This is a genomic window from Pseudomonas sp. Pseusp49, assembly GCF_059491875.1.
In genome coordinates this window covers 5,340,332-5,396,437 of record NZ_CP168514.1, presented here as the reverse complement: position 1 = coordinate 5,396,437, position 56,106 = coordinate 5,340,332, and the positions used below count along the sequence as shown (strand labels likewise).

53 protein-coding genes and 3 pseudogenes (1 of these 56 running past the window's edge) are annotated in these 56,106 nt (G+C 58.9%); 27 read left to right on the top strand and 29 right to left on the bottom strand.

Annotation, left to right across the window (positions count from 1 at the left end):
• Window positions 1–45 precede the first annotated feature (45 nt).
• Window positions 46–819: pseudogene (locus ACEN83_RS23965) on the top strand (PAS domain-containing protein); the annotation flags it as partial.
• A gap of 6 nt (window positions 820–825) precedes the next feature.
• Window positions 826–1,365, top strand: a complete 540-nt coding sequence (locus tag ACEN83_RS23960) for a methyl-accepting chemotaxis protein (RefSeq protein ID WP_227698141.1) — start codon at window positions 826–828, stop codon at window positions 1,363–1,365.
• Between the two features lie 254 nt (window positions 1,366–1,619).
• On the opposite strand, the gene ACEN83_RS23955 is transcribed toward ACEN83_RS23960, so the two are convergent.
• On the bottom strand, window positions 1,620–2,153 hold the full coding sequence (locus tag ACEN83_RS23955; RefSeq protein WP_495578617.1) for a hypothetical protein: 534 nt from the start codon (window positions 2,151–2,153) through the stop codon (window positions 1,620–1,622).
• 148 nt (window positions 2,154–2,301) lie between these two features.
• Entirely contained in the window at window positions 2,302–2,940 is a 639-nt protein-coding gene (locus ACEN83_RS23950; protein ID WP_495578616.1) for a glutathione S-transferase family protein, read from the bottom strand.
• A gap of 399 nt (window positions 2,941–3,339) precedes the next feature.
• Between ACEN83_RS23950 and ACEN83_RS23945 the strand changes: the two genes are divergently transcribed.
• Window positions 3,340–3,588, top strand: coding sequence for a DUF6124 family protein (locus ACEN83_RS23945; RefSeq protein WP_007974480.1), 249 nt, complete (start codon window positions 3,340–3,342; stop codon window positions 3,586–3,588).
• Between the two features lie 193 nt (window positions 3,589–3,781).
• Here ACEN83_RS23945 and gntR read toward each other — a convergent pair whose 3' ends face one another.
• Window positions 3,782–4,813 (bottom strand): HTH-type transcriptional regulator GntR, encoded by a 1,032-nt coding sequence (gntR, locus tag ACEN83_RS23940; protein WP_495578615.1) that lies wholly within the window; start codon window positions 4,811–4,813, stop codon window positions 3,782–3,784.
• A gap of 215 nt (window positions 4,814–5,028) precedes the next feature.
• Between gntR and ACEN83_RS23935 the strand changes: the two genes are divergently transcribed.
• Both ACEN83_RS23935 and ACEN83_RS23930 read left to right on the top strand, forming a co-directional pair.
• Window positions 5,029–5,562 carry a gluconokinase gene (locus tag ACEN83_RS23935; protein WP_116582928.1) on the top strand — a complete coding sequence of 178 codons (534 nt, stop codon included), beginning with the start codon at window positions 5,029–5,031 and terminating at the stop codon, window positions 5,560–5,562.
• Between the two features lie 81 nt (window positions 5,563–5,643).
• Window positions 5,644–6,996, top strand: a complete 1,353-nt coding sequence (locus tag ACEN83_RS23930) for a GntP family permease (RefSeq protein WP_007974485.1) — start codon at window positions 5,644–5,646, stop codon at window positions 6,994–6,996.
• 311 nt (window positions 6,997–7,307) lie between these two features.
• On the opposite strand, the gene alaC is transcribed toward ACEN83_RS23930, so the two are convergent.
• Window positions 7,308–8,516, bottom strand: a complete 1,209-nt coding sequence (gene alaC, locus ACEN83_RS23925) for an alanine transaminase (protein WP_495578614.1) — start codon at window positions 8,514–8,516, stop codon at window positions 7,308–7,310.
• Between the two features lie 139 nt (window positions 8,517–8,655).
• Between alaC and ACEN83_RS23920 the strand changes: the two genes are divergently transcribed.
• The 3 genes from ACEN83_RS23920 to ACEN83_RS23910 all read left to right on the top strand — a co-directional run bounded on the left by ACEN83_RS23920 (window position 8,656) and on the right by ACEN83_RS23910 (window position 10,458).
• Window positions 8,656–9,318, top strand: a complete 663-nt coding sequence (locus ACEN83_RS23920; RefSeq protein WP_458374007.1) for a LysE family translocator — start codon at window positions 8,656–8,658, stop codon at window positions 9,316–9,318.
• Window positions 9,319–9,385: 67 nt separating this feature from the next.
• Window positions 9,386–9,871, top strand: coding sequence for a GyrI-like domain-containing protein (locus tag ACEN83_RS23915; RefSeq protein ID WP_495578613.1), 486 nt, complete (start codon window positions 9,386–9,388; stop codon window positions 9,869–9,871).
• Window positions 9,872–9,969: 98 nt separating this feature from the next.
• The gene (locus ACEN83_RS23910) at window positions 9,970–10,458 is read left to right on the top strand and encodes a GNAT family N-acetyltransferase (RefSeq protein ID WP_495578612.1); all 489 of its coding nucleotides are present in this window, start codon (window positions 9,970–9,972) and stop codon (window positions 10,456–10,458) included.
• A gap of 276 nt (window positions 10,459–10,734) precedes the next feature.
• Here the strand turns inward: ACEN83_RS23910 and ACEN83_RS23905 are convergent, their stop codons facing one another.
• Window positions 10,735–11,220, bottom strand: a complete 486-nt coding sequence (locus ACEN83_RS23905; RefSeq protein WP_495578611.1) for a GNAT family N-acetyltransferase — start codon at window positions 11,218–11,220, stop codon at window positions 10,735–10,737.
• A 141-nt stretch (window positions 11,221–11,361) separates the two neighbouring features.
• Between ACEN83_RS23905 and ACEN83_RS23900 the strand changes: the two genes are divergently transcribed.
• From ACEN83_RS23900 to ACEN83_RS23890, 3 genes are all read left to right on the top strand, one after another.
• On the top strand, window positions 11,362–11,787 hold the full coding sequence (locus tag ACEN83_RS23900; RefSeq protein ID WP_007997765.1) for a YybH family protein: 426 nt from the start codon (window positions 11,362–11,364) through the stop codon (window positions 11,785–11,787).
• A 66-nt stretch (window positions 11,788–11,853) separates the two neighbouring features.
• The gene (locus ACEN83_RS23895) at window positions 11,854–12,198 is read left to right on the top strand and encodes a YciI family protein (protein WP_102675444.1); all 345 of its coding nucleotides are present in this window, start codon (window positions 11,854–11,856) and stop codon (window positions 12,196–12,198) included.
• A 1-nt stretch (window position 12,199) separates the two neighbouring features.
• On the top strand, window positions 12,200–13,435 hold the full coding sequence (locus ACEN83_RS23890) for an RNA polymerase sigma factor (protein ID WP_495578610.1): 1,236 nt from the start codon (window positions 12,200–12,202) through the stop codon (window positions 13,433–13,435).
• Between the two features lie 120 nt (window positions 13,436–13,555).
• On the opposite strand, the gene ACEN83_RS23885 is transcribed toward ACEN83_RS23890, so the two are convergent.
• Window positions 13,556–14,410, bottom strand: a complete 855-nt coding sequence (locus ACEN83_RS23885; RefSeq protein ID WP_007974505.1) for a LysR family transcriptional regulator — start codon at window positions 14,408–14,410, stop codon at window positions 13,556–13,558.
• A 90-nt stretch (window positions 14,411–14,500) separates the two neighbouring features.
• Between ACEN83_RS23885 and ACEN83_RS23880 the strand changes: the two genes are divergently transcribed.
• The gene (locus ACEN83_RS23880; protein ID WP_218478159.1) at window positions 14,501–14,932 is read left to right on the top strand and encodes a multidrug/biocide efflux PACE transporter; all 432 of its coding nucleotides are present in this window, start codon (window positions 14,501–14,503) and stop codon (window positions 14,930–14,932) included.
• A gap of 153 nt (window positions 14,933–15,085) precedes the next feature.
• Here ACEN83_RS23880 and ACEN83_RS23875 read toward each other — a convergent pair whose 3' ends face one another.
• Window positions 15,086–15,844 carry an SDR family NAD(P)-dependent oxidoreductase gene (locus ACEN83_RS23875; RefSeq protein WP_495578609.1) on the bottom strand — a complete coding sequence of 253 codons (759 nt, stop codon included), beginning with the start codon at window positions 15,842–15,844 and terminating at the stop codon, window positions 15,086–15,088.
• Window positions 15,845–15,966: 122 nt separating this feature from the next.
• On the opposite strand from ACEN83_RS23875, the gene ACEN83_RS23870 reads away from it, so the two are divergent.
• Entirely contained in the window at window positions 15,967–16,863 is an 897-nt protein-coding gene (locus ACEN83_RS23870) for a LysR family transcriptional regulator (protein ID WP_495578608.1), read from the top strand.
• A gap of 116 nt (window positions 16,864–16,979) precedes the next feature.
• Here ACEN83_RS23870 and ACEN83_RS23865 read toward each other — a convergent pair whose 3' ends face one another.
• The 3 genes and pseudogenes from ACEN83_RS23865 to ACEN83_RS23855 form a co-directional block, all read right to left on the bottom strand.
• Window positions 16,980–18,590: an inorganic phosphate transporter gene (locus tag ACEN83_RS23865; protein ID WP_495578607.1), complete on the bottom strand. Its 1,611-nt coding sequence runs from the start codon at window positions 18,588–18,590 to the stop codon at window positions 16,980–16,982.
• Window positions 18,591–18,745: 155 nt separating this feature from the next.
• Window positions 18,746–18,874: pseudogene (locus tag ACEN83_RS23860) on the bottom strand (magnesium transporter CorA); the annotation flags it as partial.
• Window positions 18,875–18,921: 47 nt separating this feature from the next.
• Window positions 18,922–19,944, bottom strand: coding sequence for a transporter (locus tag ACEN83_RS23855; protein WP_104449153.1), 1,023 nt, complete (start codon window positions 19,942–19,944; stop codon window positions 18,922–18,924).
• 272 nt (window positions 19,945–20,216) lie between these two features.
• Between ACEN83_RS23855 and ACEN83_RS23850 the strand changes: the two genes are divergently transcribed.
• Window positions 20,217–21,842 carry a methyl-accepting chemotaxis protein gene (locus tag ACEN83_RS23850; protein WP_495578606.1) on the top strand — a complete coding sequence of 542 codons (1,626 nt, stop codon included), beginning with the start codon at window positions 20,217–20,219 and terminating at the stop codon, window positions 21,840–21,842.
• A 52-nt stretch (window positions 21,843–21,894) separates the two neighbouring features.
• On the opposite strand, the gene ACEN83_RS23845 is transcribed toward ACEN83_RS23850, so the two are convergent.
• A complete protein-coding gene (locus ACEN83_RS23845) occupies window positions 21,895–22,200 on the bottom strand; it encodes a PepSY domain-containing protein (protein ID WP_007974512.1) in 306 nt (101 codons plus the stop codon).
• A gap of 248 nt (window positions 22,201–22,448) precedes the next feature.
• A complete protein-coding gene (locus tag ACEN83_RS23840) occupies window positions 22,449–23,576 on the bottom strand; it encodes a glycerophosphodiester phosphodiesterase (RefSeq protein WP_495578605.1) in 1,128 nt (375 codons plus the stop codon).
• A 211-nt stretch (window positions 23,577–23,787) separates the two neighbouring features.
• On the opposite strand from ACEN83_RS23840, the gene ACEN83_RS23835 reads away from it, so the two are divergent.
• Window positions 23,788–24,114, top strand: coding sequence for a DUF2025 family protein (locus tag ACEN83_RS23835; protein ID WP_495578604.1), 327 nt, complete (start codon window positions 23,788–23,790; stop codon window positions 24,112–24,114).
• A 252-nt stretch (window positions 24,115–24,366) separates the two neighbouring features.
• Window positions 24,367–25,284 carry an IS110 family transposase gene (locus tag ACEN83_RS23830; protein ID WP_495578386.1) on the top strand — a complete coding sequence of 306 codons (918 nt, stop codon included), beginning with the start codon at window positions 24,367–24,369 and terminating at the stop codon, window positions 25,282–25,284.
• Window positions 25,285–25,381: 97 nt separating this feature from the next.
• Here the strand turns inward: ACEN83_RS23830 and ACEN83_RS23825 are convergent, their stop codons facing one another.
• Together ACEN83_RS23825 and ACEN83_RS23820 are read right to left on the bottom strand one after the other, a co-directional pair.
• Complete coding sequence (locus tag ACEN83_RS23825) at window positions 25,382–25,705, bottom strand: antibiotic biosynthesis monooxygenase family protein (protein WP_495578603.1); 324 nt, start codon at window positions 25,703–25,705, stop codon at window positions 25,382–25,384.
• Window positions 25,705–26,409 (bottom strand): CTP synthase C-terminal region-related (seleno)protein, encoded by a 705-nt coding sequence (locus tag ACEN83_RS23820; protein WP_495578602.1) that lies wholly within the window; start codon window positions 26,407–26,409, stop codon window positions 25,705–25,707. The genes ACEN83_RS23825 and ACEN83_RS23820 overlap by 1 nt, the downstream gene beginning before the upstream one ends.
• Window positions 26,410–26,424: 15 nt before the next feature.
• Here ACEN83_RS23820 and ACEN83_RS23815 point away from each other — a divergent pair, with 15 nt between their 5' ends.
• Entirely contained in the window at window positions 26,425–27,366 is a 942-nt protein-coding gene (locus tag ACEN83_RS23815) for a LysR family transcriptional regulator (protein WP_495578601.1), read from the top strand.
• A gap of 6 nt (window positions 27,367–27,372) precedes the next feature.
• Here the strand turns inward: ACEN83_RS23815 and ACEN83_RS23810 are convergent, their stop codons facing one another.
• The 3 genes from ACEN83_RS23810 to ACEN83_RS23800 form a co-directional block, all read right to left on the bottom strand.
• Entirely contained in the window at window positions 27,373–27,912 is a 540-nt protein-coding gene (locus tag ACEN83_RS23810; RefSeq protein WP_495578600.1) for a DUF1003 domain-containing protein, read from the bottom strand.
• Window positions 27,913–27,993: 81 nt separating this feature from the next.
• Window positions 27,994–29,061, bottom strand: coding sequence for a diguanylate cyclase (locus tag ACEN83_RS23805; RefSeq protein ID WP_495578599.1), 1,068 nt, complete (start codon window positions 29,059–29,061; stop codon window positions 27,994–27,996).
• 156 nt (window positions 29,062–29,217) lie between these two features.
• Window positions 29,218–29,826, bottom strand: a complete 609-nt coding sequence (locus ACEN83_RS23800; protein ID WP_007972233.1) for a TetR/AcrR family transcriptional regulator — start codon at window positions 29,824–29,826, stop codon at window positions 29,218–29,220.
• Window positions 29,827–30,039: 213 nt separating this feature from the next.
• On the opposite strand from ACEN83_RS23800, the gene ACEN83_RS23795 reads away from it, so the two are divergent.
• Window positions 30,040–31,101: an MBL fold metallo-hydrolase gene (locus ACEN83_RS23795; RefSeq protein ID WP_495578598.1), complete on the top strand. Its 1,062-nt coding sequence runs from the start codon at window positions 30,040–30,042 to the stop codon at window positions 31,099–31,101.
• Between the two features lie 127 nt (window positions 31,102–31,228).
• Here ACEN83_RS23795 and ACEN83_RS23790 read toward each other — a convergent pair whose 3' ends face one another.
• Complete coding sequence (locus ACEN83_RS23790; protein ID WP_007978167.1) at window positions 31,229–31,546, bottom strand: helix-turn-helix domain-containing protein; 318 nt, start codon at window positions 31,544–31,546, stop codon at window positions 31,229–31,231.
• Between the two features lie 119 nt (window positions 31,547–31,665).
• Window positions 31,666–32,631, bottom strand: a complete 966-nt coding sequence (locus tag ACEN83_RS23785; protein WP_495578597.1) for a hypothetical protein — start codon at window positions 32,629–32,631, stop codon at window positions 31,666–31,668.
• 261 nt (window positions 32,632–32,892) lie between these two features.
• Between ACEN83_RS23785 and ACEN83_RS23780 the strand changes: the two genes are divergently transcribed.
• Complete coding sequence (locus tag ACEN83_RS23780; protein WP_495578596.1) at window positions 32,893–34,659, top strand: SulP family inorganic anion transporter; 1,767 nt, start codon at window positions 32,893–32,895, stop codon at window positions 34,657–34,659.
• Window positions 34,660–34,806: 147 nt separating this feature from the next.
• Window positions 34,807–38,310: an alkaline phosphatase family protein gene (locus tag ACEN83_RS23775; RefSeq protein WP_495578595.1), complete on the top strand. Its 3,504-nt coding sequence runs from the start codon at window positions 34,807–34,809 to the stop codon at window positions 38,308–38,310.
• 302 nt (window positions 38,311–38,612) lie between these two features.
• Here the strand turns inward: ACEN83_RS23775 and ACEN83_RS23770 are convergent.
• The 9 genes and pseudogenes from ACEN83_RS23770 to ACEN83_RS23730 form a co-directional block, all read right to left on the bottom strand.
• A pseudogene (locus tag ACEN83_RS23770) lies at window positions 38,613–38,783 on the bottom strand (HNH endonuclease); the annotation flags it as partial.
• Window positions 38,784–39,026: 243 nt separating this feature from the next.
• Window positions 39,027–40,244: an MFS transporter gene (locus tag ACEN83_RS23765; protein ID WP_495578594.1), complete on the bottom strand. Its 1,218-nt coding sequence runs from the start codon at window positions 40,242–40,244 to the stop codon at window positions 39,027–39,029.
• Between the two features lie 146 nt (window positions 40,245–40,390).
• Complete coding sequence (gene murI / locus ACEN83_RS23760; RefSeq protein WP_495578593.1) at window positions 40,391–41,266, bottom strand: glutamate racemase; 876 nt, start codon at window positions 41,264–41,266, stop codon at window positions 40,391–40,393.
• 11 nt (window positions 41,267–41,277) lie between these two features.
• Entirely contained in the window at window positions 41,278–42,252 is a 975-nt protein-coding gene (locus tag ACEN83_RS23755) for a Fe(II)-2OG oxygenase family protein (protein ID WP_116583302.1), read from the bottom strand.
• 735 nt (window positions 42,253–42,987) lie between these two features.
• Window positions 42,988–43,701 (bottom strand): HNH endonuclease, encoded by a 714-nt coding sequence (locus ACEN83_RS23750; RefSeq protein ID WP_116583303.1) that lies wholly within the window; start codon window positions 43,699–43,701, stop codon window positions 42,988–42,990.
• A gap of 116 nt (window positions 43,702–43,817) precedes the next feature.
• On the bottom strand, window positions 43,818–44,351 hold the full coding sequence (locus tag ACEN83_RS23745; protein WP_495578592.1) for a BRO-N domain-containing protein: 534 nt from the start codon (window positions 44,349–44,351) through the stop codon (window positions 43,818–43,820).
• Window positions 44,352–44,757: 406 nt separating this feature from the next.
• A complete protein-coding gene (locus ACEN83_RS23740; protein WP_007978181.1) occupies window positions 44,758–46,005 on the bottom strand; it encodes a ribonucleotide-diphosphate reductase subunit beta in 1,248 nt (415 codons plus the stop codon).
• Window positions 46,006–46,532: 527 nt separating this feature from the next.
• Window positions 46,533–46,808, bottom strand: a complete 276-nt coding sequence (locus ACEN83_RS23735) for a hypothetical protein (protein ID WP_008049543.1) — start codon at window positions 46,806–46,808, stop codon at window positions 46,533–46,535.
• 188 nt (window positions 46,809–46,996) lie between these two features.
• Window positions 46,997–47,260, bottom strand: a complete 264-nt coding sequence (locus tag ACEN83_RS23730) for a DUF2790 domain-containing protein (RefSeq protein ID WP_458549249.1) — start codon at window positions 47,258–47,260, stop codon at window positions 46,997–46,999.
• Between the two features lie 484 nt (window positions 47,261–47,744).
• Between ACEN83_RS23730 and acs the strand changes: the two genes are divergently transcribed.
• From acs to argR, 7 genes are all read left to right on the top strand, one after another.
• The gene (acs, locus tag ACEN83_RS23725; RefSeq protein WP_015096507.1) at window positions 47,745–49,700 is read left to right on the top strand and encodes an acetate--CoA ligase; all 1,956 of its coding nucleotides are present in this window, start codon (window positions 47,745–47,747) and stop codon (window positions 49,698–49,700) included.
• A 702-nt stretch (window positions 49,701–50,402) separates the two neighbouring features.
• Entirely contained in the window at window positions 50,403–51,179 is a 777-nt protein-coding gene (locus ACEN83_RS23720; RefSeq protein ID WP_007971007.1) for an ABC transporter substrate-binding protein, read from the top strand.
• A 91-nt stretch (window positions 51,180–51,270) separates the two neighbouring features.
• Window positions 51,271–51,960, top strand: a complete 690-nt coding sequence (locus ACEN83_RS23715; protein ID WP_007971008.1) for an ABC transporter permease — start codon at window positions 51,271–51,273, stop codon at window positions 51,958–51,960.
• Window positions 51,957–52,655 (top strand): ABC transporter permease, encoded by a 699-nt coding sequence (locus ACEN83_RS23710; RefSeq protein WP_007971009.1) that lies wholly within the window; start codon window positions 51,957–51,959, stop codon window positions 52,653–52,655. The genes ACEN83_RS23715 and ACEN83_RS23710 overlap by 4 nt, the downstream gene beginning before the upstream one ends.
• Before the next feature lies 1 nt (window position 52,656).
• Complete coding sequence (locus ACEN83_RS23705) at window positions 52,657–53,769, top strand: M14 family metallopeptidase (RefSeq protein ID WP_495578591.1); 1,113 nt, start codon at window positions 52,657–52,659, stop codon at window positions 53,767–53,769.
• A gap of 27 nt (window positions 53,770–53,796) precedes the next feature.
• The gene (locus ACEN83_RS23700; RefSeq protein ID WP_007971015.1) at window positions 53,797–54,561 is read left to right on the top strand and encodes an ABC transporter ATP-binding protein; all 765 of its coding nucleotides are present in this window, start codon (window positions 53,797–53,799) and stop codon (window positions 54,559–54,561) included.
• A gap of 273 nt (window positions 54,562–54,834) precedes the next feature.
• The gene (gene argR / locus ACEN83_RS23695; protein WP_007971017.1) at window positions 54,835–55,827 is read left to right on the top strand and encodes a transcriptional regulator ArgR; all 993 of its coding nucleotides are present in this window, start codon (window positions 54,835–54,837) and stop codon (window positions 55,825–55,827) included.
• Window positions 55,828–55,834: 7 nt separating this feature from the next.
• On the opposite strand, the gene ACEN83_RS23690 is transcribed toward argR, so the two are convergent.
• Window positions 55,835–56,106, bottom strand: partial view of a dermonecrotic toxin domain-containing protein gene (locus tag ACEN83_RS23690; RefSeq protein ID WP_495578590.1) — the 3' end only. It continues 4,666 nt past the right edge of the window; the window shows 272 of its 4,938 coding nt (coding positions 4,667–4,938); its start codon lies off the right edge, out of view — the gene reads right to left on this strand; the stop codon is at window positions 55,835–55,837.

Genomic DNA, 56,106 nt, shown 5'->3' with positions numbered 1-56,106 from the left:
TGCAACTTTCATTAATCAAAAAATCGCGCGGAAGGTGATACAACAATGTTCAACCTACATCACAAGGCTGACCTGCTGGAAATCGAACGCTTCAGCTGTGCGCTGACCGAGGCCAACGCCAAGCTGGCGGCGGTGAGTCGTTCGATGGCGATGATTGAATTCACCCCGGATGGCATCGTCATCGATGCCAATGAAAACTTTTGCAGTGCCATGGGTTACAGCGCCGAAGACGTACGCGGCAAGCATCACCGGATCTTTTGTGAAGAGCAGTACTACCGTAGCGACGACTACACAAAACTGTGGCGCGACCTGGCGCGGGGCGAGCCGCTGAGCGGGACTTTTTTGCGCTTGCACAAAAGCGGCCGTGAAATCTGGCTCGAAGCCAGCTACATGCCGGTGCTGGGCCCCGACCGGCAGGTCAAGAGCGTGATCAAGGTCGCTACCGACATCACCGACCGGGTCAACAAGGAACACGAAAACGAAAGCCGACTCGCCGCGATCGGCCGCTCCATGGCCGTGATCGAATTCACGCCCGAAGGCAAGGTCATCAGCGCCAACGACAACTTCCTGAAAACCATGCAGTACTCGCTGAACGAAGTGGTAGGGCAGCATCACAGCCTGTTTTGCCACCGTGCCGAAGCCGAGTCCCAGGGTTACCGCAATTTCTGGGCTTCGCTCAACCGCGGCGAATATCACTCCCATCGTTTCGAGCGCCGGAACAAGCAAGGTCAGACGGTATTTCTCGAAGCGTCCTACAACCCCTTGTTCGACGCCAAGGGGCGTTTGTACAAAGTGGTCAAGTTTGCCAGCGACATCACTCACCAGATGACCACCCTGCAAACCGCCGCCGAATCGGCCCACAGTACCTCGGTGCAAAACGACGTCTGCGCGCGCAAGGGCTCCGAAGTGGTGCAGCAGACGGTGCAGATAATCCAGGACATTTCCCGCGACCTGAACGAAGCGGCACTGAGTATCGATGCCGTGAGCAAACAGTCCGACATCATCGGCACCATCGTGCAGACCATCCGCGGCATTGCCGATCAGACCAACCTGCTGGCACTCAACGCGGCGATTGAAGCGGCGCGGGCCGGTGAGCACGGGCGCGGGTTTGCGGTAGTGGCCGATGAAGTGCGTAGCCTCGCGGCGCGTACCAGCCAAGCGACGCTGGAGATCGTCGAGGTGGTGCGCAAGAACCACGATTTGTCGCTGAGTGCGGTATCGAGCATGCAATCGAGCCTGAGCCGAACAGGCCTGGGCGTGGAATTGGCGAACGAGGCGGGGGAGGTGATCCTGGAAATCCAGCAGGGCTCACGGCATGTGGTGGATGCGATCAGTCAGTTCAACTCGACGTTGCAACTGAACTAGTCGCGGTAACTACTGTAGGAGCCAGCCTGCTGGCGATGGACTCCAGTGTGCCGCGTTTATCCAGTTCACACGCGTAATCGTTAACGACCATCGCTGGCAAGCCAGCTCCTACAAGGGGGCCACACTGAATCTGTAGGAGCCAGCTTGCTGGCGATGGACTCCAGTGCGCCGCGGTTATCCCGTTCGCACGCGTTATCGTTAACGACCATCGCGAGCAAGCTCGCTCCTACAAAAAAGCAAAAAAGCAAAAAGGCTTAAAGCGAGGCGAGGAGCTTGTCGACCACCTGACTGCTGCCGTTGTCTTTATCCGCTTGCGCCAATTGCATTTTGTCCTTCATGCGATCGGCAATTTCTTGCGCCACTGCCTGTTGTTTCTCCGGCGGCATGGCTTTCAGGTCCTCCTCGGTAATGCCCATCTCTTTCAGGATACTGTCGCGCAGACGCTCTTCAGGCGTTTTGCTCATGTAGTCCTTGAATTCGGTGGTGGCCGAGCCTTCGTTGAGCCGGGTGGCGTCTGTCGCTTGCAGGTTCACGCGGGTCTTGGCGAACGCTTCGTCGACCCTGTCGCTGATCTTGCCCGGCTCGCTGACTTGCTGCGTGGCGATCCGGGTGGCGGAGTCCTGCACCTGTTGGGTGGCTGTGGTTTGCGCCTGCACATTGTTTTGCATGGCCTGGGCGATGACCGCCTGCATGCCGCCCTGAAGACCGGCGGCGGCATCGGCAGAGGGCTCGTCACCGGGACGCTTGGGAAGTGGGGTCACCAACGATTGTTTTGCATTGACCAACATGATGAAGAGACCTTGTGGGTGATGGCGATGCGTGGTCTCAGCAAATAGCGTGCCTCGTAAGTTAAAGGCAACAAAATCAAATGGTTAGCGTTATGGCTCTAGCGGGGTCTCGGTCAGCGGTTGCCGCCGGGCGGCAACCTGCGGCCATTCAAGGCAAGCCGTTGCAGCAATGCTTCAGGAAGCCGGGATGCTGCGCCAGGCGTTTGAAATACTCATCGACGGCGGGGTAGTCCGGACGCTCGATCGGGGTCATCAGCCAGCGATTGACGGACAGGCCGATGACGATGTCGGCCAGGGTAAATCGCGGTCCGGCGACATAGGCCTTGGTGGTCGCGAGTTGGTGTTCGAGGATGGCCATCTTCTGGTTCCAGCCGCGAATGCCGACCTCGAGGCTATGCGGGTCCTGGAATTCCGGGTCCTTGCGCACCAGCGCCATGAACGGGTATCTCCAGGACGGATTGAGCTCGGTGGCTTGCCAATCCATCCACTGTTCCACCCGGGCGCGGGCGGCCGGTTCGGCAGGCAGCAGCTCGGTATGATGGTGATGATGTTTGCCCACCAGGTAGCGGCAGATGGTATTGGACTCCCATAACACCCCGGCTTCATCGATGATCACCGGCACCTGCGCGTTGGGATTGAACCGGAGGAACTCCGGGCTGTGGGTCGAGGCAAAACCGCTGCCCCAATCCTCGCGTTCGTAGGTGATGCCCAGTTCCTCGCAGGTCCACAGGACTTTTCTGACGTTAATGGACGACGCCTTGCCGAGAATCTTCAGTGCATGTTCCATGTTCTGCTCCAGCGAGAATGACGTACAGGCAATTGTAGGTGGTGGCATGTAGGAAGGCGCTGTAGGAGGGCGGCTTCAGATGAGTTGTGCAGGTTACGCTTTCTTGCACCCTTGCCTACAACTACGCCAGAATCCGCCGACTTGTGCGCCTGGTATCCGGACTCTATCGTTCCGTGTCGCTGCAAATTCAGCGATCGGGTCTAGCAGCCTGGATACTTTAGACGCATGACGTCCACCCATCGTGATCTGCCCGCCAGTTCACGTTATGGCGGCTGTGCGTGGGAAGACCTTCGGGTCTACCGGGTTCTAGAGTCCTGGTCTGCTAGCCCGCGCACGGCTGCCACCTTATTTTCGTCTAGCAGCGAATCGTGGCAGCTCCACTACTCTAGGAGTATTGCCATGTTCAAGCCCACGCCCAACCCCCCACGCAATCCCAGCCCGATGTTCTCCATCTCACCCGGCATCAATAACGAAACGCTGTTGGCGCACGCCTGCGAGTCACTGGCCTCGGCGAGTGTGATGACCAATGACTTTGCTACGTTTCTGGAAGGCAGCCAGCGCAACACGGCACTGGCGATCGCACAGATCATCATGCTGGCGGAACTGGCGGTGAATCGGGTGCTGGATAACCTCGATCCGCAGGATTGAACACTGAGCGAAGGTGAGGGGGCTTTTCTGTGGCGAGGGGGCTTGCCCCCGTTGGGTTGCGAAGCGACCCCAAAAACAGACACTGCGGTCATACAGTTAAACCAAGTGAACTGGATTACGACTGCTCCGCAGCCGAACGGGGGCGAGCCCCCTCGCCACAATGTCCCTTGCCTGACCACATTGATGCAGGTGCTTATGTACTTTCGCGCACCTTCAACTCAAACCCCATGTCCTGCACCGGCCTGGCCACGCTGTTGCCGGCCATCAGCGTCAGCATCTGCTCGGCCGCGCGGCGGCCGATGGCCTCACGGGGGGTGTTGATGCTGCTCAGGCGCGGGACCATGTGCTCGGACATGGGCAGGTCGTTGAAGCCGAGGATCGCCACTTGCTCGGGGATCTTGATCCCGTGTCGCATCGCTTCGAGCAGCGCGCCCTGGGCCAGGTCGTCGTTGCCGAAGAAGATCGCATCGACATCCGGGTGGCTGGCGATCATCTGCAAGAACAATTCGCCGCCCAGGCCGACCGAAGACGGGCGGGGCGTCAGCACTTCCAGTGCCGGGTCGTACAAGCCGGCCTTTTGCAGGGCTTTGCGGAAACCTTCGCCGCGTAGCAAGGTGCGCTGGTCCAGTTGCGCGCCGATGTAGGCCAGGCGTTTGCGACCGCGGGACAGCAAGTGTTCGGCCGCCGTTTCACCGGCCGCCAGTTGCGAAAAGCCAACGCAATTGAGCCCGGCCGCACTGTCCAGCTCCATCATGTACACGCAGGGAATGTTGCTGGCTTCGATCATCCGCCGCGAACTTTCGGTGCGGTCGAACCCGGTCAGCAGCAAGCCGCGTGGCTGATAGGCCATGTAGTTGCGCAGCAGGTTTTCTTCTTCATCACGTGAGTAGTGGAAGTTGCCGATCAGTACTTCGAAGCCCTTGGGGCGCAAAACCTGATGAATGGCTTCCAGGGTATCGATGAACAGCAAATTGGATAATGAAGGCACCAACACCACCACCGAATGGCTCTGGGCCGAGGCCAGGGCACGGGCGGCAGGGTTGACGACATAGTTGAGTTCCAGCGCCGCTTTCTGCACTTTTTCCACCAGTTCGGTGGCCACGGTGCTGACGCCACGCAGGGCGCGGGAGGCGGTGATCGGGCTGACGCCGGCCAGTCGGGCAACTTCGTTCAGGGTAGGGCGGCCAGTGGTACGGGTATTTTTATCGTTCTTGGTTGTGTTCATCGACGGCTTGCCAAACAAAATTCAAGGCACTAAGGTAGCGCTGTCTCGATGCAGCTGCAAATGCGTGAGCGAGGGTTCGCCTGATCCTCGCTTTTTGGCGTTGGGACCTAACCTGCTGCAACCCACAAAATGACAAGAAAGGCGTCGGCAACTTCTGCTTTTGGTCTAGTGTCATAACTGGCAAAGGTAGCGCTGTCTGCGCGCTGAGGTGTTACATGAACCATCCCATCACCGCCCTGGTCATCATGGGCGTTGCCGGTTGCGGCAAGACGTGCGTCAGCGAGGCCCTGTGCCAACTGAGCGGCGCTACGGCCATTGAAGGCGACTCTTTCCACCCTGCCGCCAATATCGAAAAGATGAGCGCGGGGATCCCCCTGAACGATGAAGACCGCGCCGGCTGGCTCGACAGCCTGTGCGATGAACTGCGCCGTGTCGACGCCAAGGGCGAGCGCCCGGTGCTGACCTGTTCGGCGCTCAAACACATCTATCGCGAACGTCTGCGCAGCGCCTTGCCGGGCCTGGGCTTCGTGTTCCTTGAGTTGACCCCCGAGGTGGCCGCCGACCGCGTGTCCCATCGGCCGGGCCACTTCATGCCGTCGACCCTGATCGACAGTCAGTTCGCCACCCTCGAATCGCCCGTCGGCGAGCCGTTGACCCTGGCGCTGGATGCTTCGACCCATAGCGTCGAGCAACTGGCTGCGCAGGCTCATGTCTGGTGGCAGGCGAACGGCCTGAAGCAGGCGGTATGACTGTGCTTGCAAAGACAGCGCTGTCCTCGCGGCTTCTGATTAACCCGCTTTAATAACAACAACAACCAGGAGACACCCCTAATGTTTGGCATGTCCCACGAGACGTTCCTGCTGCTCGATGCAGTGGTCACGGTGATCGGGCTTATCGTCCTGATCACCAAGTTCAAATTGCACCCCTTCCTCGCCCTGATCATCGCCGCAGCCTTCCTCGGGCTGACCTCCGGTATGCCGATCGGCACCATCATCAAGGCGTTCCAGGACGGCTTCGGTGGCGTGCTTGGTTTTGTCGGCATCATCCTCGCGCTGGGCACGATGCTCGGCAAGATGATGGCCGAATCGGGCGGTGCGGATCAGATCGCGCAGACGTTGATCCGCGCCTTCGGCAAGGACAAGGTGCAGTGGGCGATGATGTTCGCGGCGTTCCTGGTCGGTATTCCGCTGTTCTTCGAAATCGGCTTCGTGCTGCTGATCCCGCTGGTGTTCATCGTCGCTCGCCGCACGGGCGTGTCGATCATCAAGATCGGTATCCCGTTGCTGGCGGGTCTGTCCGCGGTACATGGCCTGGTGCCGCCGCACCCGGGTCCGCTGCTGGCCATCGGTGTGTTCGGTGCCGACATCGGCAAGACCATTCTTTACGGTCTGATCGTTGCGCTGCCAACCGCCATCATCGCCGGCCCGATCTTCGGTACGTTCATTGCCAAGCACATTCCCGGTCATCCGAACCAGGAGCTGGTGGATCAACTGGCCCGCGAAACGGATTCGGCTGAACTGCCGAGCTTCGGCATCACGCTGGTGACCGTGCTGCTGCCGGTGTTCCTGATGCTGCTCAAGACCTTTGCCGACGTGGTGCTGCCCGATGGCAACATCTTCCGCGCCTTCATGGACCTGATCGGTCACCCGATTTCGGCGCTTCTGCTGGCGTTGCTGCTGTCGCTGTATACCTTCGGCTACAAGCAGGGCATCGGTTCCAGCCAGATGATGAAATGGCTGGATGCCAGCCTCGCGCCGACCGCCGCGATCATCCTGATCATCGGTGCCGGCGGTGGCTTCAAGCAGATGCTGGTGACCAGCGGCGTGGGTGACGTGATCGGCCACATGGCGGTGAACGCACAGATCTCGCCGATCCTGCTGGCCTGGCTGGTGGCGGCGGTGATTCGTATCGCCACCGGTTCGGCGACTGTGGCGACCATCACTGGCGCGGGCATCGTGGTGCCGGTGGTGGGGATGATTCCGGGTGTGAACCGTGAGTTGCTGGTGCTGGCCACCGGTGCCGGCTCCCTGATCCTGTCCCACGTGAATGACGCCGGTTTCTGGCTGGTCAAGCAGTACTTCAACATGACCGTGGCTGAAACCTTCAAGACCTGGACGGCGATGGAAACCATCCTGTCGGTGGTGGGCCTGGGCTTTATCCTGTTGTTGTCGCTGTTCGTCTAAGCGATTCGACAGACACAAAAAAACCGCAGCGATGCGGTTTTTTTGTGGATCATGCAAAACCCTGTAGGAGCTGCCGAGTGAAACGAGGCTGCGATCTCTTGATCTTGTTTTTAAAAGCAAAATCAAAAGATCGCAGCCTTCGGCAGCTCCTACAGGTAGTCGATCGTCGCCGTACTCGCGGTGGTGGGCCGGCAGACACAAAAAAACCTGTAGGAGCTGTCGAGTGAAACGAGGCTGCGATCTCTTGATCTTGTTTTTAAAAAGCAAGATCAAAAGATCGCAGCCTTCGGCAGCTCCTACAGGGGATCGTGTTATTTGGTGACTAGCCCATCCGCCCGGAACATCCCGCGAATCCCGCGTACGGCCTGGCGAATCCGGTCCTGGTTTTCGATCAATGCAAAGCGCACGTGATCATCGCCGTACTCGCCAAAACCGACGCCCGGCGAGACACACACCTTGGCTTCGGCCAGCAGTTTCTTGGCGAACTCCAGCGAACCCAGGTGCGCGTAAGCCTCAGGGATTTTGGCCCAGACGTACATCGACGCTTTCGGGTTTTCCACCATCCAGCCCAGTTCATGCAGGCCCTTGACCAGTACGTTGCGGCGCTGCCGATACTGCTCGGCGATGTCGCGCACGCATTGCTGATCGCCTTCCAGGGCAGCAATCGCCGCCACTTGCAGCGGGGTGAAGGTGCCGTAGTCGTGGTAGCTCTTGATCCGCGCCAGGGCGTTGACCAGTTCCGGGTTGCCGACCATGAAGCCGATGCGCCAGCCGGCCATGTTGTAGCTCTTGGACAGGGTGAAGAACTCCACCGCAATGTCCTTGGCTCCCGGCACCTGCATGATCGACGGGGCTTTCCAGCCGTCGTAGACGATGTCGGCGTAGGCCAGGTCGTGCACCACCAGCACGTCGTACTGCTTGGCGAGGGCGATGACGCGCTCGAAGAAATCCAGCTCCACGCACTGGGCGGTCGGGTTGGACGGGAAACCGAGGATCATCATCTTCGGCTTCGGAATCGAGCCGCGAATGGCCCGCTCCAGCTCCGCGAAGAAATCCACGCCCGGTACCAGCGGCACTGACCGCACCTGGGCGCCGGCAATCACGGCACCGTAGATGTGAATCGGGTAGCTCGGGTTGGGCACCAGCACGGTGTCGCCCTGATCCAGGGTGGCCAGCATCAGGTGCGCCAGGCCTTCCTTGGAACCGATGGTAACGATGGCTTCGCTTTCCGGGTCGATGTCGACCTCGTAGCGGTCCTTGTACCAGTTGGAAATCGCCCGGCGCAGGCGCGGAATGCCCTTGGAGGTGGAGTAGCCATGGGTGTCTTCGCGCTGGGCCACCGTGACGAGTTTTTCGACGATATGCGGCGGCGTGGCGCCGTCGGGGTTGCCCATGCTCAAGTCGATGATGTCCTCGCCACGACGACGGGCGGCCATCTTCAGCTCGGCAGTGATGTTGAAAACGTAAGGGGGGAGTCGATCGATGCGCGCAAAGCGGCGCTGCGAACCTTGTTCGGCCATTGTTGCCTCGGATAACGTAAGCGCCCGGAACCGTCCGAGCGACGCTGGTCACTGCGGTGACCTGTGGCGGAATGTAAGGGCAGCTGTGGCAGACTGTCCAGCCTCAAAGTAAACAAATTTTTCCGAAGGATAGGGTTCGATGGAATTTACCAGCGGCTTCTTGCTGAGCCTTTCGCTGTGCCTGGATATCGGCGTGGCCAACATCGCGATGATCACCCTGGCTATGCAGCGCGGCTATTTCCAGGGCTTTGCCCTGGGCCTCGGGACCTGTGTCGGCGATCTGATCTACGCGGTACTGGCGCTGGCCGGCATGACCGTGTTGCTGCAGTACGAAACCGTGCGCTGGGTGTTGTGGATCGGCGGTTCGGCGCTGCTGGTGTACTTCGCGGCGAAGATGATCTATTCGGCGATTCACCACGAAGCGGTGCTGGCGCAATCGGCCGAGGTGGGGCACAACTCTCATCGCAAGGAGTTCTTTCGCGGGATCTTCCTGGCCATGTCGTCGCCCAGTGCCATTCTCTGGTTCGCCGCCGTGGGTGGCACGCTGATCGCCCGTTCCGGTGGCGGTGGCGCCCTCAGCTCAGCGCTGTTTCTCGGCGGTTTTCTCTGCGCGGGGATTCTCTGGTGTGTCGGGCTGTGCTTTGCCGCGAGCCACGGCGGCAAGTTGCTCGGCGACAAGTTGCTGCGTTATTCCTATATGGCATCAGCGGCGATCTTCTGCTATTTCGCGGTCTACGTGATCCTATCGGGTTACAACGAGTTCGTCGGCGCCGGTGCGGCCGAGCAGTTGCACGCCCTGTAACTGGGCGAATCGGGTTTGGCTTCTATACTCCCAGCCGAACCCATTTTTATGCGTCAGGAGTCGAGTCATGGATGAGTCAGCACGCGTCGAACTGACGCAACCGCGTTTCGAACACGGGCACTTCCTGCTGATTGCAGGGCTGGGCGGACCATTCACCCAGCAAACCACCCAGGGCATTCCCGAACTCTGGGAGAAATTCATCCCGCATCTGGGCCTTATCCCGGGCCAGAAAGGCGAAGTCACCTACGGCGTCTGCTGCAATTTCGACGGCAAGGGCGGCTTCGATTACATCGCCGGGGTCGAGATCAGCAAGCTCGACGATTTGCCGGAAACCTACCGGTGGGTGGAAGTTCAGCCGCAGCTGTACGCGGTGTTCGAGCACAAGGGGCCGCTGGACACCCTGCCGCAAACCTTCCAGTACATCCATGGCACGTGGCTGCCGCAGTCCGGCCACGAGCTATTGGCGGCGCCGGAGTTCGAGCGTTACAGCGAAGACTTCAACCCCAAGCTCAACACCGGCAAGCTGGAACTCTGGCTGCCGATCAAGGCATGACACCTGCAGCGAGAGGCGGATCAGCCGATTCGTCTCTCGATGTCCCACGGCGGCTGATTTATCATCCCCAGCCTTTCCCATGCTGATCCCGAGCCGCCATGAACACCGTCATCCGCAACGTCACCCCCGCCGATCTGGACCGCTGCTTTGCCATCGAAACCCTTGCCTATGAAGGCGACGAAGCCGCGACCCGCGAGAAGATCGCCACCCGCATTGCCACCTGGCCCGAGGGGTTTATCGTCGCCGAGGTTGACGGGGTCGTCGCCGGTTTCATCAACTCCGGTGCGGCGTTTCAGGTGGAAATGTCGGACGAGGCATTCAAGGAACTGATTGGCCATGACCCGGCCGCGCCGCACGTGGTGATCATGTCGGTGGTGGTGCATCCGGACTATCAAGGGCAGGGCCTGGCCAAGCTTTTGATGGGCGAATTCATCGAGCGTATGCGTGCGATGGGCAAGGTCAGCATCAACCTGATGTGCAAGGAGCGGCATATTCCGTTGTATGCCGGTTTTGGCTTTGCCTACGTCAAACCATCGGCGTCGGACCATGGCGGCATGGCTTGGCATGAGATGATTCTGAAGCTGTAGCACATTCCCTGTAGGAGCTGCCGAAGGCTGCGATCTTTTTTTAAGATCAAAAGATCGCAGCCTTCGGCAGCTCCTACAGGGGGGTGTGGTGATTCAAAAAAACAGGCCCATCCGCCGCTCGTAGCCGATCCGGCCCTTGTACGCCTGCCGCTGTCGACAATGCCGAACTCGACTTGTAGGAGCTGCCGAAGGCTGCGATCTTTTGACTTTGCTTTTCCAACAATCAAGATCAAAAGATCGCAGCCTCCGGCAGCTCCTACAGGGGGTTGTGGTGATTCAAAAAAACAGGCCCATCCGCCGCTCGTAGCCGATCCGGCCCTTGTACGCCTCGCCGCTGTCGACAAAGCCGAACCTGGCGTACAGGGCGATAGCAGTTTCGTTGTCGGCATCCACCGACAGCTCCAGCCCCCGGATTTCCGGCCAGGCCAGGCGCGCCGCTTCGGGCAGCGCTTGCAGGCAGGCCTTGCCGTAGCCTTTGCCCTGGGCGCGCTGATCGACTTGCAGGGCATGCAGGGTGGCGCTGTGTTCATTGGCCCACGCAGGCAATACGGGTGGGCGTTTGAGCAGGAGGAAGGCCACGGGAATGTCTTCGGCCAGCAGGGCAAATCCTTTGACCCCCGGGCCGGGCCTGGACAACAAGGTGTGCAATGCACCGTGGATATCACCGGAGAACTTTATCTGCTCCGGATGTACTTCAATGGCCTCGATCTGCTGGCGCTGCTGCGCATTCAGGCTTTCGTAAGGCACGAGTCGGGCTGTCACGGGAGTGTCCTTTTTCCAACATGAATAGAACCTCGGATTCTAGCGATTCTGGCCGTTTGGATTATTTTTATTTCTTCTGTCGATTCGCCGGATCGCCAGACGACTAAGGGTGTCTTCCAATAAAAACCACGGAGAACCACCATGAACTCGCAAACCCAGATCCAGAACCTCATCGAGAACTATCGTCAGGCGGTCATGACCAAGGACATTGAAAAAGTCATGGCCCTGTATGCCGATGACATCGTTTCCTTCGACGCGGTCAAGGCCCTGCAATTCAAAGGCAAGCCGGCGTATCGCGCGCATTGGCAGGCCTGCATGGAAATGTGCCCCGGCCCGCACATCTTCGAATTCCACGAAATCACCATCGAACCGTCCCAGGAGATCGCTTTCGCTCACTGGCTGGCCCATTGCGGTGGCACCAACGACAAGGGCGAAACCCAGGCCTGCTGGATGCGTGTCTCGCAGTGCTATCGACAGGAAGCCGGACTGTGGCAGATCGTCCACGAACATTGGTCGGCGCCGTTCGACATGACCAGCGGCGCGACGCTGTTCGACCTCAAGCCCTGATCGTCGGGAAGCCGAGCCGGAATGCCAATCAGCGACCATAGTTGCTCGTTCGATAAGGAGAGCGTGATGAAGTACTTATGCCTGGTCTACAGCGATGAGCACCTGCTGCATTCGCTGCCGGAAAGCCCGAAGGACGAAGAGTGCATGGCCTATGCCGAGTCGATCCAGGGCAGTGGCCGGATGGTCGCCGCCGAGGCGCTGGAGTCGGTGCAGACTGCTACCACCGTGCGCATGCGCAACGGCAAGCTGTCGATCACCGATGGCCCATTCGCTGAAACCAAGGAGCAGTTGGCCGGTTTTTACCTGATTGATGCCAAGGACCTCAACGAAGCCCTCCAGGTCGCCGGGAATATTCCGGCGGCCCGGGTCGGCAGTGTCGAAGTGCGCCCCGTTCGGCAGTTGAATCCTTAAGATGCCAGGGCTGCCGGTTCAGGCGCAGGTCGAGCGGGTCTATCGCGAAGAGTCGCGGCGTATTCTTGCGACCCTGATTCGTTTGCTCGGTGATTTCGACCTCGCCGAGGAGGCCTTGCACGAGGCGTTTTTCATCGCGGTCGAACGCTGGCAGCGTGACGGCGTACCGGACAATCCGCGGGCCTGGCTGGTGTCCGCCGGGCGCTTCAAGGCCATCGATGCCTTGCGCCGGCGCGCCCGTTTTGCCGCGTCGCAGCCCTTGCTGATCGCACAGCTGGAGGCGTTGGAACAGGCAGACTGGAGTGATGAAGACGTGGAAGACGATCGCCTGCGGCTGATCTTCACTTGCTGCCACCCGGCCCTGGCGGCAGATGCGCAAGTGCCGCTTACGCTGCGGGAAGTCTGCGACCTGACCACGGAAGAAATCGCCCGGGCCTTTCTCTCGGCCCCGGCCACCATCGCCCAGCGCATCGTGCGCGCCAAGGCGAAGATCCGCGACGCGAAAATCCCTTATCAAGTGCCGACGCTGGCTGAGTTGCCCGAGCGCCTGGACAGCGTATTACGGGTGATCTATCTGGTGTTCAACGAGGGCTACTCGGCGTCCATCGGTGCCGAACTGATTCGTGAGGAATTGACCCGCGAGGCGATCCGTCTCGGCCGGTTACTGGTGGAGCTGTTGCCGGAGCCGGAGGTCATGGGCTTGCTGGCGTTGATGCTGCTGCACGAGTCGCGGCGCCCGGCCAGGACTTCGGCGAGCGGCGAGTTGATTGTGCTGGACGAGCAGGACCGTTCACTGTGGGACGCCGGGTTGATTGCTGAAGGCTGCGCGCTGATCGAGCACGCGCTGGGCATGGGGCGATTCGGGCCCTATTGCCTGCAAGCGGCCATCGCGGCAGTGCATGCCGAAGCCTCGACGGCGGGGGAAACCGATTGGCCGCAGATTGTCGGCCTGTATGACGTGCTGCTGCGGGCGGTGCCGTCGCCGGTGATCGAGTTGAATCGTGCGGCGGCGATTTCGCAACGCGATGGACCACAGGCGGGGCTGACGCTAGTCGACGCCATTCTGGCGCGGGGCGAGTTGCTGGATTACCACCTGGCGCATTCGGCGCGGGCGGAGTTTTGTCGGCAACTGGGTCGCAAGCAAGAGGCGCGGGCGGCGTGGGAACGGGCACTGGCGTTGACCCGGCAAGAGCCGGAGCGGCGGTTTATTGAAGACAGGCTCAAGGCGCTGGATTGATGTGATATTGGCTGGCCTCTTCGCGAGCAAGCCCGCTCCCACAGGGGCAGTGGTGCACACAAATTTTGTGACCGACACAATAACCTGTGGGAGCGGGCTTGCTCGCGAATGGCCACACCGCTATTCCAGCATCTTGCCCAGCAACCAGCTCCCCGCCGGCCCCGGCGGATTCAGCCGCGACCACAACGCATCCACCGACACCGTTTTCGGCCAGCCGCGCACCACCAGTTCCTGCAGGGTGCCGGGCCCGAAGCGCTCCACCAGCCAGCGGGGCAACGGCGCCCAGCCGAATCCGCCCTGGGCCATTTCCAGCAGCATCAGATAACTCGGCGCCGACCAGACGCGACCCTTCGCCCGACTTTCATAGGGATTGATGATGGTCGCCAGGCGCAGTTCACGGTGTAGCTGCAATACGTCCTGATCGACGTCGTCCAGCCTTGCCAGCGGGTGGGTAGGGGACACGAACAGGGCGATTTCCGTGCGCTCGTCCACCGTCGAACTGACCAGGTCCGGCGGGTAGCTGTCCTGCATTTCGGCGAAGGCAATCTGCGCCCGGCCGCTTTGCACCAGCGACACCAGGTCATCGCATTCGGCGATCAGGCATTCGAGTTCAAGGTCCGGGTAACGCTGCTCGAAGGCACTGAGCGACGCCTCGAAACGGTCCGATTGATAGGTGTCGGACAGCGCCACTGTCAGCTTCGCTTCCACCCCTTGGGACAGTTGGCGGGCGGTCATTTCCAGACGACTGCTGGCGGCCAGGATGTCTTCGGCCCGTTGCAGCATGACGCGTCCGGCCGGGGTCAGCCCGGGCTTTCGGCTGCTGCGGTCGAACAGCGTCAGGTTGAGGTCGATTTCCAGGCTGGCCACCGCCGCGCTGATGGTCGACTGACTGCGGCCCAGCTTGCGCGCGGCGGCGGAAAACGAGCCTTGGGTCGCCGCTTCGACAAACGCCAGCAACACTTCGTGAGAGGCCATGAACTATCGCCTTGATCGATGGTTATTGGTTATGAAGTATCGGTGTGATGACAGATCATGGCAACCACAGTCACTCAAGGGAGTACGGCCATGAGCGCCAACAAATCCATTACTGAACGTATTTTCCAGGCCATCGGTTTCGAACTGCTGGCCATCCTGATCTGTACTCCGCTGCTGGCCTGGATCATGAAGAAACCAATGCTGGAAATGGGCATGGTCACCGTCCTTATCGCCGCCCTGGCCCTGGCCTGGAACGTGGTCTTCAACGGTATGTTCGACCGGGTGCTCAAGCGCCTCGCCATCGCCCACAACGCCTGGGTCCGCGTGGTGCATGCGCTGTTGTTCGAAGGCGGTCTGGTCGCGCTTGGCGTGCCGCTGATTGCCTGGTGGCTGAATGTCAGCCTGTGGCAGGCGTTCCTGCTGGATATCGGCGTGTTGCTGTTCTTCCTGCCGTACACCTACGTGTACCACTGGGTGTATGACGTGGTTCGGGAGCGGGTGGTGCTGCGCCAGGTTTGCTGACAAACGCTTTTGTGGCGAGGGGGCTTGCCCCCGTTGGAGCGCGAAGCGGTCCCAAGCTTTGCGACTGCTTCGCAGTCGAACGGGGCGGTGCGGCGATCCGACAAGCCCCCTCGCCACAGGTGTAGTGTCCCGCCAGTTGTTCAGCATTAAGCGTTACAAAAACATCCCCCCCGACGCCTCGATGCGCTGCCCATTGATCCACTGGCTGCCCGGCGCCAGCAGCAGCGCAATCGCGGCGCCGATATCATCCGGCAAACCGGCGCGACCCAGGGCGGTGTTGTTCGCCACCAGGGTGTTCAAACCGGGGTTGTCGCGCACGGCGCCACCGCCGAAATCGGTTTCGATCGCGCCGGGTGCGAGGATATTCACCGCGATGTTGCGCGCACCGAGTTCCTTGGCCTGGTAGCGGGTCAATACTTCCATCGCGCCTTTCATCGCCGCATAGGCGCTGTGGCCCGGCAGGCTGAAACGGGTCAGGCCACTGGAAATGTTGATGATGCGCCCGCCGTCATTGAGCAATGGCAACAAGCTCTGCGTGAGGAAAAACGGCCCCTTGAGTTGGATGTTCACCAACAGGTCGAACTGCTCGATGGTGGTGTCGACGAAGTTGGCGTGCAGGCCGATCCCGGCGTTGTTGATCAGAAAATCGAAACCCTCGCGCTCGAAGTGGCTGTGCAGGACCTTCGTGACTTCGCTGGCGAAGGCGCTGAAGCTTTCACTCCGGGCAACGTCCAGTTGCAGCATGACGGCGCGACCGCCCAGGCTTTCAATCTCGGCCACCAGTGCCTGCGCCTCATCGGCGCGGCTGTTGTAGGTGCCGATGATGTCGATGCCCTGGGCAATCAGATGCAGAGCGGCGTTTTTGCCGAGGCCGCGGCTGGCGCCGGTGATCAGTGCGATTTTACGGTTCATGGGACTTCCTCAGGTGCAGTGGGCGGTTGATGTGAGGAAGTTTATTTATCCGGTAAGTGGTGATAAACAGAGTGAAACCGGAATCACTGGTCGGATAAACCGAACAATAAAAGAGCGGGCTGATGAACAAACTGGAACTGTTGCGCACCTTTGTCCGGGTCAGCGAGATGTCGAGTTTTACCCTCGCCGGAGAAAGTCTGGGACTGCCCAGATCAACGGTGTCCGAGCATGTGCAGGCACTGGAGGCATTGCTCGGCACCCGGCTGTTGCAACGCACCACGCGCAAGGTCCAGGCGACCCAGGATGGTCTGGTGTTGTATGAGCGCAGCAAGGACTTGCTGTCACACATGGACGAAATCGAGGGCTTGTTTCGCCAGGACGAGGCGTCGCTGGTGGGGCGCATTCGCATCGATCTGCCGAACATTCTCGCCCGTCGCGTGGTCATGCCGCGCCTGCCGGCGTTCATGGCGCAGCACCCGCTGCTTGAACTGGAAATCAGCAGCACCGACCGCCGGGTCGATCTACTCGCCGAAGGATTCGATTGCGTGCTGCGCATCGGCGCCCAGCCGGACCAATCGGTGGTGGCGCGACACCTGTGTGACTTCACCATGGTCAATTGCGCCAGCCCTGCGTATCTGCGGCGCTATGGCGTGCCCGAGCGGCTGGAGGATCTGGCGCGGCATCGGTTGGTGCACTACGTCGGCGTTTTGGGTGCGCGTTCGGAAGGCTTTGTGTACGTCGACAAGGGGCAGGTGCAGCGACTGCCGATGGCCGGCAGTGTCACGGTCAACAGCACCGATGCCTATGAGGCCGCCTGCCTGGGTGGTTTCGGGCTGATTCAGGCGCCGAGAATGGGCATGCAGCAATACCTGCAAAGCGGTGAACTGGTCGAGGTGTTGTCGCCGTTCAGTGCGCCGTCCATGGAGGCGTCGCTGCTCTATGCCCGGCAGCGGCATTTGCCGTTGCGGGTGAGGGTGTTCATGGATTGGCTGGGGGACGTGATCCGCTCGGAAACCTGAGACAAGGCTTTTTGTGGGAGCGGGCTTGCTCGCGAAAGCGGTCTGACATTCAGTATCGATGTCGACTGACACGCCGCCTTCGCGAGCAAGCCCGCTCCCACAGGGTATTGCGGTGTTCAGAACAGTTGGGTGAACAACCAGTACAGGCTGCCCGACAGCAGGATCGCCGCCGGCAAGGTCAGCACCCAGGCCATCAGCAGGTTGCGGATGGTCTTCATCTGCAGGCCGCCGCCGTTGGCGACCATGGTCCCGGCCACACCCGAGGACAGTACATGGGTGGTCGACACCGGCAGGCCGAACATGTCGGCGGCGCCGATGGTCAGCATCGCCACGGTTTCCGCCGAGGCGCCCTGGGCGTAGGTCAGGTGGGTCTTGCCGATTTTCTCGCCGACGGTCACCACGATGCGCTTCCAGCCGACCATGGTGCCCAGGCCCAGGGCGATGGCCACGGCAATCTTCACCCACAACGGAATGAAGCGCGTGGAGTTGTCGATCTGTTGCTTGAACAGTTGCAGCTTGCCGCTGGTGTCGGCGTCGAAATTGCCGACCTTGTTCTTGTCCATCAGGCGAATGGTTTCGCTGGTCAGGTACATGTCGTTACGCACGTTGCCCACGGCCTCGGCCGGGACTTTCGACAGCGAGCCATAACCCTTGACCTGGGCGCCGATACTGCCGGTCAGCGCAGCGAGCGCCGGCACCAGTTGCGGGGTCGCTTCCTTGCTGCGCACGTATTCGGACAGCACAGGGCGCGGGTCGGCTGGCGCTGGCAGCGGGGCAGCCTTGACCAGGGCTTGCTGGGTGACTTCGGCGACCGCCGCGAACTGCAAGGCCTGATCGGCCGGCATGGTGCGGTTCAATGCGTAAGCCATGGGCAGTGTGCCCACCAGAATCAGCATGATCAGGCCCATGCCTTTCTGGCCGTCGTTCGAGCCGTGGGCAAAGGACACGCCGGTGCAGGTGACGATCAACAGGCCGCGAATCCACCATGGCGGCGGGGTCTCGCCCTTGGGCTCCTTGTACAGTGCACGATTCTTGACGAACGCGCGCAGGGCCAGCAACAGCAGCGCGGCACAGCCGAAGCCGACCAGGGGCGAGAGCAGCAGCGCATAACCGATCTTGGTCGCTTGCGCCCAGTCCACGCCGCTGGTGCCGTCGCGGCCGTGCATCAGGGCGTTGGCCACGCCGACACCGATGATCGAGCCGATCAGGGTGTGCGAGGACGACGCCGGCAGCCCCAGCCACCAGGTGCCGAGGTTCCACAGGATCGCGGCGATCAGCAGGGCGAAGATCATCGCGAAACCGGCGGACGAGCCGACTTGCAGGATCAGCTCCACGGGCAGCAGGGCGATAATGCCGAACGCCACCGCGCCGCTGGACAGCAACACCCCGAGGAAGTTGAAAAATCCGGACCAGACCACCGCCACGTTCGGCGGCAGCGAATGGGTGTAGATCACCGTGGCCACCGCGTTGGCGGTGTCATGGAAGCCGTTGACGAACTCAAAGCCCAGGGCGATCAAGAGCGCCACGCCGAGCAGCAGGAACGGCGTCCAGGTGGTCACCACCGTGCCGAGTTCGTTCATGTCGTGCATCAGGCTGTAGGCGGTAAACAGCAAGCCGATGGCCAGCACGGCAAAAAACACCACAAGGGTGATCAGGCCGGGCTTTCTGTCGAGTTGCGGTCTGGCGCTACTGGCCGGTGCCGGGGCGGTGAAGGAGGGCGTAGCCATCACGGACATTCCTGAGGAGGGAGGTGTACCGGTGATAATCGTTGCTAATTGTTACAGTGAGACTGCTCAGGATCAAAAGATCGCAGCCTGCGGCAGCTCCTACAAAGGATCACCGTTGACCTGTAGGAGCTGCCGAAGGCTGCGATCTTTTGATCTTAATAATCCTGCTGCTTACGAAACGCCCAGCGCCCGGCAATCAGGGTAAAGGTCGCGACCAGCGCCACCAGGATCCAGAAACCTTCCGGGTCACCGGCCAGTGAAATGCCGCCGACGTTCATGCCGAAAACGGTGATCCTTTGTAGGAGCTGCCGCAGGCTGCGATCTTTTGATCTTAATAATCCTGCTGCTTACGAAACGCCCAGCGCCCGGCAATCACGGTAAAGGTTGCGACCAGCGCCACCAGGATCCAGAAACCTTCCGGGTCACCGGCCAGCGGAATGCCGCCAACGTTCATGCCGAAAAAACCGGCAATGATGTTGATCGGCAGCGCCAGCACCGTCACCACTGTCAGGGTGAACAGCGTGCGGTTGGTCTGTTCGTTGATGTTGGCGGCGATCTCTTCCTGCAACAGCTTGATCCGCTCACCCAGCGCCGTGAGGTCGTTGATGATCAGCGCAAACTCCTCGGTGGATTTGCGCAGCTCCTTCACGTCTTCCTTTTGCAGCCATTGCGGCGGCCGGTTGAGCAGGCGCAGCAACGAGCCAGGCTCCAGTGCCAGCAGCCGTTGCAAGCGCACCAGCACCCGGCGATTGGCGCCCAGCTCGGCGCGGTTGGTCGACAGGCGCGAAGAGAGCAATTCATCTTCGATCTGATCCACGCTCTGGCTGGTCTTGCGCACGATCTGGGTCAGCACTTCACCCTGGTCGCGCAGCAGATGCACCAGCAGCTCCAGCGGGGAGCGAAAGCATTCCCGGGCCTTCACCGACGAGCGCAACTTGTCCACCGAGTGCAGCGGCTGCAGGCGGGCGCTGATGATCAACCGGCTGCGGGCGCACACCCACAAGGTCGAGACATCCGACGAGACCAGGTTGCTGAGGTTGAACACCACGTCGTTGACCACTGCCAGCAACGCCGAGTCGACATGCTCGATGCGCGTCGAGCGCGATCCTTCGTGCAGCGCCTCGAAAAATTCTTCGGGCAATTCCAGGTGGCTTTTCATCCAGCGCTCGCACGCGGCATGGGCGAGGTTCAGGTGCAGCCAGAGAAACTGTTCGTCGCTTTCCGGTTGTTGCAGGTACTGCAAGGCTTCGGCGGAGTTGATTTCCCGACCGGCCTCACCGGGGCGAAAACTGAAACCGTAGAGCAGGCCGAACAGATCCGTGTCGCGATGGCTTTGATCGATGCTGTGGTTCATGAGGACTCGCAAGGGGAGGCGCCTGTCGCGTGTTTTACAGGTTCACTTGAGCGGCATCATCGCAAGCCGGGATGACGTTTTTGTGACAGGAAAATAACGCAAACGAATGCCCTACCGGCGGTCGGAATGTTCTCAAGAACCGCTCTGGCACGCCGATCACGCTTGGGTTAAGTTGCGCGCCGCAGGCGTCGGCCGAGACCGCAGACAGGGATGTCCGGACACCTTCCACGCCTTTTTTGGGCGTGCCTCATTCCTGTCATGAGTACCCTTCGATGCTTTTGCAAAAGTCCTTGAGAGCACAAATTCTCGCCCTGCTGAGTGGCAGCCTGCTGGCGATGCTGTTGATCGCCCTGGCGTGCTTTCACTTCCTGTCCAGTGGCGTGCAGAGCTACGCCAATCTGATCGAGGGCCCGCTGCATACTTCGCAATTGATCGATGAAGCCAACCTGCAATTCAAGGTGCAGGTGCAAGAGTGGAAAAACGTCTTGTTGCGCGGCAAGCAACCGGCGGACTTGAACAAGTACTGGGGGCAATTCGAAGACCGTCAGCGCGATGTGCAAAACATCCTCGGCGAGCTGGCCGCGCAGAAGGGCATCGAGCCGTCATTCAAGAACCGCATCGAGCGCTTGCGTGACGAACATCGTCAGTTGGGCGCGGCGTATCAGAAGGGGCGGGACGCGTTCGTGGCCGCCGGTGGTGATCCGACGGCGGGCGATACCACGGTCAAAGGCGTAGACCGCGCGACCAGCGATCAGATGAGCGAACTGGTCAGCGAGTTGCGCAAGCAAGGCGCCGAGCAGTCGACGCTGATCAGCACCGCCGCCGATCGCACGGTGCTGCTGGGGCTGGTCGTGATGCTGGTTTCGGGGTTGTTGATCGGCCTGCTGAGCCTTTGGCTGGTCAACCGCCACCTGGTCGAGCCGATCCGCAAACTGATCGACTACGTGGCGCAACTCAGCCAGGGTCGTCTTGCCGAGCGCGTGGCCAGCACCCGTCAGGACGAGTTGGGCAAACTGGCGATCGCCGCCAACACCCTGCGCGATTTCCTCGCCGAAACCTTCAGCCGTTTGCAACGCAGCGCGTCGGACCTGGACAGCGCCAGCGGTGAGTTGAACTCGATTGCCACCGTGATGGCCGGCGGTACCAACGAGCAGTTCAACCGCACCGATCAGGTGGCCACGGCGATGAACGAAATGTCCGCCACGGCACAGGAAGTGGCACGTCATGCCGCCGAAGCGGCGCGGGCCGCCGACGATGCCGACCAGTCCGCCCAGCAGGGCGAAAAAGTCATGCAGGGCACCATCCACACCATCACCCGCATGCGTGGCGAAATCGCCAACACCGCCACGGTCATCCGCCAACTGGAAACCGACAGCGGGCGCATCGGCAAGGTCCTGGAAGTGATTCGCGGTATCGCCGAACAGACCAACCTGCTGGCGCTCAACGCGGCCATCGAAGCGGCCCGCGCCGGTGAGGCCGGGCGCGGTTTCGCCGTGGTGGCCGATGAAGTCCGCAGCCTGGCCCAGCGCACGGCGGCGTCGATCATCGAGATCAACCAGATCATTCAAACCGTGCAGACCGGTGCAATCGAAGCGGCCCAGGCGATTGAAAGCGGTCAGTCACGCAGCGAAGAAAGCGTGCAGCAAGTGACCGAGGCCGGCGCCATGCTCGAACGCATCACCCTGGCCGTGGAAGCCATCCGTGACATGAACCGTCAGATCGCCACCGCAGCCGAAGAGCAGACCTCGGTGGCCGAAGACATCTCGCGCAACCTCACCGAGATCACCAGCATCGCCAGCACCAACCTGGACAACGTGCAGCGCACTGAAGCGGCGAGCAACAACCTGCACGGTTTGTCGGGGCAGTTGAACGAGGTGACGGCGCGCTTGAGCGCTTAAACGCAAAAAGCCGCACGTTCGTCAGAGCGTGCGGCTTTTGTGGGTGTTGTGATTACTTGTCTTGCTTGTTTTTCAGGACCTTGCCGTTAGAGGCATCGATGTCCACATCCCACTCGACGTTCTTGGCGTCGCGCAACTCGATCTCATACTCGTAACCGTTGAAATGGTTATCCAGTTCGGTTTTGGTGATCGTTGCGCCTGGGTGCAGATCCAGAGCGATCTTGTTCAGATCCTCCAAGGGCTTGATCTTGCCGTCCTTGACCAGCTGCGGGATCTCATCCACGCGCACGTCGGCCTGGGCCAGACCGGCAGTGAGGGTCAGGGTTGCAGCGGTAAACAAAGCAGTCAGAGTCTTCATGGGCTTCTTTCCTTGGGTGATCTGTTCAAGTGAGATCAGGTTAGCTTTTGTAACTTAAGCCACCCTTAAAACCCTCTACATGTCCTGCATCAATTCCTGCTGGACTGTGCCCGAACATACAAACACAAATACATAACCTGTGGGAGCGGGCTTGCTCGCGAATGCGGAGTGTCAGTCAACGTGGATGTTGAAGCTGATGGCCCTTTCGCGAGCAAGCCCGCTCCCACAGGGTTTTGCGCGACTCTGGATCAGTAGCCGTTGTTCTGTAGCAACTGCGCGACACTTGCCGCCGCCGGACGTTTATAGAACTTCAACAACTCACTGGCGCGGTTGGTGAAGATTCCGTCGACGCCGGCGTCCATGACTTTCTGGTAGTCCACCGCATCGTCGATGGTGTAGACGTGCACCAGCAGGCCCTGATCGTGGGTGTACTGGTTCATCCAGGGTTGCACCAGGTCCGAGTAACTCTGGTCGCCACCCTGGGTCAGTGCGGCGGACGGGCCGGTGCCGATGGCGCCCTGGGCCTTGGCGTAGTCGACCCAACGCTGGAATTCGGCTTTGTCCTTCGGTTGTTGTGCGGCGTAGTAAGCGGCCTTGTCCTTGGCGCCGGACTCGGCAAAGGTCACCTTGGACTTGGGCTCGATACTGCCTTCACCGACCCACAACAGCAGGATCTTCGGCACCTTCGGCATTTCCTTTTGCAGCAGTTCGAGACTGCTCTTCTCGAAGGTCTGCAGGACCACCTTGCCGTTGCCCTGGCCAACCGCCAGCGCGCTGTTCGCCGGTTTCGGTTCGCTCGGGTTCAGCCAGCCACGGGCCTGGAGTTTTTCCTTGAGGTCGCGTTCGATGCCGGGAAACTGCTTGGGCTCCTTGGTCTCGATGTACAGCCCGGGCTTGTGCGAGGTGTTGCCCTCGGCGATGTCGATGATTTCATCCAGGGTCAGAATCTTCAGGCCGGCGAAAGCAGGACGCGCGCGATCCGGGTAGGCGGCATTGAACCAGCTGCCCGCATCCAGGGTTTTCAGTTCGGCCATGGTGAAGGCATTGGCCGGGCTGTCCTTGCGCTCGGGGAATTTGCTGGCGACGTCGGTCGTGCGTTGCAGGTTGTTGTCGTGCAGGGCGAACAGTACGCCGTCCTTGCTGCGCTGCAGATCCAGTTCCAGGTAGTCGGCGCCCAGGTCGCGGGCCGTCTTGTAGGCCGCGGCGGTGGATTCCGGCGCATCGAAAGACGCGCCACGGTGGGCGATCACAGCCGGGTGCGGAATGCCCAAACGGGCAGCCAGTTCCGTGGGACCGGGTTCGCTGGCGGCCTGTGCCTGGCCGAGGCCTAGCAGCAGGCTCAACAACAGGGCGCTTTTGGTAAAGGTTGCGGGCATGGTCGAGATCCTTTCGCAATGAGTGAGCGGTCCCTTTTAACAACTCATCTTGGCGGGCGCTATCGCGAGACCGACATAAATCTGCCTGAAGCTGATTTTCGTCAGCGTTTTTGTGCGCCCGTTTGCAGTACGCTGGCGCCCTGCAATTTCCCCGGCAGAGGGAAACGCAGGCCCTGCGTGTAAACCAACGATCACCATTGCGGGGTTTACCATGCGCATCACTTCCCAGCTCATCTGCCAGGCGGCCGACCAACTCAAAGGCTTCGTCGGCCTCAACCGCAAGACCGGCCACTACCTCGTTCGCTTCAGCGAAGACTCATTCGGCATGGACGTGGCGGACGACGGCATCATCCCGACCAGCGAGTTCGTCTGGGGTGCGGGGCCCGGGCAGGCCATGACGCTCAAGCGTGAGTTGATCCAGTTGTTGCTGGACCAGAACATCGATGACCGGATCAACATCACCGAGCCGTTGCGGGTGTATATGAATCGGCGGGAAGTGCCGGAGATATCGGCGGTTCGCAGTCGGGTTCTGGGCTGAGTTTTTGTGGTGACTGTTCGGGCCTCTTCGCGGGCAAGCCCGCTTGTGTCTAGATCCAGGAATAGACTTCGAGGTGAGAGGGGTGGATGGCAAGCTGTGAGTCCGCGGTGCTAAAAGCACGTGTGGGAGCCAAGCTGCCATCCACCTTTCCACTCTGGCCCATAAGCCCGAACAGTTGGACGAGCGCCACTCGAATCACAAGCGTGGGCAAAGCCAGAGCACTCTCACTCCTGAGTGTAAGAGGGTTTTGCCATGATTTCCTGGGTCGGCATCGATATCTCCAAATCAAACCTGGTTGTATGGGTTCAACCTCAGGGTGAAGGTTTTGACCTTCCCAATACGTCAGAAGGCTTTGTTGAGCTGATTGAGCGCCTGAGCCGGTACGAGGTTGGCCGGGTTCTGCTGGAGGCCACCGGTGGTTACGAGAGCAAGGTCATGGCGGCACTGCAGGGCGCCGACTTCAACGTGCTCAGAATCAATCCCCGCCGGGCCAGAGCCTTCGCCGTGGCGATGGGCAAGAATGCCAAGACCGACCCCATCGACGCGGCCGTGCTGGCGGACTTCGCTGAAGTGCTGCATGCATCCCGCGACAAGATCATTTCGCCGGAACGTGAAGCGCTGCGCGAGCTGATCCAGTTGCGCGAGCAGTTTGTTCAGCAACGAGACGACAACAAGCGCCGGCTTCAGCAAGTCCAGCTACCCGTTGTTATCGAGGCGATCAAAGGTCTTGTTCACTACCTGCAAGTGCAGATCAAGCAGCTCGATAAAACCATCCATCAGAGCATGCATGAACTGGATGCCGAAAAAGCCGAGCGACTCATTTCCGTTAAAGGTATCGGTACGGTGGCCACAGCCAGCTTGCTGGTTTACCTGCCTGAATTGGGAGAGCTTGATCGTCGTGAAGTGGCGGCCTTGGCGGGAATTGCGCCGTACAACGACGACAGCGGCAATCACAGCGGAAAACGTCAAATCTATGGAGGCAGAGCCCGTGTCAGACGTGCGCTTTACATGTCTTGCTGGGTCGTGATCCGTCATCAGCCAGACTTCAAGGCACGTTATGACGCTCTTCGGGAGCGAGGCAAGAGCGCGAAAGTCGCGCTCATCGCCTGCATGCGGGTCTTACTGATTAGGCTGAATGCCATGTTGCGGGACGGCACCGAATGGCGGTGACGAGTGGCAGGGGGAAGACAGTTGCTCCCACAGAACATCTAGGCCCTCTGTGGGAGCGGGCTTGCGCGCGAAGACGGCCTCAAAAACACCGCATCCTTTACAGACTGAAACCATAGGTCCGCTCAACCCGACACACCCTTGTTTGACACCGCGCATACCAGGTCGAACGCCCACGCTCGCGAATCGCCGTATGCTCCGGATGCTGCTTCCACGCCAGAATCGCCGCCTCACTGGCCCAATACGACACGGTTATTCCCAACCCATCTTCACCCCGAGCCGATTCCACTCCGAGAAACCCCGGCTGTTCACGGGCCAGTTCCAGCATCCGTGCGGCCGCTTCGGCGTAACCCTGATCACCTTCGGTGCGAACCGAGGTGAAGATCACCGCGTAGTAAGGCGCCGTTGGTGTATCGGCGATCATCACGAGCGCCCCGCACAGGCTTCGATAAAGGCGCCAACCAGCGGCGGCAAGACACCCGCGAGTGCCGCCCGCTCGGGCTGAAACAAGGTCGCGACAAAGAACGGATGGCCGCTGAGTTCGACCGCGCGCAGTCCCTGTTGCGAATCGTGGCCGACGGCGTGCAGCTCGCGCTTGAGCAACTCCCCTTCGAACTGCGGATTCACCCCATAGCGACAGCGATAGCCTTCACGAATCTCGGCGCTTTCGTACGCCTGTGCGATCAACGAGCCTTCAGCCAGATGAATGGAATCGACGGCCTCGACCAGCGCACACGACAGTGGCGTCAGCAGCGCCCGTGCTGCATCGGGCGCCGTCTCGCCGTGTTCGGCATCCGACCAGCCCAGCACATTGCGCGCATATTCCAGCACCGCGTGTTGAAAACCGCCGCAGGTGCCGAGGAACGGTCGCCGTTGTTCGCGGGCAAAACGGATCGCCAGCAAAGCACCGTCCATGTTGCGATACGGACTGGCCGGTACGCACCAGAAACCATCGAAGGGGTGCAGCGGTGTCCCGGCGTGGATTTCATAGGTGGCCAGCCATTGCCATTGCACGTTCAGGCCGCTGTGTTCAGCGGCCATTTCAAGGGCTACGGGAATGGCCTGGTGGGCAGTGACTTGCGGGTCGTAGTCGCCGATCAGGGCGATGCGAATCGGAGGGTTTTCCATGAGGGGCCTCTGCACTTGTTGATTCCTGAGGCCCACTATAGATTGGCGCTCACGCACTCAATATTGGCGTTTTCCCAAGTGATCAATGCAGCCACGCACTATCGACTGGACTACCCGGACCTGGCCCTGATCCTCGCATTAGTGCGCGGCGGCTCTCTGGCCCGGGCCGCGCAGCTGTTGAAGGTGGACGTCTCGACGGTGTTTCGAGCGGTGCGCCGGCTGGAGGCTGCGCTGGGTCAGCAATTGTTCGAAAAAAGCCGCGCCGGTTACCTGCCCACCACCCTGGCGCAGTCACTGGCCGAGCAGGCCGAGCGCGCTGAACAGGCGCTGGAGGCGGCGCGCATCGGTGTGGAGCAGGGCGGTGAAGTGATCAGCGGCATCGTGCGCCTGACCTGTACCGATTCGGTCCTGCAAGGTTTGCTGTTGCCGGCGCTGGCGCAGTTCATGCCGAACTATCCGGCGCTGACGCTCGAACTCAGCACCTCCAATGACTTTGCCAACCTCAGCCGCCGGGATGCCGATATCGCCTTGCGCCTGACCCGCACGCCACCGGAGCATCTGGTAGGACGGCGACTGGCGGATATTGCCTACCGCGTCTGCGCCAGCGAGCGATACCTGCAATCGGTCAACACCATAGAGCTGGCCTCATTGACCTGGATCGCCCCGGATGACTTCCTGCCGGATCACCCGACCGTGATCTGGCGTCGCCAGACCTTGCCGGGCGTAACGCCGGGTTACCGTTGCAACAGCATGCTGTCGGTTACCGAGCTGGTCAGGGCGGGGCTGGGTGTCGCAGCGTTGCCGGACTTCTTGATCGGCGAGGGATTGCGTCCATTGGGCGAGCCCTTGCACGGATACGACACCGCGCTGTGGCTGCTGACCCGTCCCGACTGCCGAGCCTTGCGCTCGGTGGTCACCTTGTTCGATGAGCTGGGGCGGGCGCTGAAACTGCCGTGAAACCGTTCAGGCCTGTGGCTCATCCTTGCGCACGAAGTGTTGATGCATTTCCGAAGTCAGGTTTTCGATGCGCTCGGTGAGGGCCTTGGTCATCTCCGTGAGGCGGGTGTTCTGCTCGAGCAGTTCCAGCAGTTGCGCGGTGTTTTTCGCGGCTTCTGCCTGCCGCTCACTGTTGGCGGTCGCCAGCGCTTCACGGTGCTGTGCATCGGCATCGGATTGGGCTTTGTCGCGTGCGGCCTGACGCGTCTGGGCCAACAGAATCAGTGGCGCGGCATAGGCCGATTGCAGGCTGAACGCCAGGTTGAGCAGGATGAACGGGTACACATCGAAGTGGGTGACTCCGGACACGTTGAGGCACACCCAGACCACCACGATCAGCGTTTGGGCGCCGAGAAAGGTCGGGGTACCGAAGAACCGCGCAAAGGCTTCGGCGCGCAGGGCAAACTTGTCATTGCCAAAGGTCGGCGCCAGATGGGCGTGATGGCGATGGAAACGCAGGTGATCGACGGGGGCTGCGGTGGGGTTGTCTGTTGGCGTGGTGTTCATGGTGCTCTCTGCTGGGCGCTGGGACTGAGGCTCACTATAGCCCCAGCGTCATTCGAGCAGCGTAATCGCCAAGCGATCACATCATGTGTTCGACGTTTCCAGGCCGGTGTTGCTCGTGTTGACGCTGACCTTGTTGCGTCCGGTATTTTTCGCGGTGTACAGGGCTTTGTCCGCGTCATCGAGCCAGGCCGTTGCATCGGTGAACGACGGTTGGTAGGCCGCCAGACCGATGCTCAGGCTGACCCGCAGTTCGGGCACTTCCCCATGCCGATAGTCTTGCAGCACGCGGCGTAAACGCTCCATCACGTCCACGGCCTGATCCAGCGGCATGTCGGGCAGAATCACGCAAAACTCATCACCGCCATAGCGGCCGGCCAGGTCGCATTCGCGCAGGTTGCACTTGAGCTCGACGCTCAACTGGCGCAGCACGGAGTCACCGATGAGATGACCGTAGGTGTCATTGATGGCCTTGAAATGGTCGATGTCGATCAGTGCAATGACGGCCTGCTCATGACGCTGGCTGCACTCGCGAAACTTCAGTTGCAGCAAGTCCTTCCAGGCACCGTGGTTGAGCAACCCGGTCAAACTGTCGGTGCGGCTCAGGGCGCTCAAGGTGCGTTTATGTTCTGAAAGCTTGATCGCCAATTGGTAGCAGACCATGCCCAACGCCAACGGGTAGAGCGTCAGCATCGGCAAGCACGCCCACACCTGCAATTGCGTGGTCGACAGGGTGTATGCCGCACCGAACAGCGACCAGGCAATCAGCACGCCCGCCGCTTGGCTCAGGCTGCCCAACAGGAACATCCGATGGCCGCCGGCGGCGACATTGTTCATCGCCATCATCGCCAGAATGGTCACGGTGCAAAGCGGATTGAACTGGAACGTCGCGACCCAAAAACCACCGCATAGCGAATCGTAAAGCAGATTCTGGCGTTCGGCTTTGTAGGGAAAGGCCGAGCGGCTCGACAGTTGATAAGCGAGATGCGGCCAGACAAAACCATTGAGTGCCAACAAAACCCAGACCCAGACCGGCAAGTGCAACGGATACAGAGCGGCGGCCACACTCAAACTGCCGATGCCCAAGCCAATGGTTCGAGGCATGTAGATGCGTTTGGCAAATGACAAACCCTTGCCGTGTTGTCTATCCATAATTTCCTGCACCAGATTCATTCTGAAACACTTTACTGCATGGGGGCGGAATTACCGCTCATCGGTAAAAGCGGTGCACATTGTCATTTATTCCAGCCGGATTAATCAGTGTCCTTCGAAGCCATTTAATGTCGGCAAGTGCTGTAGATGGCTGGACTAGAGCTGGTAATAGCCCAGGAACATGGCCAGAGCGGAATCCGCCACCGTGTTTTGCTCCTCGGCTGACAAGCTGGGTTGGCCCATGGAAATCTGCGGCCAGAATGCAAAAGACTTGAGCAGGCCATGGATCTGTTGAGCGGCGAATTCAGGCGCCACGGCTTTCAATCGGCCATCGGCCTGTGCGGCCCGAATCCACACCGTCAGCCCTTCTTCGCGTTCGCCCATTCGCGCCACCATATCCTGCGCCCGCTCCGGGGAATGAATGGTCGCTGCTATCGCCACCCGAGCCAGATCGAGAAAATTGTCATCACCCAACATTTGCAGCTTGGCCATCAGCAACACGCGCAATTGGTCGTGCAACGGCAGGTCGGGACGGTAGGCCGTTTCCTGTTCTGCCGTCACCCGGATCCATAACTGATTGAGGATCTCGGCGAACAACTCTTCCTTGCTGGGAAAGTGGTTGTACACCGTGCGCTTCGACACGCCGGCAGTGGCCGCAATCCTGTCCATGCTGGTGATCTCGAAACCGTTGTCACGGAACTCGATGATCGCGGCTTGAATGATCGCTTGGCGTTTTCGGTCGGTGAGGCGCTGTGGAGCTGTCATAAGTACGCTTCGGCAGGAAGAAAAGGGAAACTACACTCAGCAGTTTACTTGTCATCGACTTTGATGCAACCTAGAAACTACACTGTGCAGTGTAATGTTTTGTTAATCCTGTCCGGTAAAAATAGAAAGTCCGGCTGATGCGTGCGTGCCTTGGCCATTTATCGTCCCAAAGAGGTAAATCGCGTCAAACGCGGTTTCTGGAGTCACTCAGTCATGGCCAATTCAAACTCCCCGGCGGACAACGCCTCCACACCTGAAGCGTCCCGACAGGCTCAAGGCCAGTATCAGAACTTCACGCCGGTTCAACGTTTAAGCTTTGGCAAAACCATCGGCATCCTGTGGAACGCGCTGTTCCACAAACCGCAAAACACCCGCCCGAGCGCCCCCGTCCCGGTGCAAGCCCTGACGCAAGCCGCGCTGATCGCCGCGCCCAACCACAGCGTCTATCGCCTGGGCCACTCCACGGTGCTGCTCAAGTTGCGCGACAAATTCTGGATCACCGACCCGGTCTTCGCCGAGCGCGCCTCGCCCGTGCAATGGGCCGGTCCCAAGCGTTTCCACCAGCCACCGATCAGCCTGGAAGCATTGCCGCCGATTGAAGCGGTAATCCTGTCCCACGACCACTACGATCACCTGGATCATGCGGCTGTGTTGAAACTCGCGGACAAGACCAAACACTTCCTCGCCCCGCTGGGCGTAGGCGACACCCTGATCAAGTGGGGCATCGACCCCAGCAAAGTCCGCCAACTGGACTGGTGGCAAGGCACGGAAGTCGATGGCATCCAGTTCATCGCCACCCCATCGCAACACTTCTCCGGCCGTGGTCTGTTCGACAGCAACAGCACCCTCTGGGCCTCGTGGGTGATGATCGACGCTGACACGCGCATTTTCTTCAGCGGCGACAGCGGCTACTTCGACGGCTTCAAACGCATCGGCGAACAGTTCGGCCCATTCGACCTGACCCTGATGGAAACCGGTGCCTACAACGTCGACTGGCCGCACGTGCACATGCAACCCGAACAAACCCTGCAAGCCCATATCGACCTCAAAGGCCGTTGGCTTCTGCCGATCCACAACGGCACCTTCGACCTGTCGATGCACGCCTGGTACGAACCCTTCGACCGCATCCTGGCCCTGGCCTGGGAGCGCAACGTATCGATCACCACACCGCAGATGGGAGAGGCGTTCAATTTGATGCATCCGCAGCGTGGTGGTGCGTGGTGGCTGGCGGTGGAAGGGGAGAGTGAGCGGGTGGTGGTGCAGAACGCCCTGTAGGAGCGAGCCTGCTCGCGAAAAACCTGAGAGCACCGCGGGGTGTCAGGCTCCCCGCATCATCGTTGACCTCCATCGCGAGCAGGCTCGCTCCTACAGGGGGGCATTTATGGTCAATCGGGGAGTTGGCTCACTCCACCATCGCAAAGTCCGCCCGCCCAACCGGATTCGGCGTCGACCCTTTCACATTCATCCCTCGACCCGGCGCAAACCCGGGGAAGAACACCAACCCTTCCGATTCGAACCGATAGGCCAGCGCCAGGCGCGTGACATCCAGCACCTCCTGGCGTGCCTCGAAGCGTTGAATGGCCTCCACCGAGACCCGGGACTCGCGCGACAGCTCTTCCACACTCCAGCCCAGCATCGCTCGGGCCTGGGCGCAGTGGGCCGGGGTGAATTGGAAGAGGGCGATACGTTCCAGGGTGATTTTCATCGCTTGAGAGGCCATGGTGTTCTCCGGGCTCGAGAGTGTTGGTCAAAATATACTGTGTTTTTGTACAGTTGTTTTGGGCCCGGATCAAACGCAATTTTTGATTATTCTTTTCAGGCAGACGAACGGCACTGCATCTATTTGTCCGCCAACCCTGGCGCTTCCCGCACGATAAAGTGATCCAGATTCTCGATGTTGGCGCTGAACACCCCGAACGTCTGCTCGGGGTTCTTCTTGCTCGGCACCTGCTTCAGCTCAGGCGTCACGCCATAAAAGAAGCAATACAATTCCCGCCCGCTCTCGATGGCGTGCTTGATTTCCTCGAGGAACGCCTTGCGCTTGCGGTAGCTTTCGATGAGCTTTTTACTCAGGTAGACATTGACCGAGTAAGGCCTCTTTTCGAACCAGACCTTCTTCTCGAAATCGATGCGAAAACTCTGGGTGTAGTCCTTGATCTCCTTGACCTTGCCCCAGTAAATCAGCCCCTTGTTGTCCTGCAGGTATTCGATCTTCTTGAAAAACGAGCCATAAGGCGCGGTGTGCTCGCCAATCTTCAGCGGCACGCGCTTGAGCAAATCCTTGTCGTCGAAGTTCGACACGAAACACTCCACCGGGTGGGCGAAGACGCTGGTCTTGTCCGGGGCCGATTCCCTGCCCGGTTGCTCGGCGTTATGGGGCACCGAAGGCGTTGGCGACTCGTCCCGCCCCCCGTCCGTCACAACCTTCGGGCTGGACGGCTTGCGCACATATTCACGCCGAGTCAGTAACAATTCCGACGGGAAATTTTCCTCGCGGCTGTCATCCGTTTCCGCCTCATCCACACCCGACGCCGGCGTCTTCAGGCTGACATAAGGGCAACCCTCGACATGCCGCGTACTCGGCAAGTTCTTGAAGTGCGGCGTGCGCACGTAATTCACATTCTTCGCGTTGAACGTGCCCAGCTCATTGGCCGCATCGAACGCCAGGCGACAGGCATCGTTGGGGCACTGGAAGTGTTCCCGGGCGGAGTCGAAATCCATCGTCTCGTCGAAATTCAGATCCCGAACGTCGTAGATCGACAACTTGTCGTTGAGGCTGAGGCAGTAGGCGAGGTCGAATTTCATGTCGGCTTCCAAATCCTTTAGGTGAACAGCTTCCAGTGATGGCGCATTCGAAGCAATAGCTACACTGAGATCACTTCGATATCGCCGAGCCTGCACAGCCATCAACGAGGGAATGCTCCATTGTAGGAGCGAGCTTGCTCGCGATGGTCGTTAACGATGCCGCGTGTTTACTGACTAAACGCGGCGCTCTTGAGTCCATCGCGAGCAAGCTCGCTCCTACATAATTTTTAATGAACAGCATTACATCAACGAGGGCGGTTAATGAGCCATCCAGATACTTCACCTCCTCTCCCGGAGCCCGGCCGCATAGCCCGTCGGGACGAACAGACCGGTTGGCGCCGCTGGCTGCCGGGATTGAGCGTGCTGCGCGAATACCAATGGGCGTGGTTGCGTGACGACATCGTGGCCGGCCTGGTGCTGACCACGATGCTGGTGCCCGTCGGTATCGCCTACGCGGTGGCCTCGGGCGTGCCCGGCATTTATGGCCTCTACGCGACCATCGTTCCGCTGCTGTTCTATGCCCTGTTCGGCCCCAGCCGGATCCTGGTGATGGGGCCGGACTCCTCCCTGGTGGCCGTCATCCTGGCCGTCATCATTCCACTCTCCGGCGGCGACCCGCAGCGTGCCGTTGCCCTGGCGGGGATGATGGCGATCGTCTCGGGAGCGGTGTGCATCCTGGCCGGTCTGGCGCGCCTGGGGTTTATCACCGAGCTGCTGTCCAAACCGATCCGCTACGGCTACATGAACGGCATCGCACTGACCGTATTGATCAGCCAGTTGCCCAAGCTGTTCGGTTTTTCCATTGAGTCCGACGGCCCATTGAGAAACATTTGGGCCATTGCCTCGGCGCTGATGGAAGGAAAAGCCAACTGGACCACCTTCACCGTAGGCGGGCTCACCCTGGCGGTGATCCTGCTCCTCAAAAGATGGCCGCGACTGCCGGGCATCCTGATCGCCGTGGTCGGCGCGACGGTCGCCGTGGGAGTCCTCGACCTGGCGACACGCGCCGGTGTGTCGGTCCTCGGTTCGCTCCCCCAAGGCTTGCCCGGGTTCGCCATCCCCTGGATCACCAGCGCCGACATCGTCCCGGTGGTGATCGGCGGGTGCGCCGTCGCACTGGTCTCGTTCGCCGACACCAGCGTGCTCTCCCGTGTCTATGCGGCGCGGACCCGAACCTACGTCAACCCGAACCAGGAAATGATGGGCCTCGGCATCGCCAACCTGGCGGCCGGATTTTTCCAGGGCTTCCCGATCAGCAGCAGCTCGTCTCGCACGCCCGTGGCCGAAGCCGCCGGCGCCAAGACGCAAATGACCGGCGTCGTCGGCGCACTCGCGGTCGCCTTGCTGCTGGTGGTAGCACCGGACCTGCTGCAACACCTACCCTCCAGCGCCCTGGCGGCCGTCGTGATCGCCTCGGCCATCGGCCTGATCGAAATCACCGACCTGCGCCGGATCTATCGCATCCAGCGCTGGGAATGCTGGCTATCGATTGTCTGCACGGTCGGCGTGGCCGTGTTCGGCGCAATCGAAGGCATCGGCCTGGCCATCGTGATCGCGATCATCGAATTCCTCTGGGACGCCTGGCGCCCGTACTCCGCCGTATTGGGCCGCGCCGACGGGGTCAAGGGCTACCACGACATCAAACGCTATCCCGACGCGTCCCTGATCCCCGGCCTGGTCCTGTTTCGCTGGGATGCGCCCTTGTTCTTCGCCAACGCCGAACTGTTCAGCGACCGCGTGCTCGACGCAGTCGCGGCATCGCCCACGCCCGTGCGCTGGCTGGTGGTCGCCGCAGAACCGGTCACCAGCGTCGACGTGACTTCCGCGGACATGCTGGCTGAGCTGGACGACACCCTGCACGCGGCGGGTATCGAGTTGTGCATTGCCGAGATGAAGGACCCGGTGAAGGACAAGCTGAAGCGGTTTGGGTTGTTTGCGCGGCTGGGGGAGACGGCGTTTTTTCCTACGATTGGGACGGCGGTGGATAGTTATGTGGCGATGTATTCGGTGGATTGGCTGAAAGGATAGGTGCTCCCGCCATTGGACAAGCCCCCATCGCCTGACTAGCGTTGTCTGGCAGATCGACCGCATCCCTCATATTGTCCAGCCATCCAAGCCTTGATTGTCGTGAAACCCGAGAGGTCGAAATCGAGACTTCACATCAAGGAGCGCACCATGCCGAACAACTGGCCCGACGGGATTGAGCACGTTGTCGTGTTGATGATGGAAAACCGATCATTCGATCATTTGCTGGGGGATTACACCCGTATCAACCCTGCGTGTGACGGTATCAATCGCAACGCGCCCAGCACCAATCCGCTGAAACTGGCCAATGGCAATTCGACGGTGATCACCCAGGCGTCGGAGTTCCCGGAAAACTACAACTTGTGGGCGCCGCCGCCCCCTCTGCCTCCGGCGCTACCACCGAGCAACAGTGAGGGTTTCGACCTTGGCCATGAGTTCGTCAACGTAGAGACGCAGTTGGGCGTCTCCTTCAAGACCAGCCCGGCCAATCCCAAGCTCGATGGTTTTGCCCAGGACGCCTACGACAAGGCCCGCAAGGACCTGAAGGTGTACAAAACCTGGTCGCAGTCCATGGCCCAACGGGCGATGAACTACATCCCGTTCGGCGCTAAGCCGGCCGACGATACGCTGCCGGCCATCCACGGGTTGGCGCGCAATTTCACCGTGTGTGATCGCTGGTTTTCCTCGGTGCCAGGCCCGACCTGGCCGAACCGGTTTTTCGCCATGCTTGGCAGTTGCAATGGCCACTTGCTGATGCCCTCGACCGGCACGGTACTGGCCGGCATCAAAAGCCTGATCGCACAGTTCGGCGGCGAGAGTATTTTTTCGCTGTTGCGCAGCAACGGCCACGACGCGCGCATTTACTCCGACGGTGCGGTTCCGCTGGCGGCGCTGGTCAAGGGCGGTTTGCAGCACCTGAGCATTGAGGCCTTCAAGTCGGACGTCGCCGCTGACAAACTCCCCGAACTGTCCTGGATCGAGCCGAGCTATGGCCTGCTCAACGGTAAACTCGGGCCAAACGTGTCCCATCATCCACCGGAGGACCTGCGCTTTGGCGATCAGTTTGTCGGTGAGGTGTTCAACGCCTTGTCGGCCAACACCACTATCTGGAACAAAACCCTGTTCGTGCTGCTGTACGACGAACACGGCGGTTTCCATGACCACGTGGTGCCGCCGACTTGCGTGGCGACCGGTTCAACGGTCGATGTGCCCTGGAAAAATCCCTTCACCCGACTTGGCGTTCGTGTTCCGGCGATCCTGGCTTCGCCGTGGCTCAAGCCCGGCTTGATTCCCTGGACGGGCAACGTCCAGGCGCAGCATTACGATCACACCAGCCTGCTGGCGTTTCTTTGCGATCACTTCAAACTGCCACGCAGTGCCCTCGGCCCACGGGTGATCGCGGCGCAGCACTTCGGCAATGCGCCCATCTGGCGCGCTGCACCGGGCGTAACGGCTGCGCCGACATTGGCAGCCACCGTGGTGCCAAGTCGTGCCGGGTTGCCATTGATCGAGTCCGAACTGGCGACCCAAAGTCGGCAGGTGGTGGACAGCGTCACCGGTTACCTCGACGGCCTTGATCCAGAGCAGATCTGGAAGAGCAGCGCCCAATGGGTCAGCGGCTTTCTCGGCAACCGCAGCCGAGCCTTGGCTGATCCGGCTCAGGCCGCGCTGACGCCCGCCGCCCCCAGTGCCGACAGCCTGGAGGCGAAACTGCGACGCTTGCAGGATTTGATGGTTACCGCCCAAGGGCAAGCGGTTCCAGCAGTTGCGGCGCCTGCCAGTAAAGCCTTGGCAGAACCAGGGTTGGAAGTCGCACCAACGCGGCTGCGCATCCTGTGCCTGCCCGGGGTGGGGTTCAGCCGGGCAACGGGCGGGCAGGGTGGCATCGATGCGAACTGGCAGGAGCAATGGCGCACATTGATCCGCAATCAACTGGCGCAGAACGGTCGGCTCATCGATGACCAGGACATCGAATTTCTGTCTTTCGATGACCAACTCAAGGAAGGGCCGGACTTCGCCCAGATCACCCGAGGCCTGGCGATGCTGAGGGCCGACGCAAGCGGCAAGGCCGACGAGAATTTCGGCAGTTGGGGACTGCCGGTCAATCAGATGTTGCGCATCACGGTGGGCGCCATCGTGCAATGGATCGAAGACGCCGAGTTGCGCACGGCGTTGACTCAACATCTGCTGGCGAAGATCGAGGCATTCAATCCGCAGATCATCTTCGCCCAAGGTCTGGGCAGCCTGATCGGCTACGACGCCCTGCGCCGGTCCGTGGTGAAAAAAGGTTCGGCGCTCAAGCGCATCGATGGCCGCGTGTTCGTCAGCTTCGGTTCACCGATCGCACTGCCGCTGGTGATGCGCGAAGTGTGGGGCGGGCGGGTCCTGCGCCTGAGCGAAAACGGCCGAGGCATCCGCCGTTGGTTCCACCTCTACAACCCCAACGACGGCTTGCTGAGCCGGCCGATCACCTCACCGGATTCGGCGCGGGTCGACCTGCAAACCGAGTTCAGCGTGCCACTGCGTGATGACCTGCTCGACCTCAATCACGCCGCCCAGGCCTACTTGTCGTCAGCCACCAGCCAGACCGGCCTGTGGCCACAACTGGCCCGCGACGTGGTGGCCGCGCGCGCACTGGAAGTGCCAGCGTTCCTGTCCCGCAGCGGCCAACGCAAACGCCGCGCCCTGGTGGTCGGCATCAACGATTACCTCGACCCGAGCGCACGCCTCGACGGCTGCATCAACGACACCTACCTGATCAGCCGCATGCTCCAGGAAAGCGGTTACGACGCCGGCGACATCCGCTTGCTGCACGACGCCCGAGCGACCCGGGCCAACTTCGTCGAGCGCCTAGAATGGCTGGTGGAAGGCGCCCGCGCCGGCGACGAGCGTGTGCTGTTCTACTCCGGCCACGGCACCCAACTGCCGGTCTACAGCAGCAGCGGCGAAGCCGACTGCATGGACGAAACCCTGGTGCTCCACGATTTCGACTGGGATGACGAAAGCACCCACTTCACCGACAAACTGTTCCGCCAGTTCTACAGCCACCTGCCATTCGACCCGGACGGCCACGGCGCCAAACTCACCGTCATGTTCGACTGCTGCTACGCCGGCGGCATGACCCGCGGCAACGGCCGCGTGCGCGGCATCACCCCACCCAGCGACATCCGCCACCGCATGCTGCGCTGGGACCCCTACGCCGGCGACTGGGACCGCCGCGTCTACGCCGTCGACACCGACCGCCGCGACTTCAGCGAACAAGACAACAAAACCCGCGGCCTCACCCGCACCCGCACCACCCAAGGCGCCGCCACGGGCCTGCGCCCCGAGAAAAAAGCCCAACTGCTGCGCCAGTGCAAACTCTATGGTCACCACGGCCCTTACATGCCACTGATGCTCTACGCTGCGCGGGAAAATGAGAAAGCCAACGAATACGAGGTCGGCTCCAACAGCTATGGCGCCTTTACCTACGCCCTGGTCGAACAACTGCGCAAATTGCATCAGGAGGATGCGACGTTGGGGTTTGATCAGTTGATTGAACGGGTGGGGGGAGTGTTGAGTGCGAGGTCGTTGGGGCAGACACCGGAGATTGTTGGGCCTAGTGGGGTTAGGGCGGCGGTTTGTCCGTGGCGGATTAGTGGGTTGGGGAAATGATGCTTTAGCGTTATCGCGGGCAAAGAAAAGGGCCGCAGGAAAATCCAGCGGCCCTGATAACACCTACGTTCCCAAGCCAGCCGCCGAACCCCTGTGGGGGCGAGTCTGCTCGCGATTCGCAAGATCAACACAACAACCAAGCCAGCCACCTTGTGGCGAGGGGGCTTGCCCCCGTTGGGCTGCGAAGCGGCCCCAAAATCCGTAACTCGCGGAGTATCAGACAAACCGAATGATGCAGATTGACGACTGCTGCGCAGCCGAGCGGGGGCAAGCCCCCTCGCCACGGGTTCTGTTTTGCTCGGTTATTCGGGTTTCAACCTTTTCACCTTTGTATAAAGCAAAGCGGTGAATTCATCCCGATCACTCGAATGGTGGCAACGTCGATGACAGTTCGGGCACAGCGCTACAGCATTGCTCGGACGGTCCGAACCTTCTTGGGCTAAATGTTTAACGTGATGAACCTCAAGAAACGGCTTGCTCTACTTTTCAAACGGATCAGACACATTCCATTGACCCTTAGAAGCTACTTCTTCACTTGATCTGCTTGCTTGAATCAGGCCTTCTGTTCGGAATCGATACGAAAGCTCGGTGCGTGACCCTTGATCTTACCCCAGCAAATTAGCGCCTTATTGTCCTATAGATACTCGAACCTGTTGAAGAGTGAAACGTAATGCGCCGTGCATAGATCTTCAGAGGCACGCAAGTGTTAAACAAAACTATCCAGAGGCCATTACTATTTCCTTTTTTCTCCTGCTGGTAATAAACAACACAATGGCAGAGATTATTGCCAATACCCCCCAGCCATAAGCAAAGGTTCCAAGGCTATCTCTTGACAGACCAATAATTGGTGGCACCAATACGACGGAAATCTGATTAGCTGTCATAGCCATTCCGAGCGCAAAGCCTTTGCGATCAGCGGGAGCGGTCTCGGCTACATAAGCAACCCAGGGGCCGTACCACCCATATGCGAAAAATCCTATCAGAGCCATAAATACACTGACGATCGCCAGATTTTTGGTTTCCAAAAGTGGCAGTAGTGTTAGAAATACAGTGACGGCACCCAAACAAGTTAACACAGGGAAGTACCTGCCAGCCTTGCAACGGTCGCTCCAAGCTGCAAGTATAATTCTTCCAGTTATGCCTGCCCCAAGCACTACAAAGAACATCGTTGTCGCAACGAAGCTATCAAGTCCAAGCGAAGTATGAAGGTACAAGACAAGAAAGACTGAGATGGCGTACTGCGAAGCGGTAAGGCTAGCGCCCGACAGCATAATATTTCTCATGGATGGGTCCTTTGCCATCATAAAACGTGATGCAATCGCTGATCTTAAGTCGACTTGTTTTTTGGGGGGGCGGTGTTGTCGCTCAGGAGACTTGTATAGGAGCATAAATAGAGTAGCGCCAAACAAGGCGACCAAACCTCCCGTTAGGAAGGCTGCTTGAATCGAGTAGCGGGTAGCAATAAGTGGAAGCGATAGCGCTGCAATTGCGCCGCCAAGTGGTAATCCAGCTTGTCGGATTCCCATTGCGAATCCTAACTGATTACCTGCAAACCAATTTGATACTGATTTGCTTCCTCCAGGCTGAGCAGTGCTGTATCCAAGGCCCAATATTGTAAGAAGTATAAGTAGCTCTGTATAAGAATTAACTAGCGCTGCTCCACACAATGCGACACCGACGATCACCGTTCCCATTCCTACAACAAACCGTTCGCTGTACTTGTCCAGCAGTTCGCCAGCGACCAAAAGTCCAATAAGAGGAATGAACTGCGCTGCTGATACTAGTATGCCTATCTGCCAGTTGCTGAGGCTCATTTCATTTTTTACATGTATTGCAATGGCTCCAAATCCTTGTACAAAGAAGCAAGCGCACGCTTGAGCTAATGTGGCTATAGCTAAAATTACCCACCGATATTCCTTGGTAAGCGTTTTCATATGCTTGATCTCCATTCTTGAGAAGACAGGGTGGGGATATGTTACGTAAAGGTAAGATGAGCTGGGGTAGTTGTGTAGAGAATGGCACAGTGTAGTTAAACGTAACTAAGTGATCAGATGGATGGCTTGGTTGTAAAGTTGTATCTCTAATGAAGGGGGCTTATGCTGAATCCATTATTCGAAAATGCCTTGTGGTATTTGGTCAATCCGTGCTTGCTTGTGAATGTGGTGATTTTAAAGGGGGGGGTAATGGATGCTGCTTTTTTTTCCGTTAAAGATGCTACCTGCGAAGCAAGCTTTTTGGCGGGGTCAATCCAGTTTCCAGCAGTTGGAAAGATCTTGCGCAAGTCATCGATCAAGTGAGGGAAGTGCGTGCAGCCTAGAATAACTGTGTCAACTGATAATCGCTGCTCTTTGGTAAGGTGATTATCGATCAGTTCAGCAAAATTAGCGAAACTTGGATTCTCTCCTGATAATTTAGTCTCGGATAGTGTTACTAACGCTTGGGTCGCGATTGGCCATATTTTTGCGTACATTTTAGCTTTGGTTATCTTTTGAATGATGTGTCTGCTTTCAAGAGTGCTGGGAGTAGCAAGCAAAACAATATTTTTGCTCTCGGAAATTTCAAGCGCTTCATCTATAGGTGGCGTGACAAAAAAGCAATTGTGCCTAAACTGATCGAGACCGTTCTCTATAATCGCGATAGAAGCTGTGTTGCACGCTACGACTATCGCTGAAGGGCTTACCTGCGTACAAAGTTCATCGAGCAACTGCTCGACCCGTTGAGCTACCGCAGATCTAAGCTTATTACCGTAAGGGAACCAATCGTTATCCGCCACATATAGAATGTTTGCGTTGGGAAGTGATTTTTCCAGTTGCCGTGCTACTGTTAAGCCACCCACACCTGAATCGAACACGACAATCGGGCGATTAGAGTTTATAAGTTGCGCACTATCAAACGCCGTCTCGTCACCTAGCCAGAATTTCGGGGTGGTTGCTAATGTTGAATTGTGAGCGTCCATCGACATTCCCCTTACGCATTGATGGCGCGAGTTTCTACCGAGTTTCGCATTTCGCGTGATTTTCTCAGGCTCGAAGCGAATACTATTCTTGCGAGCCATCGAGCACCCTCGCCGTAGTTTGCCTTGAATGAGTCTCGTGCGTGGACGCAACGGTAGTTATCTATGAAAAAGTAATCTGTAGCTTCGAGCACGACCGCTTTGCGGTTCTCTGCAAAGTGACGTAGAAGTTTTTCTAAGGCTTGACGTTCGATGCCGTTATACTCATCAATATTTAATGCGGCAGCATTAATTTTGACATATGGCGCGTTGCTGTGACCGAATAGGATGGGCTGGGAGATTTCCTCTACTATGTCAGTAGTACTGTGGATTGGGTTATGACAGATTTTATACCTCGGCTCAAATAGTATTTGCTTCTCCTCGGCACTAAGTTTGATGCCGTCGATGCACGAAATAGTGGTCGCAGCACGTTCATTGTTGCGCATACAGACGAGTCCCAAGTATTCGGCGCGTGCGGGGTGAAAGGCATCTTCCACGTGGAATCCAAAGTCGAGGGCAGATCCGCTACTCGAATTCGAAACTTTGCTAAGTTCTTTAAGTGGAATAATGTTGTTGTAGAGACTGCCACTACGTTGCGAAGTAAATCCGACTCCTTCGCCAAGCAGTGAACCATATAGTCCATGCAGAATTTTTGCGTCATTTAAACAGTAGTCATCATCTAACTCAATGTACCTTGAGGGACTTGGACCTGCGCCGTCAAGAAGCACAGGACTGCCGGAAATCAATAGAGCCGCAAGTTCCTCATTGCGCTTGAAGTCATAGAATTCCTGGCGGATTCTTCGCGGAAGCTCCTGAGCGTACAGAACTGCCTTTTCGATGAAATTGTACTGATTCGCCATTGTAGGGATTCGGATGATCTCGTCGAGCAAGCCGCGAATCTGTTGTTTTTCTTGGTTGGAAAGTATTATTGTTTTGACTAATGTTGCCATGGTATTGCCCCATGAAATTTATGGTTGTTGTCAGTGGTTAAGTTTTCTTAATTTGCAAATTCTCAGAGGTTTGCATAAGACAGTATGTTTCGCTGCTAAAGTTCATGCAGCTAGGCATATTGTTGGGGTGTTTCTTTTGCTTGTGTTGTTATTTTTTTAACAAAAGAAGTCGGTTCCTTAAGTTTGTGGGTGGGCATAAAAATCAGTGGCAGAGGTTTTGCTCGGATTTAAATTAGGTTGGTAAGCGTGTCTGGCGGTTGAGTTGGAATGGGTGGCTTAATGTGTTGCATGTCACTCGATTTGCACTTTCTTCTTTTGTTATGAGTTGATTGTTATGAAAAATATTAGCGACGGTGCTATCCCAGGGGACTGCGAAATAGGGTATGAATTTTGGTGGGGGGAGTCAACTTTCTAGCTTGTAGGAATTTTCTGGTTTTATTGTTGGCGCAAAAGAGATCAGCGTTTCATGGTGTGCGAAAGCGCTCTGATGATGAAACAAAGCGCTCCGATTTGGTCGGTACGGTTGTTTATGTGTAGGCAACAGACCATGGCAGTTTGAGTAGTGCGGAGGCATTACTCATCCGATCCGGATTTTTTTGAACTGCAGCAAGGGAGTTCAAAGTAATTTTTGCGTCGGTTGAATTAGCGCCTTACCTTTTGAAATCTTAGGTATCAACTACCTTGGGTTTCTCTATGGAGTGTCATATGACTGAGTCGGACAAAGTAAATATGCGACTATTCCGGAATCAACCGTCCAACCCTTTTATAAAGCAACGCTGTGAACTCATCCCGATCACTCGAATGGTGGCAACGTCGATGACAGTTCGGGCACAGCGCTACAGCATTGCTCGGACGGTCCGAACCTTCTTGGGCTAAATGTTTAACGTGATGAACCTCAAGAAATGGCCTGCCTGACTTTTCAAACGGAGCAGGGTTGCCACAGCCTTCGCATTTACCTTCAGCCTGTTGGCGCACCCACGCTCTCACTTCAGGATCACGAACATACGACTTTCCGCTGGACTGAGTTTGCTCTGGTTTCTCAATCCCCTTCGGCTCGACTTTGATCGGTTGTCGCTCAAGCTTTGCAGCTCGCTGCTCGAGCGTCGTTTCGTCCGCTGTCGGGACAAAGTCTTCGGGGGTTACTGGACCTGGAGCATGGAGTGCTTCACGAATGCTCTTCGCAACATTGGCGCCGACATTTTTGGCGGGTTTGTAGCCCTCAATGCGATCACGCCCGAGTTCAACCAACACGGTAGAAATGTTCTGCATCCGAAACTCAACAGAACCTTTGGTCCGACCCGCCAAAGCACCCTCGCGCAGGACGCGATTTTCATGAGCCTTGTTGATCGCCTGACCGTTCTGCTCGCGAGACAGCATGCTGAGATAGGCATCCACCGCAGCCTGGATCTCTGCCTCACTCCAATCGCCGTTGCTCTTTTCCGTATCCATACAATCGCCGAGGGTTAAATACCCTCGGACGATACTGAGTGGCCACTACGACTGTCTACGAAAATTCCTACACAAAGAAGAGAAGATTCTTGCAGGTGGTCCTACATGCTAGGAACCTAACCCATCGAGTGCTTCGACGACTTAAACACCCGCGCAACCTTACGCCACCAAGGATTAACCCCCGGCGCCCTCTGCGGCGTGTGATCGAGCAACAGGTAAGGCATGTCCCGCAACCGAATCCAACCTTCATCTTGCCAATGCAGCAGGCTCAGCGACATTTCTGGCCAGTCCAACAAACTCAGCATCGGCCGATCCGAGTTGTCCGGTTGCTTCGCATCACGTAAGGCCGGCACCACTTGATGGGTGATCCACTCACGCAGCAAGCGATTTCCTGGTGCGTAGTGATAGACCAGCAGCGCATAGACACCGGACTCACTGAGCATCAGCTGTTTTTCCGCTTGCCGGTAATACTCAATCCACAACGGGCGGTGTTGGTCTTTGTCCAGTTTGTTGACCATGCGCTCACTCAGATGGAAACCCATCAAGCGGCCGATATCGCGGGCGCAGAACCACGGTTGGTTTTCCAGGAGGAGAGCATGGAGAGGGAGATTGTGGCGGGTGAAGACTGTTACAGAAAAGAGATCAGACATGGCCAATCTCCATGGTTCGGAGAGTGACGAGAAGGTTGTGTTCAGGCATATCCATTACCTCTACGTTTGGACTTTTGCGGGCCTGACCCCAACGTAGAGTGGACATAAGAAGCTCCAACGAGCAAAAGCCTCACACAGCCGTCCGATCAATCACCAAGGGTGACTGCTCGTCTGTGTAAATGGCTAGCTTTCTACGTTGGGCGTTTCTTAGGCACCTGCAGTAGAGCTTAGGGCCGCATGGAATGACCCTCAATACAGATGGTGCTGGAATACATGTAGGAGGTTTAACTACTACTGAGATTGCGAGTAAGAGTTTTCCTACCCCACAAAAAAGCCCCGATCAGATCGGGGCTTTCAGATGTTCGATTTGTCGATTCAAGTCGTCAAATCGCGGCTGGCTTGGGAATTAATCCCAGCTAAGCGCACCACCAGTTTGGTACTCAATTACACGAGTCTCAAAGAAATTCTTCTCTTTCTTCAAGTCCATGATCTCGCTCATCCAAGGGAACGGGTTAGTCGTCCCTGGATACTCTTCCTTCAAACCAATCTGGCTCAAACGACGGTTAGCAATGAACTTCAGGTAGTCCTCCATCATCGCCGCATTCATGCCCAACACCCCACGAGGCATGGTATCCCGCGCGTATTCGATCTCCAGCTGAGTACCTTGCAGAATCATCTGCGAAGCTTCTTCCTTCATCTCGGCATCCCACAAATGCGGGTTTTCGATTTTGATCTGGTTGATCACGTCGATGCCGAAGTTCAGGTGCATGGATTCGTCGCGCAGGATGTATTGGAACTGCTCGGCGACGCCGGTCATTTTGTTGCGGCGGCCCATGGAGAGGATCTGGGTGAAGCCGCAGTAGAAGAAGATGCCTTCCAGGACGCAGTAGTAGGCGATCAGGTTGCGCAGCAGTTCTTTGTCGGTTTCGACGGTGCCGGTTTCGAACTTCGGATCGGAGATCGAGCGGGTGTATTTCAGGCCCCAGGTGGCTTTTTTCGCGACCGATGGGATCTCGTGGTACATGTTGAAGATTTCGCCTTCATCCATGGCCAGCGATTCGATGCAGTACTGGTAGGCGTGGGTGTGGATCGCCTCTTCGAAGGCCTGGCGCAGGATGTACTGGCGGCATTCCGGGTTGGTGATCAGGCGGTACACGGCCAGGACCAGGTTGTTGGCAACCAGGGAGTCGGCGGTGGAGAAGAAGCCGAGGTTGCGCATCACGATGCGGCGTTCGTCGTCGGTCAGGCCTTCCGGGTTTTTCCAGAGGGCGATGTCGGCGGTCATGTTGACTTCTTGCGGCATCCAGTGGTTTGCGCAGCCGTCCAGGTACTTCTGCCAGGCCCAGTCGTACTTGAAGGGTACGAGTTGGTTGAGGTCGGCGCGGCAGTTGATCATGCGCTTTTCGTCAACGGCGACACGGGCGGAGGCGCCTTCGAGTTCGGCGAGGCCTTCGGCGACGTCGAGGGAATCCAGGGCAGCTTTGGCGCGGGCAACGGCGGCGGAGTCAGCGGCGGTCACGGCACGGGCTTCCAGGGCGGCGGCACCGCCGGCGCTGTCGAGACGGTCCATGTTGGCTTCGGTGGCGTGGCCAGCGTTGGCGCTCTTGACTGCTACTTCCGTGTCTTCTTTGTCGAATTCGTCCCAGCTCAGCATGACGTGTCGTCTCCTGCGTGAGGGCCAGAGTGCCCGTGTGAAAATGGATAGGTTGGTTTTTCACACGGCCTTACTGGCCGCGTTGGATCTAAAGGAATCGTTTTTTGCAGCAGCTATACGCAGGCATCAAACAGAATTTTGTACGGGGTTCCGAGAGCCACTGATGGGCGCAGCAAGCGGCAAGCGCCTGTGCGGGGCTTCAGACTGGCTTTTCATCCCTGTAAGGGGATATTGCAGGCCCGTTTAAGGCCGCATTATAGGGAAGTTTTGCGTGCTGTGGTGCGGCGAAATGGCTCACGGATTGGTCGACAGGGGCCGTATTTCGGTCGGAGCGAGGGTTTACAGGGCTTTGAACGGTTTTGGCGGGGGAAGATTTTTTTTCTTAATTTTTTGCCCCGGGATTTTTTTGTACAAGAAATAACCAAAAAAGGCTTTTTTCACTACATCTTGTGTTTCGATGGGGTTTTCTCAGGCTCCAGACACAACTAAGCCCGACCGAAGTCGGGCTGTGAAGTCACGCGGGTGGATCAGCTCAGGCGACCTGCACCGACGTGGTCGGCACCATCGGCGGCGAGGCGGGCGGCACCGGTGTGGTCAGCGCCATCGGAAGCCAGTTTGCCGGCACCTACATGGTCTGCGCCATCGGCGGCAAAAGAGGCTGAACCGGTGTGGTCGTAACCGTCGGAAGCGACAGCCGCTTCAGTGGTGTAGGCGGCCGAGCCGGTGCGGTCGTAACCATCGGCGGCGAAGGTGTTGGCAGCCAGGACGGAGAGGGTCAGGGCGAGGATCAGTTGGGTTTTCATGGTCAGTGCTCCGAATTCGTGGGCGTTGTTTGTCTTGGGTTGAATTTGATGCTATGCCGATTAATTCGATTAAAAAGCGCAAATAAATGCTTAAAACAATCGATTTAATCGATAATTAAGGTTCGGCGCTTCATCTGCCTGATCGTGGCGGGTGGGTCGAACCTTATTGGGGGAGGGTGAAGCAGGGATCAGCCGTTAGAGCAACCGTTGCCCATCGCGCTGTAACGCAGGATATGCCGTTGACCGTTGGAATCTTCGTATTCCATTTTCATGGGGACAACTTCACAAACATTCGGTGCTTCGCTCATCGAGATCACTTTGGCGATGTCCAGATTCATCGAGTAAGTGTATTCCTCAATAGGCGGTTGTTGCTGCGCGACATCAGTCGGGACCTCGCTTGCCATGGCGGTTACGCACACGCTGCCGAGAGCCAGAACCCATAAAGCTTTCATTTGAGTTTTACCTTTCTAAGGTCGAGAGGGGGCACGCAATCCTTTTGAGATTGCGTGTGGAGCTTCAATACCTGGGTGTTTGATTAGCTGCCTTCGTGGGGGCTGTAACTTGGTTAATCAGGTTGCCTTGTTGGCGTGGCAGATTTTAGGCGCGGGCCTTTCGATCATATAGCCGTGGTTTTGATAAACACCTTTGACAGATTTCGTAACAATCCCCGAAAAACCAGGCGATGCGCGCATGTAGGAGCTGCCGAAGGCTGCGATCTTTTGATCTTGATTTTTAAGAGCAAGGTCAAAAGATCGCAGCCTTCGGCAGCTCCTACCCCGTTTGGAGTACGACGCAAGGCCCCGGGCGTGGCAGGGTGAATGGGTATTTCAGAGCATTTTGTAGGGACTTGTTACTACCATCGTCGAATGGTTCTATAGGCCCGGCCCGGCTACAACAGGGCCATACAAAAACAACTATTCCACCGAGGTAAGAAAGATGAGTGCGGCTTCCCTGTATCCCGTTCGTCCCGAGGTTCTGGCCAACACCCTGACCGACGAGGCGACCTACAAGGCCATGTACCAGCAGTCGGTCGTCAACCCCGACGGCTTCTGGCGCGAGCAAGCCAAGCGCCTCGACTGGATCAAGCCTTTCACCACGGTGAAGCAGACTTCCTTCGATGACCACCATGTCGACATCAAGTGGTTCGCCGACGGCACCCTGAACGTGTCCTACAACTGCCTCGACCGTCATCTGGCCGAGCGCGGAGACCAGGTCGCGATCATCTGGGAAGGCGATGACCCTGCCGAAAGCCGCAACATCACTTACCGCGAACTGCACGAGCAGGTGTGCAAGTTCGCCAACGCCCTGCGTGGCCAGGACGTGCACCGCGGCGACGTGGTGACCATCTACATGCCGATGATCCCCGAAGCCGTGGTCGCCATGCTGGCCTGTACCCGGATCGGCGCGATTCACTCGGTGGTGTTCGGCGGCTTCTCGCCGGAAGCCCTGGCCGGTCGCATCATCGACTGCAAATCCAAAGTGGTGATCACCGCCGACGAAGGCATTCGTGCCGGCAAGAAGATCCCGCTCAAGGCCAACGTCGACGACGCGCTGACCAACCCGGAAACCAGCAGCATCCAGAAAGTCATCGTGTGCAAGCGCACCGGTGGCCAGATCAAGTGGAACCAGCATCGCGACATCTGGTTCGAGGACCTGATGAAAGTGGCCGGCACCGTGTGCGCGCCGAAAGAGATGGGTGCCGAAGAGGCGCTGTTCATCCTTTATACCTCCGGCTCCACCGGCAAGCCGAAGGGCGTGCAGCACACCACCGGCGGCTACCTGCTGTACGCCGCCATGACCCACGAGCGCGTGTTCGACTACCGTCCGGGCGAGATCTACTGGTGCACCGCCGACGTCGGCTGGGTCACCGGCCACAGCTACATCGTCTACGGCCCGCTGGCCAACGGCGCGACCACCCTGCTGTTCGAAGGCGTGCCGAACTACCCGGACATCACCCGGGTGGCGAAGATCGTCGACAAACACAAGGTCAACATCCTCTACACCGCACCGACCGCGATCCGCGCCATGATGGCCTCGGGCACCGCCGCCGTTGAAGGCGCCGATGGCAGCAGCCTGCGCCTGTTGGGTTCGGTGGGCGAGCCGATCAACCCGGAAGCCTGGGACTGGTACTACAAGAACGTCGGCAAGTCCCGCTGCCCGATCGTCGACACCTGGTGGCAGACCGAAACCGGCGGCAACATGATGAGCCCGCTGCCGGGCGCCCATGCCCTCAAGCCGGGCTCGGCGGCACGTCCGTTCTTCGGTGTGGTGCCGGCCCTGGTGGACAACCTGGGCAACATCATCGAAGGCGAGGCCGAGGGCAATCTGGTGATTCTCGATTCGTGGCCGGGCCAGGCGCGTACGCTGTATGGCGACCACGACCGCTTCGTCGACACCTACTTCAAGACCTTCCGCGGCATGTACTTCACCGGTGACGGCGCCCGTCGCGATGCCGATGGCTACTACTGGATCACCGGGCGCGTGGACGACGTGCTCAACGTGTCCGGCCACCGCATGGGCACCGCCGAGATCGAAAGCGCGATGGTCGCGCACCCGAAAGTCGCCGAAGCGGCAGTGGTCGGTGTGCCGCACGACATCAAGGGACAGGGCATTTATGTGTATGTCACCCTGAAAAACGGCGAGGAGCCGAACGAGCAGCTGCGCCTGGAGCTGAAGAACTGGGTGCGCAAGGAGATCGGGCCGATTGCGTCGCCGGATGTGATCCAGTGGGCGCCGGGGCTGCCGAAGACTCGCTCGGGCAAGATCATGCGGCGGATTCTGCGCAAGATTGCGACCGCTGAATATGATGGGTTGGGGGATATTTCCACCCTGGCGGACCCGAGTGTGGTGCAGCATTTGATTGATACGCACAAGACGATGAATGTCGCGTAAGCGGCGGTTCTGAGTTATCGAAGCCCCGTCAGGTGTTGAGCCTGGCGGGGCTTTTTCATGTCTGAAGTTTTTGTGTCGAATTTGCTGGCCTCTTCGCGAGCAAGCCCGCTCCCACATTAAATCTGTTGCGGACACAAATTCTGTGTCCATTGGAGATCAAATGTGGGAGCGGGCTTGCTCGCGAAGGCGGCCTGATAGGCAATACAGCAACATCAGCCAATAATTATCGGGTTTCTCTGTCGGCATTTTCCTACTGTTACCTGCGACCTTTCAGGTTACTGAATGTGTAACCGCATCGCGCCAATGCGGGGCATTGGGAAACGCCAGGCCCCTTATCCGAGCCTAAAAACCACCGCTGAAAAATAAGACCCCACGCTGCGCTTGCCGGATTAGAAGGGTTTGCCAATAATAGGCCCGCAATTTGCAATATAGATCGGTTCCATGTCTTTTGCTCTTGCATGATTTTGCAGGGCTGTCAACGCGCTAAAGCGACTTTCTCGGTGCTTCTGTAATTAGTTGTCGCATTGAAGAAATATCGGCCTCGGGCCTGTCGTTAGAATGCCGATCACTCGCTCGTCGTTGCTCGTGTTGAATTTAAACACCGGCTTCCCAGGACGCAGCACTGCTTTCTGGTTCCACTCATTCGCATATTGGGCTGTTGCTCACTCTGCCGTTTTTGCCCTTTACCGATGGAGTCCCAAGATGAAGAAACTCGTGCTGCTTGGCGCCCTGGCACTGTCCGTGCTGTCGCTGCCATCCTTCGCCGATGAAAAGCCTCTGAAAATTGGTATCGAAGCGGCTTACCCTCCGTTCGCTTCCAAAGCACCGGACGGCAGCATCGTTGGTTTCGACTACGACATCGGCAACGCCCTGTGCGAAGAGATGAAGGTCAAGTGCGTGTGGGTCGAGCAAGAGTTCGACGGCCTGATCCCGGCACTGAAAGTGCGCAAGATCGACGCGATCCTGTCGTCCATGTCGATCACTGAAGATCGCAAGAAGTCCGTGGACTTCACCAACAAGTACTACAACACCCCGGCTCGCCTGGTCATGAAGGCCGGCACTCAGGTCAGCGACGGCCTGACCGAACTCAAGGGCAAGAACATCGGCGTGCAGCGTGGTTCGATCCACGAGCGTTTCGCCCGCGAAGTCCTGGCCCCGCTGGGTGCCGAGATCAAGCCTTACGGTTCGCAGAACGAAATTTACCTCGACGTGGCCGCCGGCCGCCTCGACGGCACCGTGGCAGACGCTACGCTTCTGGATGACGGTTTCCTGAAAACCGACGCCGGTAAAGGTTTCGCCTTTGTCGGCCCTGCGTTCACCGACGTCAAGTACTTCGGCGACGGCGTAGGCATCGCGGTGCGCAAGGGCGACAAGGCTGAGCTGGACAAGCTCAACGCCGCCATCGCCGCCATTCGCGAGAACGGCAAGTACAAGCAAATCCAGGACAAGTACTTCGCCTTCGATATCTACGGCAAGTAACACGCCCCGGCGACAAGTCCGAAATGGCGCAAGCAGCAGGATCTCTGAGGTTTGCGCCATTTTTTCATCCCAACTTTCGAGGACCTGAATCATGTTGAAAGGCTACGGGGCTGTCATCCTCGATGGCGCTTGGCTGACGCTTCAGCTCGCCTTGTCGTCCATGGCCCTGGCCATCGTTCTGGGCCTGATCGGCGTGGCACTGCGTCTGTCGCCGGTGCGCTGGCTGGCCTGGCTGGGCGACCTGTATTCCACGGTGATCCGCGGTATTCCCGACCTGGTGCTGATCCTGCTGATTTTCTACGGCGGCCAGGACCTGCTCAACCGCGTCGCACCGCTGCTCGGTTTTGACGAGTACATCGACCTGAATCCGTTGGCCGCCGGTATCGGCACCCTGGGTTTCATCTTCGGTGCGTACCTGTCGGAAACCTTCCGGGGCGCGTTCATGGCGATCCCCAAGGGTCAGGCCGAAGCCGGCATGGCGTACGGCATGAGCAGTTTGCAGGTGTTCTTCCGGGTGTTGGTGCCGCAGATGATTCGTCTGGCGATTCCGGGTTTCACCAACAACTGGCTGGTTCTGACCAAGGCGACCGCGCTGATTTCGGTGGTGGGCCTGCAGGACATGATGTTCAAGGCCAAGCAGGCGGCCGATGCCACCCGCGAGCCTTTCACCTTCTTCCTCGCAGTGGCGGCGATGTACCTGGTGATCACCAGTGTGTCGTTGCTGGCATTGCGTCACCTTGAGAAGCGCTACTCGGTAGGCGTAAGGGCGGCTGATCTATGATCTTCGACTACAACGTCATTTGGGAGGCCTTGCCGCTGTACTTCGGCGGCCTGGTGACCACCCTCAAACTGCTCGCGCTGTCGCTGTTCTTCGGCTTGCTGTGCGCATTGCCGCTGGGCCTGATGCGCGTCTCGAAGAACTCGGTGGTCAACATGTCCGCCTGGCTCTACACCTACGTGATCCGCGGCACGCCGATGCTGGTGCAGCTGTTTTTGATCTACTACGGTCTGGCGCAGTTCGAAGCGGTGCGTGAGAGCTTCCTCTGGCCGTGGCTGTCCAGCGCAACCTTCTGTGCGTGCCTGGCGTTCGCGATCAACACCAGTGCCTACACCGCCGAGATCATCGCCGGCAGCCTGCGCGCCACGCCGAACGGCGAGATCGAAGCTGCCAAGGCCATGGGCATGTCGCGGTTCAAGATGTACAAGCGCATCCTGCTGCCGTCGGCCCTGCGCCGGGCGCTGCCGCAGTACAGCAACGAAGTGATCATGATGCTGCAGACCACCAGTCTGGCGTCCATCGTGACCCTGATCGACATCACCGGTGCCGCGCGCACGGTCAACGCCCAGTTCTACCTGCCGTTCGAGGCCTACATCACCGCTGGCGTGTTCTACCTGTGCCTGACCTTCATCCTGGTGAAGCTGTTCAAGATGGCCGAGCGCCGCTGGCTGGGCTACCTGGCCCCGCGGAAGCACTGATATGGAACGCATCGATCATGCTTTGCCGTGGAGCCACCTGGGCAGCGAACGCCATATTTCGGTGTTCCGCTTCGGCAGTGGCGAGCGCAAGGCCTATATCCAGGCCAGCCTGCATGCCGATGAGCTGCCGGGCATGCGCACGGCGTTCGAGCTGAAAAAGCGTCTGGCCGAACTCGAAGCCCAGGGCTTGCTCAACGGTGTGGTCGAACTGGTGCCGGTGGCTAATCCACTGGGTCTGGGTCAACTGCTTCAGGGCAATCATCAAGGGCGTTTCGAGGCGGGCAGCGGCAAGAACTTCAACCGCGATTTCGTCGAGTTGAGCGCACCTGTGGCGGCTGCCTTGGCAGATAGCCTGGGTGACGATCCGCACGCCAACATTCGCCTGATCCGTCAGGCGATGGTCGATCATCTGGCCGCTTTGCCAGAGGCGAGCAGCCAGTTGCAGGGTATGCAGCGCGTTCTGCTCGGCCACGCCTGCACCGCCGATGTGGTGCTGGATCTGCATTGCGATGCCGAAGCGGCGCTGCACATGTACGCCTTGCCGCAGCACTGGCCGCAGTGGCGTTCGCTGGCTGCGCACCTGAACGTGCGGGTCGGTTTACTGGCGGAAGATTCCGGCGGCAGTTCGTTCGACGAAGCCTGCTCGTTGCCGTGGTTGCGCCTGTCGCGTCTGTTCCCGGAGGCGCAAATTCCGCTGGCCTGCCTGGCGACTACCATTGAATTGGGTGGTCAGGCCGACACCGGGCGCGCCCAAGCAGAGGCTTATGCCGAAGGCATTCTGGCGTTCCTTGCCGAGCAAGGCCTGATTGGCGGTGAATGGCCAAAAGCTGCGCAAGAGCCTTGCGAGGGCTTGCCATTCGAAGGCACTGAATTGTTGTTCGCGCCACACCCCGGTGTGGTGAGTTTCCTGCGTAAGCCCGGTGAGTGGGTTGAAGCGGGCGACGAGATTTTTGAAGTGATCGATCCGTTGGCGGATCGGGTCAGCACGGTGTGTGCTGGTACGTCCGGGGTGCTGTTTGCCATTGAACGGCTGCGTTATGCCCAACCCGGTTTCTGGCTGGCCAAGGTGGCGGGGCGCGAAGCGCTGCGTCACGGGCGCTTGCTCAACGACTGACTGACTGTTTTTGTGAGAACCGACCGCATGTACAAACTTGAAGTCCAAGACCTGCATAAACGCTATGGCAGTCACGAAGTGCTCAAGGGCGTGTCCCTGAAAGCGGCAGCCGGCGATGTGATCAGCATCATCGGCTCCAGTGGCTCCGGCAAAAGTACCTTCCTGCGCTGCATCAACCTGCTGGAGCAGCCGCACGCGGGCAAGATCCTGCTCAACAACGAAGAGTTGAAGCTGGTGGCGAACAAGGACGGCGCGTTGAAAGCCGCCGACCCGAAACAGCTGCAACGCATGCGTTCGCGCCTGTCGATGGTGTTCCAGCATTTCAACCTGTGGTCGCACATGACCGCGCTGGAAAACATCATGGAAGCGCCGGTGCACGTGCTCGGCGTGTCCAAGGCAGAAGCCCGGGAAAAAGCCGAGCACTACCTGAACAAGGTCGGCGTGGCCCATCGCAAAGATGCTTACCCGGGCCACATGTCCGGCGGCGAGCAGCAGCGCGTGGCGATTGCCCGTGCACTGGCGATGGAACCTGAGGTGATGCTGTTCGACGAACCGACCTCGGCCCTCGACCCGGAGCTGGTGGGCGACGTGTTGAAAGTCATGCAGGCCCTGGCCCAGGAAGGCCGGACCATGGTCGTGGTGACCCACGAAATGGGTTTCGCCCGTGAAGTGTCGAACCAGTTGGTGTTCCTGCACAAAGGTGTGGTCGAAGAAAGCGGCAACCCGCGTGAAGTGCTGGTCAATCCGCAATCGGAGCGTCTGCAGCAGTTCCTGTCCGGCAGCTTGAAGTAATCAGGACTGCCGTTGTGCACCTGAATAGTGCATGCTTCGCCGTTTAGAGGCCAGCCCCGATCCCGTGTGTAGGAGCTGTCGAGTGAAACGAGGCTGCGATCTTTTGATCTTGTTTTTTTAAGATCAAAAGATCGCAGCCTTCGGCAGCTCCTACAGGGTGGGGTGGCAGGCGGCTCCTGTGTTTGATCTCGGTTGGTTTCGAGATTTGCGTTCATTTACGGGCTAGCATTGGCCCATGCCTTCATCTCTGTTCTTCGCTTCGGATTGCCCACCATGACTGCCCATCGAATTGGTTTCCTGATTTGGCCCAGCACTAAAGCACTGACGCTTGCGCTGGCTGAGGAGGCCTTGCGTGTTGCCCAGCGTGTGCATCCGGACGTTGTCTATGAACTGTCGTTCCTGCAGGCCGAAGCCATTACAGACGCCGCGGCCGACAGTGCCTGGCAATTGCCGGGTGAGGCATGGACCGGCAAGTTGGAAAACTTCCAGAAACTGTTCCTGCTCGCTGACGAGCCACCGACCGCACTGGCGCCGGCGCTCAGCAGTGCGCTCAAACAGCTGGTGCGTTCCGGTTGCGTGATCGGCGGTCTGTCGGCCGGTGTGTACCCGTTGGCGCAACTTGGTTTGCTCGATGGTTATCGCGCGGCGGTGCATTGGCGCTGGCAGGATGATTTCGCCGAACGTTTCCCCAAGGTCATCGCCACCAGCCACCTGTTCGACTGGGATCGCGATCGCCTGACCGCGTGCGGCGGCATGTCGGTGCTCGACTTGTTGCTGGCCGTGTTGGCCCGCGACCATGGTGCGGAGCTGGCGGGTGCCGTATCCGAAGAGCTGGTGGTCGAGCGCATCCGCGAGGGCGGCGAGCGCCAGCGTATCCCGTTGCAGAACCGTCTCGGCTCCAGCCATCCGAAGCTCACGCAAGCCGTGTTGCTGATGGAAGCCAACATCGAAGAGCCGCTGACCACCGACGAAATCGCCCAGCACGTGTGCGTGTCCCGTCGGCAGCTGGAGCGGATCTTCAAGCAATACCTCAACCGTGTGCCGAGCCAGTACTACCTGGAGCTGCGCCTGAACAAGGCCCGGCAGATGTTGATGCAAACCAGCAAGTCGATCATCCAGATCGGCCTGTCCTGTGGCTTCTCCTCGGGGCCGCATTTCTCCAGCGCCTATCGCAATTTCTTCGGTGCCACGCCGCGGGAAGATCGCAACCAGCGGCGCAGCAGCAGCCCGTTCGAATTGTCATCGGTGCCGCCGGAACGCGGTTAGCCAGTACTCAGTCTTCAATGTCGGTGTCGGGCGCCCCATCCTCCGGCACCGGCATGTCGGCTATCTCGTCGATACCCAGATCATTCTCGGTTGCGCGAAAGTACGCAGCGATGCGTTGCAAGCTTTGCGCATTGAACGGGTTGCCGCTGAAGTCAAAGCTTTCTCCGACACCCGGGTCCACCTCCATGAGTTCGGGCGGCATCTCGGTAATGGCGTTGAAGCTCAGGTCGACGTCGGTCCAGGTCGTGATGCTCAGCACGCCCTTGGGGATTTCAGTGA

Bases quoted from the DNA above. Each gene is read 5' to 3' on its own strand.
- ACEN83_RS23960 (WP_227698141.1), top strand. From the start codon at position 826: ATGACCACCCTGCAAACCGCCGCCGAATCGGCCCACAGTACCTCGGTG.
- ACEN83_RS23955 (WP_495578617.1), bottom strand. From the start codon at position 2,153: ATGTTGGTCAATGCAAAACAATCGTTGGTGACCCCACTTCCCAAGCGT.
- ACEN83_RS23950 (WP_495578616.1), bottom strand. From the start codon at position 2,940: ATGGAACATGCACTGAAGATTCTCGGCAAGGCGTCGTCCATTAACGTC.
- ACEN83_RS23945 (WP_007974480.1), top strand. From the start codon at position 3,340: ATGTTCAAGCCCACGCCCAACCCCCCACGCAATCCCAGCCCGATGTTC.
- gntR (WP_495578615.1), bottom strand. From the start codon at position 4,813: ATGAACACAACCAAGAACGATAAAAATACCCGTACCACTGGCCGCCCT.
- ACEN83_RS23935 (WP_116582928.1), top strand. From the start codon at position 5,029: ATGAACCATCCCATCACCGCCCTGGTCATCATGGGCGTTGCCGGTTGC.
- ACEN83_RS23930 (WP_007974485.1), top strand. From the start codon at position 5,644: ATGTTTGGCATGTCCCACGAGACGTTCCTGCTGCTCGATGCAGTGGTC.
- alaC (WP_495578614.1), bottom strand. From the start codon at position 8,516: ATGGCCGAACAAGGTTCGCAGCGCCGCTTTGCGCGCATCGATCGACTC.
- ACEN83_RS23920 (WP_458374007.1), top strand. From the start codon at position 8,656: ATGGAATTTACCAGCGGCTTCTTGCTGAGCCTTTCGCTGTGCCTGGAT.
- ACEN83_RS23915 (WP_495578613.1), top strand. From the start codon at position 9,386: ATGGATGAGTCAGCACGCGTCGAACTGACGCAACCGCGTTTCGAACAC.
- ACEN83_RS23910 (WP_495578612.1), top strand. From the start codon at position 9,970: ATGAACACCGTCATCCGCAACGTCACCCCCGCCGATCTGGACCGCTGC.
- ACEN83_RS23900 (WP_007997765.1), top strand. From the start codon at position 11,362: ATGAACTCGCAAACCCAGATCCAGAACCTCATCGAGAACTATCGTCAG.
- ACEN83_RS23895 (WP_102675444.1), top strand. From the start codon at position 11,854: ATGAAGTACTTATGCCTGGTCTACAGCGATGAGCACCTGCTGCATTCG.
- ACEN83_RS23890 (WP_495578610.1), top strand. From the start codon at position 12,200: ATGCCAGGGCTGCCGGTTCAGGCGCAGGTCGAGCGGGTCTATCGCGAA.
- ACEN83_RS23885 (WP_007974505.1), bottom strand. From the start codon at position 14,410: ATGGCCTCTCACGAAGTGTTGCTGGCGTTTGTCGAAGCGGCGACCCAA.
- ACEN83_RS23880 (WP_218478159.1), top strand. From the start codon at position 14,501: ATGAGCGCCAACAAATCCATTACTGAACGTATTTTCCAGGCCATCGGT.
- ACEN83_RS23875 (WP_495578609.1), bottom strand. From the start codon at position 15,844: ATGAACCGTAAAATCGCACTGATCACCGGCGCCAGCCGCGGCCTCGGC.
- ACEN83_RS23870 (WP_495578608.1), top strand. From the start codon at position 15,967: ATGAACAAACTGGAACTGTTGCGCACCTTTGTCCGGGTCAGCGAGATG.
- ACEN83_RS23865 (WP_495578607.1), bottom strand. From the start codon at position 18,590: ATGGCTACGCCCTCCTTCACCGCCCCGGCACCGGCCAGTAGCGCCAGA.
- ACEN83_RS23855 (WP_104449153.1), bottom strand. From the start codon at position 19,944: ATGAACCACAGCATCGATCAAAGCCATCGCGACACGGATCTGTTCGGC.
- ACEN83_RS23850 (WP_495578606.1), top strand. From the start codon at position 20,217: ATGCTTTTGCAAAAGTCCTTGAGAGCACAAATTCTCGCCCTGCTGAGT.
- ACEN83_RS23845 (WP_007974512.1), bottom strand. From the start codon at position 22,200: ATGAAGACTCTGACTGCTTTGTTTACCGCTGCAACCCTGACCCTCACT.
- ACEN83_RS23840 (WP_495578605.1), bottom strand. From the start codon at position 23,576: ATGCCCGCAACCTTTACCAAAAGCGCCCTGTTGTTGAGCCTGCTGCTA.
- ACEN83_RS23835 (WP_495578604.1), top strand. From the start codon at position 23,788: ATGCGCATCACTTCCCAGCTCATCTGCCAGGCGGCCGACCAACTCAAA.
- ACEN83_RS23830 (WP_495578386.1), top strand. From the start codon at position 24,367: ATGATTTCCTGGGTCGGCATCGATATCTCCAAATCAAACCTGGTTGTA.
- ACEN83_RS23825 (WP_495578603.1), bottom strand. From the start codon at position 25,705: ATGATCGCCGATACACCAACGGCGCCTTACTACGCGGTGATCTTCACC.
- ACEN83_RS23820 (WP_495578602.1), bottom strand. From the start codon at position 26,409: ATGGAAAACCCTCCGATTCGCATCGCCCTGATCGGCGACTACGACCCG.
- ACEN83_RS23810 (WP_495578600.1), bottom strand. From the start codon at position 27,912: ATGAACACCACGCCAACAGACAACCCCACCGCAGCCCCCGTCGATCAC.
- ACEN83_RS23805 (WP_495578599.1), bottom strand. From the start codon at position 29,061: ATGGATAGACAACACGGCAAGGGTTTGTCATTTGCCAAACGCATCTAC.
- ACEN83_RS23800 (WP_007972233.1), bottom strand. From the start codon at position 29,826: ATGACAGCTCCACAGCGCCTCACCGACCGAAAACGCCAAGCGATCATT.
- ACEN83_RS23795 (WP_495578598.1), top strand. From the start codon at position 30,040: ATGGCCAATTCAAACTCCCCGGCGGACAACGCCTCCACACCTGAAGCG.
- ACEN83_RS23790 (WP_007978167.1), bottom strand. From the start codon at position 31,546: ATGGCCTCTCAAGCGATGAAAATCACCCTGGAACGTATCGCCCTCTTC.
- ACEN83_RS23785 (WP_495578597.1), bottom strand. From the start codon at position 32,631: ATGAAATTCGACCTCGCCTACTGCCTCAGCCTCAACGACAAGTTGTCG.
- ACEN83_RS23780 (WP_495578596.1), top strand. From the start codon at position 32,893: ATGAGCCATCCAGATACTTCACCTCCTCTCCCGGAGCCCGGCCGCATA.
- ACEN83_RS23775 (WP_495578595.1), top strand. From the start codon at position 34,807: ATGCCGAACAACTGGCCCGACGGGATTGAGCACGTTGTCGTGTTGATG.
- ACEN83_RS23765 (WP_495578594.1), bottom strand. From the start codon at position 40,244: ATGAAAACGCTTACCAAGGAATATCGGTGGGTAATTTTAGCTATAGCC.
- murI (WP_495578593.1), bottom strand. From the start codon at position 41,266: ATGGACGCTCACAATTCAACATTAGCAACCACCCCGAAATTCTGGCTA.
- ACEN83_RS23755 (WP_116583302.1), bottom strand. From the start codon at position 42,252: ATGGCAACATTAGTCAAAACAATAATACTTTCCAACCAAGAAAAACAA.
- ACEN83_RS23750 (WP_116583303.1), bottom strand. From the start codon at position 43,701: ATGGATACGGAAAAGAGCAACGGCGATTGGAGTGAGGCAGAGATCCAG.
- ACEN83_RS23745 (WP_495578592.1), bottom strand. From the start codon at position 44,351: ATGTCTGATCTCTTTTCTGTAACAGTCTTCACCCGCCACAATCTCCCT.
- ACEN83_RS23740 (WP_007978181.1), bottom strand. From the start codon at position 46,005: ATGCTGAGCTGGGACGAATTCGACAAAGAAGACACGGAAGTAGCAGTC.
- ACEN83_RS23735 (WP_008049543.1), bottom strand. From the start codon at position 46,808: ATGAAAACCCAACTGATCCTCGCCCTGACCCTCTCCGTCCTGGCTGCC.
- ACEN83_RS23730 (WP_458549249.1), bottom strand. From the start codon at position 47,260: ATGAAAGCTTTATGGGTTCTGGCTCTCGGCAGCGTGTGCGTAACCGCC.
- acs (WP_015096507.1), top strand. From the start codon at position 47,745: ATGAGTGCGGCTTCCCTGTATCCCGTTCGTCCCGAGGTTCTGGCCAAC.
- ACEN83_RS23720 (WP_007971007.1), top strand. From the start codon at position 50,403: ATGAAGAAACTCGTGCTGCTTGGCGCCCTGGCACTGTCCGTGCTGTCG.
- ACEN83_RS23715 (WP_007971008.1), top strand. From the start codon at position 51,271: ATGTTGAAAGGCTACGGGGCTGTCATCCTCGATGGCGCTTGGCTGACG.
- ACEN83_RS23710 (WP_007971009.1), top strand. From the start codon at position 51,957: ATGATCTTCGACTACAACGTCATTTGGGAGGCCTTGCCGCTGTACTTC.
- ACEN83_RS23705 (WP_495578591.1), top strand. From the start codon at position 52,657: ATGGAACGCATCGATCATGCTTTGCCGTGGAGCCACCTGGGCAGCGAA.
- ACEN83_RS23700 (WP_007971015.1), top strand. From the start codon at position 53,797: ATGTACAAACTTGAAGTCCAAGACCTGCATAAACGCTATGGCAGTCAC.
- argR (WP_007971017.1), top strand. From the start codon at position 54,835: ATGACTGCCCATCGAATTGGTTTCCTGATTTGGCCCAGCACTAAAGCA.